At 70.4% G+C, this 51,696-nt stretch carries 47 protein-coding genes, 2 tRNA genes, 1 other RNA gene and 2 pseudogenes; 28 read left to right on the top strand and 24 right to left on the bottom strand.

Going from position 1 to position 51,696, the window contains the following annotated elements; genetic code table 11:
* Both DY218_RS07255 and ffs read right to left on the bottom strand, forming a co-directional pair.
* The coding region (locus DY218_RS07255; RefSeq protein WP_128555080.1) for a DNA polymerase III subunit gamma and tau at positions 1–1,295 on the bottom strand (1,295 nt) is incomplete at its 3' end.
* Between the two features lie 113 nt (positions 1,296–1,408).
* An RNA gene (gene ffs, locus DY218_RS07260) (signal recognition particle sRNA small type) lies at positions 1,409–1,507 on the bottom strand.
* 108 nt (positions 1,508–1,615) lie between these two features.
* On the opposite strand from ffs, the gene DY218_RS07265 reads away from it, so the two are divergent.
* Positions 1,616–1,703: transfer RNA gene (locus tag DY218_RS07265), tRNA-Ser, on the top strand.
* 79 nt (positions 1,704–1,782) lie between these two features.
* Here DY218_RS07265 and DY218_RS07270 read toward each other — a convergent pair.
* Genes DY218_RS07270 through DY218_RS07285 form a run of 4 tightly spaced genes read right to left on the bottom strand, consistent with a single transcriptional unit; the run spans position 1,783 to position 5,433 of the window.
* Positions 1,783–3,018 (bottom strand): tyrosine-type recombinase/integrase, encoded by a 1,236-nt coding sequence (locus tag DY218_RS07270; protein ID WP_119294705.1) that lies wholly within the window; start codon positions 3,016–3,018, stop codon positions 1,783–1,785.
* Positions 3,019–3,026: 8 nt separating this feature from the next.
* A complete protein-coding gene (locus DY218_RS07275) occupies positions 3,027–3,257 on the bottom strand; it encodes an excisionase family DNA-binding protein (protein ID WP_407703578.1) in 231 nt (76 codons plus the stop codon).
* Positions 3,248–4,684 (bottom strand): replication initiator protein RepSA, encoded by a 1,437-nt coding sequence (repSA, locus tag DY218_RS07280; protein ID WP_128555081.1) that lies wholly within the window; start codon positions 4,682–4,684, stop codon positions 3,248–3,250. The genes DY218_RS07275 and repSA overlap by 10 nt, the downstream gene beginning before the upstream one ends.
* The gene (locus tag DY218_RS07285; protein ID WP_128555082.1) at positions 4,681–5,433 is read right to left on the bottom strand and encodes a helix-turn-helix domain-containing protein; all 753 of its coding nucleotides are present in this window, start codon (positions 5,431–5,433) and stop codon (positions 4,681–4,683) included. Before DY218_RS07285 ends, repSA begins: the two co-directional genes overlap by 4 nt.
* Before the next feature lie 419 nt (positions 5,434–5,852).
* Here DY218_RS07285 and DY218_RS07290 point away from each other — a divergent pair, with 419 nt between their 5' ends.
* Complete coding sequence (locus DY218_RS07290) at positions 5,853–6,215, top strand: GntR family transcriptional regulator (protein ID WP_128555083.1); 363 nt, start codon at positions 5,853–5,855, stop codon at positions 6,213–6,215.
* A 158-nt stretch (positions 6,216–6,373) separates the two neighbouring features.
* On the top strand, positions 6,374–7,606 hold the full coding sequence (locus DY218_RS07295; RefSeq protein ID WP_128555084.1) for an XRE family transcriptional regulator: 1,233 nt from the start codon (positions 6,374–6,376) through the stop codon (positions 7,604–7,606).
* Positions 7,607–8,380: 774 nt separating this feature from the next.
* Here DY218_RS07295 and DY218_RS07300 read toward each other — a convergent pair.
* Together DY218_RS07300 and DY218_RS07305 are read right to left on the bottom strand one after the other, a co-directional pair.
* The gene (locus DY218_RS07300) at positions 8,381–8,590 is read right to left on the bottom strand and encodes a hypothetical protein (RefSeq protein ID WP_128555085.1); all 210 of its coding nucleotides are present in this window, start codon (positions 8,588–8,590) and stop codon (positions 8,381–8,383) included.
* 19 nt (positions 8,591–8,609) lie between these two features.
* Positions 8,610–9,230 (bottom strand): restriction endonuclease, encoded by a 621-nt coding sequence (locus DY218_RS07305; RefSeq protein ID WP_233521418.1) that lies wholly within the window; start codon positions 9,228–9,230, stop codon positions 8,610–8,612.
* A 922-nt stretch (positions 9,231–10,152) separates the two neighbouring features.
* Here DY218_RS07305 and DY218_RS07310 point away from each other — a divergent pair.
* Entirely contained in the window at positions 10,153–12,270 is a 2,118-nt protein-coding gene (locus DY218_RS07310) for a type I restriction-modification system subunit M/S (RefSeq protein ID WP_128555087.1), read from the top strand.
* 57 nt (positions 12,271–12,327) lie between these two features.
* Here the strand turns inward: DY218_RS07310 and DY218_RS07315 are convergent, their stop codons facing one another.
* On the bottom strand, positions 12,328–13,218 hold the full coding sequence (locus DY218_RS07315) for a sigma-70 family RNA polymerase sigma factor (RefSeq protein WP_128555088.1): 891 nt from the start codon (positions 13,216–13,218) through the stop codon (positions 12,328–12,330).
* A 96-nt stretch (positions 13,219–13,314) separates the two neighbouring features.
* Between DY218_RS07315 and DY218_RS07320 the strand changes: the two genes are divergently transcribed.
* The 3 genes from DY218_RS07320 to DY218_RS07330 all read left to right on the top strand — a co-directional run bounded on the left by DY218_RS07320 (position 13,315) and on the right by DY218_RS07330 (position 16,383).
* A complete protein-coding gene (locus tag DY218_RS07320) occupies positions 13,315–14,100 on the top strand; it encodes an SDR family oxidoreductase (protein WP_199566647.1) in 786 nt (261 codons plus the stop codon).
* Between the two features lie 136 nt (positions 14,101–14,236).
* Positions 14,237–15,088 carry an alpha/beta fold hydrolase gene (locus tag DY218_RS07325; protein WP_128555089.1) on the top strand — a complete coding sequence of 284 codons (852 nt, stop codon included), beginning with the start codon at positions 14,237–14,239 and terminating at the stop codon, positions 15,086–15,088.
* 203 nt (positions 15,089–15,291) lie between these two features.
* Positions 15,292–16,383, top strand: coding sequence for a class I SAM-dependent methyltransferase (locus tag DY218_RS07330; RefSeq protein ID WP_128555090.1), 1,092 nt, complete (start codon positions 15,292–15,294; stop codon positions 16,381–16,383).
* Positions 16,384–16,393: 10 nt separating this feature from the next.
* Here the strand turns inward: DY218_RS07330 and crcB (DY218_RS07335) are convergent, their stop codons facing one another.
* From crcB (DY218_RS07335) to DY218_RS34920, 4 genes are all read right to left on the bottom strand, one after another.
* Positions 16,394–16,768, bottom strand: a complete 375-nt coding sequence (gene crcB / locus DY218_RS07335; RefSeq protein ID WP_128555091.1) for a fluoride efflux transporter CrcB — start codon at positions 16,766–16,768, stop codon at positions 16,394–16,396.
* Positions 16,765–17,190, bottom strand: coding sequence for a DUF190 domain-containing protein (locus DY218_RS07340; protein WP_128555092.1), 426 nt, complete (start codon positions 17,188–17,190; stop codon positions 16,765–16,767). The genes crcB (DY218_RS07335) and DY218_RS07340 overlap by 4 nt, the downstream gene beginning before the upstream one ends.
* Complete coding sequence (crcB, locus tag DY218_RS07345; RefSeq protein ID WP_128555093.1) at positions 17,187–17,738, bottom strand: fluoride efflux transporter CrcB; 552 nt, start codon at positions 17,736–17,738, stop codon at positions 17,187–17,189. Before crcB (DY218_RS07345) ends, DY218_RS07340 begins: the two co-directional genes overlap by 4 nt.
* A 270-nt stretch (positions 17,739–18,008) precedes the next feature.
* Positions 18,009–18,320, bottom strand: coding sequence for an FCD domain-containing protein (locus tag DY218_RS34920; protein WP_407703575.1), 312 nt, complete (start codon positions 18,318–18,320; stop codon positions 18,009–18,011).
* 354 nt (positions 18,321–18,674) lie between these two features.
* Here DY218_RS34920 and mgtE point away from each other — a divergent pair, with 354 nt between their 5' ends.
* The gene (gene mgtE, locus DY218_RS07355; protein ID WP_233521419.1) at positions 18,675–20,087 is read left to right on the top strand and encodes a magnesium transporter; all 1,413 of its coding nucleotides are present in this window, start codon (positions 18,675–18,677) and stop codon (positions 20,085–20,087) included.
* Here the strand turns inward: mgtE and DY218_RS07360 are convergent.
* On the bottom strand, positions 20,051–21,307 hold the full coding sequence (locus DY218_RS07360; protein WP_128555095.1) for an MFS transporter: 1,257 nt from the start codon (positions 21,305–21,307) through the stop codon (positions 20,051–20,053). The genes mgtE and DY218_RS07360 overlap by 37 nt on opposite strands.
* A gap of 316 nt (positions 21,308–21,623) precedes the next feature.
* Between DY218_RS07360 and DY218_RS07365 the strand changes: the two genes are divergently transcribed.
* Positions 21,624–22,223 (top strand): HhH-GPD-type base excision DNA repair protein, encoded by a 600-nt coding sequence (locus tag DY218_RS07365; RefSeq protein ID WP_128555096.1) that lies wholly within the window; start codon positions 21,624–21,626, stop codon positions 22,221–22,223.
* Positions 22,224–22,397: 174 nt separating this feature from the next.
* Positions 22,398–23,990 carry a M28 family metallopeptidase gene (locus DY218_RS07370; protein ID WP_233521420.1) on the top strand — a complete coding sequence of 531 codons (1,593 nt, stop codon included), beginning with the start codon at positions 22,398–22,400 and terminating at the stop codon, positions 23,988–23,990.
* A 76-nt stretch (positions 23,991–24,066) separates the two neighbouring features.
* Here the strand turns inward: DY218_RS07370 and DY218_RS07375 are convergent, their stop codons facing one another.
* Positions 24,067–25,743: a helicase HerA-like domain-containing protein gene (locus DY218_RS07375; protein WP_128555098.1), complete on the bottom strand. Its 1,677-nt coding sequence runs from the start codon at positions 25,741–25,743 to the stop codon at positions 24,067–24,069.
* Positions 25,744–25,862: 119 nt separating this feature from the next.
* Between DY218_RS07375 and DY218_RS07380 the strand changes: the two genes are divergently transcribed.
* Entirely contained in the window at positions 25,863–26,159 is a 297-nt protein-coding gene (locus DY218_RS07380; RefSeq protein ID WP_003955420.1) for a type II toxin-antitoxin system VapB family antitoxin, read from the top strand.
* 143 nt (positions 26,160–26,302) lie between these two features.
* Positions 26,303–26,950, top strand: a complete 648-nt coding sequence (locus DY218_RS07385; protein ID WP_128555099.1) for a LytR C-terminal domain-containing protein — start codon at positions 26,303–26,305, stop codon at positions 26,948–26,950.
* A 113-nt stretch (positions 26,951–27,063) separates the two neighbouring features.
* Here DY218_RS07385 and upp read toward each other — a convergent pair whose 3' ends face one another.
* The gene (gene upp / locus DY218_RS07390; protein ID WP_128555100.1) at positions 27,064–27,699 is read right to left on the bottom strand and encodes a uracil phosphoribosyltransferase; all 636 of its coding nucleotides are present in this window, start codon (positions 27,697–27,699) and stop codon (positions 27,064–27,066) included.
* 95 nt (positions 27,700–27,794) lie between these two features.
* On the opposite strand from upp, the gene DY218_RS34450 reads away from it, so the two are divergent.
* The 8 genes from DY218_RS34450 to DY218_RS07420 all read left to right on the top strand — a co-directional run bounded on the left by DY218_RS34450 (position 27,795) and on the right by DY218_RS07420 (position 33,092).
* Entirely contained in the window at positions 27,795–27,965 is a 171-nt protein-coding gene (locus DY218_RS34450) for a hypothetical protein (RefSeq protein ID WP_199566648.1), read from the top strand.
* A gap of 173 nt (positions 27,966–28,138) precedes the next feature.
* The gene (locus tag DY218_RS07395; RefSeq protein ID WP_128555101.1) at positions 28,139–28,675 is read left to right on the top strand and encodes a tRNA adenosine deaminase-associated protein; all 537 of its coding nucleotides are present in this window, start codon (positions 28,139–28,141) and stop codon (positions 28,673–28,675) included.
* 98 nt (positions 28,676–28,773) lie between these two features.
* Positions 28,774–29,205 (top strand): tRNA adenosine(34) deaminase TadA, encoded by a 432-nt coding sequence (tadA, locus tag DY218_RS07400; protein ID WP_128555120.1) that lies wholly within the window; start codon positions 28,774–28,776, stop codon positions 29,203–29,205.
* A 69-nt stretch (positions 29,206–29,274) separates the two neighbouring features.
* A tRNA-Ser gene (locus DY218_RS07405) sits at positions 29,275–29,362 on the top strand.
* A gap of 486 nt (positions 29,363–29,848) precedes the next feature.
* Positions 29,849–30,013, top strand: coding sequence for a hypothetical protein (locus DY218_RS34455; protein ID WP_199566649.1), 165 nt, complete (start codon positions 29,849–29,851; stop codon positions 30,011–30,013).
* Between the two features lie 220 nt (positions 30,014–30,233).
* Positions 30,234–31,097 carry an RNA polymerase sigma factor SigF gene (locus tag DY218_RS07410; RefSeq protein ID WP_407703576.1) on the top strand — a complete coding sequence of 288 codons (864 nt, stop codon included), beginning with the start codon at positions 30,234–30,236 and terminating at the stop codon, positions 31,095–31,097.
* Between the two features lie 225 nt (positions 31,098–31,322).
* Entirely contained in the window at positions 31,323–32,183 is an 861-nt protein-coding gene (locus tag DY218_RS07415; protein WP_128555103.1) for an RNA polymerase sigma factor SigF, read from the top strand.
* Positions 32,184–32,249: 66 nt separating this feature from the next.
* A complete protein-coding gene (locus tag DY218_RS07420; RefSeq protein WP_128555104.1) occupies positions 32,250–33,092 on the top strand; it encodes a hypothetical protein in 843 nt (280 codons plus the stop codon).
* A 30-nt stretch (positions 33,093–33,122) separates the two neighbouring features.
* Here the strand turns inward: DY218_RS07420 and DY218_RS07425 are convergent, their stop codons facing one another.
* Positions 33,123–33,332 (bottom strand): hypothetical protein, encoded by a 210-nt coding sequence (locus tag DY218_RS07425; protein ID WP_128555105.1) that lies wholly within the window; start codon positions 33,330–33,332, stop codon positions 33,123–33,125.
* A gap of 257 nt (positions 33,333–33,589) precedes the next feature.
* Here DY218_RS07425 and DY218_RS07430 point away from each other — a divergent pair, with 257 nt between their 5' ends.
* The 4 genes from DY218_RS07430 (at position 33,590) to DY218_RS07445 (ending at position 38,209) form a co-directional block, all read left to right on the top strand.
* Entirely contained in the window at positions 33,590–34,054 is a 465-nt protein-coding gene (locus DY218_RS07430; RefSeq protein WP_128555106.1) for a MarR family winged helix-turn-helix transcriptional regulator, read from the top strand.
* 13 nt (positions 34,055–34,067) lie between these two features.
* The gene (locus DY218_RS07435) at positions 34,068–36,569 is read left to right on the top strand and encodes an MFS transporter (protein WP_128555107.1); all 2,502 of its coding nucleotides are present in this window, start codon (positions 34,068–34,070) and stop codon (positions 36,567–36,569) included.
* 250 nt (positions 36,570–36,819) lie between these two features.
* On the top strand, positions 36,820–37,638 hold the full coding sequence (locus tag DY218_RS07440) for a YceI family protein (protein ID WP_128555108.1): 819 nt from the start codon (positions 36,820–36,822) through the stop codon (positions 37,636–37,638).
* 82 nt (positions 37,639–37,720) lie between these two features.
* The gene (locus DY218_RS07445; RefSeq protein WP_128555109.1) at positions 37,721–38,209 is read left to right on the top strand and encodes a PPOX class F420-dependent oxidoreductase; all 489 of its coding nucleotides are present in this window, start codon (positions 37,721–37,723) and stop codon (positions 38,207–38,209) included.
* 71 nt (positions 38,210–38,280) lie between these two features.
* Here the strand turns inward: DY218_RS07445 and DY218_RS07450 are convergent, their stop codons facing one another.
* Positions 38,281–39,147 carry a TetR/AcrR family transcriptional regulator gene (locus tag DY218_RS07450; RefSeq protein ID WP_128555110.1) on the bottom strand — a complete coding sequence of 289 codons (867 nt, stop codon included), beginning with the start codon at positions 39,145–39,147 and terminating at the stop codon, positions 38,281–38,283.
* A 176-nt stretch (positions 39,148–39,323) separates the two neighbouring features.
* Here DY218_RS07450 and DY218_RS07455 point away from each other — a divergent pair, with 176 nt between their 5' ends.
* Positions 39,324–40,208, top strand: a complete 885-nt coding sequence (locus tag DY218_RS07455) for an endonuclease/exonuclease/phosphatase family protein (RefSeq protein ID WP_128555111.1) — start codon at positions 39,324–39,326, stop codon at positions 40,206–40,208.
* A 384-nt stretch (positions 40,209–40,592) separates the two neighbouring features.
* Here the strand turns inward: DY218_RS07455 and DY218_RS07460 are convergent, their stop codons facing one another.
* The 6 genes and pseudogenes from DY218_RS07460 to DY218_RS07485 form a co-directional block, all read right to left on the bottom strand.
* Positions 40,593–42,647, bottom strand: a complete 2,055-nt coding sequence (locus DY218_RS07460; RefSeq protein WP_128555112.1) for an ArnT family glycosyltransferase — start codon at positions 42,645–42,647, stop codon at positions 40,593–40,595.
* Positions 42,644–44,083: a bifunctional glycosyltransferase family 2/GtrA family protein gene (locus tag DY218_RS07465; RefSeq protein WP_128555113.1), complete on the bottom strand. Its 1,440-nt coding sequence runs from the start codon at positions 44,081–44,083 to the stop codon at positions 42,644–42,646. The genes DY218_RS07460 and DY218_RS07465 overlap by 4 nt, the downstream gene beginning before the upstream one ends.
* A 125-nt stretch (positions 44,084–44,208) precedes the next feature.
* A complete protein-coding gene (locus DY218_RS34925) occupies positions 44,209–45,909 on the bottom strand; it encodes a sensor histidine kinase (RefSeq protein ID WP_128555121.1) in 1,701 nt (566 codons plus the stop codon).
* A 167-nt stretch (positions 45,910–46,076) separates the two neighbouring features.
* Positions 46,077–46,850, bottom strand: a pseudogene (locus DY218_RS07475) (response regulator transcription factor); the annotation flags it as partial.
* A gap of 175 nt (positions 46,851–47,025) precedes the next feature.
* Positions 47,026–47,979 carry an amidohydrolase family protein gene (locus DY218_RS07480; RefSeq protein WP_128555115.1) on the bottom strand — a complete coding sequence of 318 codons (954 nt, stop codon included), beginning with the start codon at positions 47,977–47,979 and terminating at the stop codon, positions 47,026–47,028.
* 126 nt (positions 47,980–48,105) lie between these two features.
* Positions 48,106–49,095, bottom strand: a complete 990-nt coding sequence (locus DY218_RS07485) for a DUF2797 domain-containing protein (protein WP_407703577.1) — start codon at positions 49,093–49,095, stop codon at positions 48,106–48,108.
* Between the two features lie 157 nt (positions 49,096–49,252).
* Here DY218_RS07485 and DY218_RS07490 point away from each other — a divergent pair.
* The 3 genes and pseudogenes from DY218_RS07490 to DY218_RS07495 form a co-directional block, all read left to right on the top strand.
* Positions 49,253–49,980, top strand: a 728-nt coding sequence (locus DY218_RS07490) for a sigma-70 family RNA polymerase sigma factor (RefSeq protein ID WP_233521421.1), incomplete at its 3' end; no start/stop codon positions are given.
* 1 nt (position 49,981) lies between these two features.
* Positions 49,982–50,263, top strand: a pseudogene (locus tag DY218_RS34930) (RNA polymerase subunit sigma-70); the annotation flags it as partial.
* 175 nt (positions 50,264–50,438) lie between these two features.
* Positions 50,439–51,656: an NAD(P)/FAD-dependent oxidoreductase gene (locus DY218_RS07495; protein WP_128555117.1), complete on the top strand. Its 1,218-nt coding sequence runs from the start codon at positions 50,439–50,441 to the stop codon at positions 51,654–51,656.
* The last annotated feature ends 40 nt before the right edge of the window (positions 51,657–51,696 follow it).

Genomic DNA, 51,696 nt, shown 5'->3' on the forward strand with positions numbered 1-51,696 from the left:
GCGGCGGCGGGCCCACCCCCGGGCGGCACCGGCGCACCGGCGGGCGCGGCCGGCGCATGGGCGCCCTCGGGGGCGTACGCCATGGGCGGACCACCGGAGACCAGCTGGGCCCCGGCCACGCCACCACCCGTGCCACCGGCCCCCCGCTCGAGACGGTCCAGGCGGGCCAGCACGGCCCGCTCGTCGTCGTACGCCGCGGGCAGCAGGACGCGGGCGCAGATCAGCTCGAGCTGGAGGCGCGGGGATGTGGCGCCGCGCATCTCGGTCAGTCCCTCGTTCACCAGATCCGCCGCGCGGCTGAGCTCCGCGGCGCCGAAGACGCCGGCCTGGGCCTGCATGCGCTCGACCACATCGCCCGGTGCGTCGATCAGGCCCTTGTCGACGGCGTCCGGCACCGCGGCGAGGATCACCAGATCGCGCAGCCGCTCCAGCAGATCCGCGACGAACCTGCGCGGGTCGTTGCCCCCCTCGATGACCCGGTCGACGATCTCGAAGGCCGCGGCGCCGTCCCCGGAGGCGAAGGCCTCGACCACCGAGTCGAGCAGCGAACCGTCCGTATATCCGAGCAGTCCCGTCGCCATCGGGTACGTGACGCCGTCCTCGCCCGCGCCCGCGAGGAGCTGGTCCATCACCGACATCGAGTCACGTACGGACCCGGCGCCGGCCCGTACCACCAGCGGAAGCACGCCGTCCGCGACCGGGATCTCCTCACGGCCGCACACCTCGCCCAGATAGTCCCGGAGCACGCCGGGCGGCACGAGCCGGAACGGGTAGTGGTGGGTACGCGAACGGATCGTCCCGATGACCTTCTCGGGCTCGGTCGTCGCGAAGATGAACTTGAGGTGCTCGGGCGGCTCTTCGACGACCTTCAGCAGGGCGTTGAACCCCGCCGGCGTGACCATGTGGGCCTCGTCGATGATGTAGATCTTGTACCGGCTGGAGGCCGGTCCGAAGAACGCCTTCTCCCTCAGGTCACGGGCGTCGTCCACGCCTCCGTGCGAGGCGGCGTCGATCTCGATGACGTCGATCGACCCCGGTCCGCTGCGCGCCAGATCCTGGCAGGACCGGCACTCGCCGCAGGGCGTGGGCGTCGGCCCCTGCTCGCAGTTGAGACAGCGGGCCAGGATGCGCGCGCTGGTCGTCTTGCCGCAGCCGCGCGGGCCACTGAACAGGTAGGCGTGATTGACCCGGTTGTTCCGCAGCGCCTGCTGCAGCGGGTCGGTCACATGCTCCTGCCCGATGACCTCGGCGAACGACTCCGGGCGATAACGGCGGTACAACGCAAGGGACGACACGACTACGAGGTTATCGGTGCCCACCGACAACGGGCCCCGCCCTCGAACACCACCGCCCGGACCACCCGCAACGGACCTCAGTGATCCATCCCACACGGAGGCGCCCGACCGGGAACGCAAGCGCCCCCCACGCACCCGCCAGAGCCGACCTACCCTTGCTGCCTTCCGGCCCTGGGGGAGTTCAGTCAGATAGCGCCACGTGAGGGGCTGCGCCCAGGTTACCCGATGAGCGGGAGTGCTCCGACCCCCCTCCCCTCCCGGATTCGATCAAGCCGGAAGGCGTTCGCAAGCACTCCTCGACGTCTTGTATTGTTTGCGGCGGAGGATTCGCCTAGTGGCCTAGGGCGCACGCTTGGAAAGCGTGTTGGGGGCAACCCCTCACGAGTTCGAATCTCGTATCCTCCGCCAGTGCCTCACCGGGCACGATGTCGAAGGCCCCTACCGTCCGCGGTGGGGGCCTTCGCCGTTGTCCGTCTCAGTTTCCGTCTCAGTTCGGGTCCGGCGGTCCCCAGAGAGCTTCGCCCACCTGATCGGCCACCTTCTTCAGCATGGGACCTGTGACGTGCATGTACCGAGCGCGCATCCGTGCCGCTCCCCCGGGCTCCCATCCCATGATCGCGTCGACCACCACATCCGGGACACCGAGCAGGAGGAGCACAGTGCCGGCCGTGTGCCGAGCGTCGTGGAGTCGACCATCACGGACACCAGCATCGGCAAGAAGCTGCTTCCACCGGTGGTAGTCGGTGTTCGGGATGAGCGGTTCGCCGGTCGGGGAAGCGAAGACGTACCCCTTGCCCTCCCACAGTTCCCCAGCTTCCTGACGCTCCCGAGCCTGCTCCTCGTGATGCTTGCGAAGGAGCTTGACCACCGGCTCCGGAAGACCGATCGTCCGGCGACCTGCCCGGGACTTGGTGCTCTTGAACTCACGCCGAACCTGTCGGCGCTCCGGGCAGTAACCCGCCTTCCGCCCGCACGGATCAGCACAACCGTGCTCGTACTTCGGGCGCAGACGGTTCTTCCGTGTGCGAACGTATCCGGCGTCCAGGTACACGTCTTCCCACTTGAGCCCGAGAGCTTCGCCCTGCCGTAGGCCCAGCGCGAGCGCGACGACCCACCGAGCACTGTTCCGAAGCTTGGATGCCTCCAGAAGAAGGCTCTGCACTTCCTCGATGGAGTACGGCTCGATGTCCTCTTCTTCGAGCCGAGGAGCGCGGGCGATCTCGGCAACGTTGGTCGTGATGTGGCCACGTCGCACCGCTTCGCCCAGAGCCACCCGGACCGTTCGGTGAACGTGGTGAGTGGTACCGGCAGAGCTTCCGGATGCCTGCATCTTCGCGTAGAAGGTCTCCAAGTGCTCAGGCTCCAAACGATCGAGTCTGTGTGCACCGAGTCCGGGCACGAGATGCACGCGAACATCAACTTCGTAGCCGTCGTAGCTGTTCTCACTGACGTACTTCTTGGCGATGTTCTCGACCCAGTGCTCAAGCCAGGCCCCGAGCGACCACGCCTTGCCGGTCTTCCGGACCCGACCGGAGTCGCGTGCCTTCTCAAGTTCTCGTACGGCCTTGGTGACCTCAGCCTTGGTCTTGCGTTCGACGTGACGCCGATCGGGTTTGCCGTCATCCCGGACGCCGACCGTCACGCGTCCATGCCACTTGCCGTCCTTCCCGAAGTAGATCGATGACGCCCCGTTGGGCTGCCGAGTCCGCTTCTGATCAGCCATGGTCACCTTCACGCAGCCAGAGTTGCGCGGCGAAGCGTCGCCACGTAGGTGGACAAGGCATCTGCGGGAACACGGCGTAGGCGCCCCACAGTGACCGACTCCAGTTCGCCCGTGCTGACGAGCCTGAAGCAGGTTGTACGGCCGATCCCGAGGCGCCGGGCAGCTTCCTCGACGGTCAGCAGGATCAACGTGGGATCCACGGCCACCGCCGTCAGTTCAGGTGCTTCGTTCACAGCCAGTCCCCCTCGCTGTCGCTGCTGATGTCCAGTTGATCGGTGAGTGCTTCGCGGGCAACTTCTCTGTTCAGGTGGATGTCTCGGGCGATGGTCTGGGCGAGCCAGGATTCGCCGGGGGTGTGGCCGTGTCCGGCGTAGGTCCAGTGGGCGAGGACCAGCGTGGAGGCCTCCGTGTCGTCGAGGTCTTCGGCGAAACCGCGCTCATGGCGTTCCTGGCGGGCGCGGTAGTCGGCGCGGACCTGACGCAAAGCGCCGAGGGTGGTCGAGTAGCGGCGGGACTTCGTGGAGAAATGGCCCCGGAAGCCGAGCATGTGAGACCAGCGCGCGAGCAGCCGATCCGGATAGACGGCATCGAGTGCCCAGCAGGCCTCGATCAAGCGGCGGGTGTGGGCGGGGAGGCCGGAGAGCTTGTCGAGTTCGGCCAGCTCACCGATACGGCGGTCCACGGTGCCGGTTGTCTCCGCTGCCTTGGTCGCATACTTCGCGACGTATGAGGCCACCGCCTGCTCGGTCAGTTCCTCGTGTCCGAAAGCACCGATGGGCTGGACGTCGACCTGAGTTCCCCACCCCAGGATGCGTTCCGGGAAACGGCCGGCAGACGGGACCGTCACCGTCGATCGAGCGGCAGCGGCGCGGATCACCTCATCCAGAAGTTGGGTGGTGGCCCAGGCCGGGGGCATCGAAGCAGGGCCGTCGGGGCCATCGATGCGCACGACGGCATGGAAGTGGACGGCACCGCGCTTCTGGAACTCCGCGACCTTCCCGAAGGACACGCGGCAGTGCTCGGAGAGGGCGCCCTGGGACAGACCGGCGCGGGCGGCGATCTCGCGACGCAGATAGATCGTGAAGCGCTGCCAGAGCTGCCCAGCGTGGTTGTTCCACAACACGGCCTCGGCGTAGTCGTAGGTGCCCAGGTTGAGTGCTGTGCCGAGGGCCGGATCGTCTTCCACGTGTGAGATCCCGCAGCGGCACACGCCTCGATCCGGGCGATTGTGGACCGGGCCGAATGACGGAGCTGTCAGCGTGGCGAACACTCGTGGGTGATCGCGCACCGTATCGGGCACGTCCTTGCGTTCATCACCCGAGATCCCGGCCCGGATCAGGTGGTACGTGTCCCCCGCGTAGGTCCAGGCGCAGGAGGGGCAGCGCGATGCTCGACGGTTGCCGCATGCGACGCGAAGCCGTCCACCGGGCTCTTGCTCGGTGCTGTAGGCGTACAGGACCTCACGCGTCTTCGCGTCACGGGTGACGGTCTGGCCTGTCAGGTGGATGGGGTCGGAGCAGCCGCCGGTACGGCCGATCTGTTCGCGCCAGCGGTCGAAGTCAGGGTCGTTGGCGACCCGTAGGAGGTCGGCGAAGGTGATCGGGTCGGTGCCCATGGCTGATGCCTGAGCGGTGACCGCGTCCGGGGGAACGGGGAAGCCGGTCATGCGCCCACCGCCCGAAGGCGCGCCACCGGAGCGGAACCGTAGGGTTCGGCGCTCATGACGAGGTGATCGAGGCTGGCCAGGTAGCCCCCGGTCAGCGGGGCCGGACCGAGGCGGCGCAGGTGCAGCACCGGGGCGAGTGAGGGAATCAGGCCGTCGACCGGAGTGGAGACCAACAGGTCGTCATCGGCCCGCAGCACATCCGACATCAAGCCCGCGTGCGTAGCGATCTCCACGCCCGGCAGCTCAGCCAGGGCCCCGAGCGTGGCAGCGGCCTGTCCGGCCCGACCGGTTGCCTGCTCGGGGATCACGATGCGGACCCGGACGCCAGCAGCCGCCTTGTCGGCGATCAACTCGGGTAAGTCCCCGATCACATGGGCGACGAAGACCAGGTTCACGAGCACGAGGTCGAGCGACACCGTGGCAGCGGCGAGAACGTGGCGCCATACGTCCATGGGGACCGTGGCCCGCGTGGCATAGGCGGCAACGACCTCATCCTGAGGAACCGGCACCGAGCGCTGACGCTCCCCCATCGCAGGCCACAGGTGAAAGGCGTCCGCCCCCAGCAGCTTCGCGGCAGTCTCAGCATGCCGGGCGTGCGGAGTGCGGTTCTTGGAGATCCACCGCTCCACGCTCTTCGGATCGATACCGACCCGCTCAGCCAGTGCATCGATGGTGACGTTCGCGGCGATCATCGCGCCACGCAGCCGCTCATTACCCGAGCGGACCGAGTCCAGGCCGGTGATCGTCATGCCGCCACCGCCTCAACCGGAGGGGACAACTCAACACCGGTCGCCCAGTCGAACGAGGCCGCCGACGGGCACGCCTCAGAACCCCAGAACGTGCGGTGCATCAGCACCCCGACACCAGCCGTGTTGATCCAAGCCCAACCGGACACCACGGCCCCGCACGCCATGCACGGCGAGGACACGGCCACCGCATCCTCGGTACGCGAGAGCGGAGCCGACAGACGATCACTGCGGGTCGCAGGCATGATGGAACTTCCCTTCGTGGGACGAAGGAGGGCGGCGACTTGCTTGGCGGTAGGGCGCCGTCCTCCGGGCTCACGGCCATCCGGCCGCATGACATAGCGTGTACTAATACAGACTATGACGCAAGAGGTCACGCAGCATGGGCTGTACTAATCTGCTCTAGTCGATACGCTCGATCCATGACCATTGCCGATGACGACCCCCGCCCCAAGAAGGTCCAGATCGCGGACGCTTTGCGCCCGGAGATCGCCGAGCTCCCCAAGGGGCGAAAGCTCGCGTCCGTGCGGGACCTGGCGGATCGATTCGGGGTCACACCCGTGACGGCGGGGAGTGCGCTCCAGATCCTCATTGAGGAAGGCCTGATCGAGTCCGTGCCTACACGCGGATACTTCGTGCAGACGTCGACGGTCGGTGACGATGAAGGTGGATCGACCAACAGGGCCGGTCGGGACGAGATCACAGCTATCCACTCCGAGATTCGACAACTTGCCGCCCGTGTGGCCGAGTTGGAGAAGCGAGCCGATCACACGAGCAGCCTCTAACGTGTGATCCACGATGAACGCAGCGTGATCGCTCGACCAGTGACAGAGGTGGTGTCACCAGGGGACAGCCTTGGTGTCAGCCCCCTGTCACCCCCCGTGTCACCGGCATCTGAGGTGCCAGACTCGGGAGCAGGCATCCCCGACGGGAGGGCAAGCACATGAGCGACGAACGGCCGGCATGGGCACGGCGGATTGCTGCCGAGCGTGAAGCCCGGAAGTGGTCACAAACCGAAGCCGTGGCCGCGCTGCGGGCGCATTCCCCAAAACGCCTGCCCGATGGGTCGAGCATGGTCCGGCAGTGGAAGCGCTGGGAGTCCGGCGAGGTCAAGCCGAGCGAGTTCTACCAGCCGATCATTGCGTCCACCTTCGGCACAGTCACTCACGCTCTCTTCCCCGTGGAGGGCCGCCGGGACGGGAACGCCGAGGTCATTGCTGCCAGCGGTATGGAGACACTGGACATCCTGAGCCGCGTACAGGCGTCCGACGTCGATAACGCCACCTTGGACGCGCTCCGCATCACCGCCGATCGCCTGTGCTCGGAGTACCCATATCTGCCGAGCAGGCAACTCGCTGTCGAGGGCCGGGAATGGCTCAAGCGCGTAGCAGGCCTTCAATCCCAGCGCCTCACTCTCACTCAGCACCGCGAAGTACTGACGATCTCCGCATGGCTCGCTCTGCTCGTCGGATGCGTCGAGTACGACTCCGGAGACCGAGCCGCCGCAGAGAGCACCCGCCGGGCAGTTCTGTCTCTCGCCGACGAAGCCGGGAACAGCGAAGTAGCAGGATGGGCCCACGAGATGCGCGCCTGGTTCTCGCTCACCACCGGTGATTACCACGGGATTCTTGCGGCCTCACAGAGCGGCACGGAGGTTGCCCCCAACCATGGTGTCGCGGTGCAACTCGCTGCACACGAGGCCAAAGGGTGGGCACGTCTCGGAGACCGCCGGAAGACCGAAGTGGCCCTAGACCGGGGCCGCAAGCTCTTGGAGGGCATGCCGTATCCGGAGAATCTGGATCATCACTTCGTGGTGGACCCGGCAAAGTTCGACTTCTACGCCATGGATTGCTACCGACTGCTTGGCGAAGACGCCATGGCCGAGACACTCGCCAATGAAGTGATCCGAGTCGGCACAGACTTCGACGGTGTCGAGAAGGCACCGATGCGCGCAGCAGAAGCCCGCGTGACGCTTGGAGTTGTTGCCGCACGGCGCGGAGACCTTGAGCAAGCCGTGAACTTCGGCGAATGGGCCCTCAAAGGCGATCGGCATTCGTTGCCGTCGCTCCTGTTGGTCAGCCGCGAACTCGCAGCGATCGTGAACCGTGACTTCAGCGGCGAGGCCACCGGACAGGGCTACCTAGAACACCTCACGGCGCTGAGCCGCACCCGGTAGCCCGTTACAGGTTTCTCTACTTCATCAAGGCCCGCGCACGGCGCGGGCGCGCGCCGCTCCAGGCGCGGCCCGCCTCCATGTCTCCGCCACCGGCTGGCCGCGCCACGCGGCGCGCTCACGTACATGCGGGCCCGGATCAAAGAGGATGCCTCCGGCGGGGGCGCTCCGGCACCGGGGGCGGAGGGTAGCGCCGTCGGGTGCAGGCTCGTGGATGGTTGCGAGAAGCTCCGATCCCGTCCACCGTCGACCCAGGCAGAGCCGAGCAGACGAGGCCCATGGCGTCCAGGTCGTTCGTACAGTGGCGCGCTCCACCTGGACGCCATGGACCACGCCCGCTCCACGGTGTGTGGGTCGACGGCGGACGGGATCGGAGCTGGGTTGGGTAGTGGGCTGAGTTGGCGACGGACCGTCTCAGTTTCCGTCTCATTCACCGTGGTCCACCCTGGTTCATCGTGGGCCAGACACAGCCCAGTGAGGATCGAACGTCCGGGGATGAACGCAGGTGAACGGTGTTGGATCACCGGCCGTACCCGACGATCAGACTTGGAAAGCGTGTTGGGGGCAACCCCTCACGAGTTCGAATCTCGTATCCTCCGCCAGTGCCTCACCGGGCACGATGTCGAAGGGCCCCACCGTTCGCGGTGGGGCCCTTCGGCGTGCCCGGTCCCGGTTGGGCAGGGCGGATGGTTCCGGACTTCCCCGGACAGACTGCGGCTGCTCTCTGCCGACTGCCGATGCGCATATCGCAATCCTCGACCGCCCCAGGAACACGCCTCACTCGGTCTGTGAGATTCCTTGTGCCAGCTGGCCGACCACGTTCAGGACCCCTTGACCGAAGTCGGTCGGCGCGACGAGGAGACCGAAGACCAGCACGATCACCACGGTCAACCACTGGTCGGAGCGGCTCCGTGCGTGCACAGTGCGGCGGATGCGGAGGTAGATGACGACGGCGAGCAGGACCGCCAGATTGAACGTCACAGTCATCGAGCGGCCTCCCGGCTGGTCAGGACAACACGGTCGGACGGCGTGACGGCGGAATGCGGTCAAGCAGATCCCACAGGGGTCTGGATCCCTCCGCCCATTCACCGAGCAAGCGACGGTCGACCAGGTGGATTCGATGCCGTCCGCCCCAAGGAACCGCCTTCGACGAGAAGCGGCCGTTGGTCAGGACTACCGCCACATCGGCGCCATGCACCTGCCGGGCCGTGCCGTTGACCTGCTGAAGCACTCCGACACCGACAGCCGAGCCGCGCTCCCCGTCGCGCTTGTGCTTGCACTGGATCGCCCACACCCGACCCACGGGGTCGACTGCGCGGACATCACAGGCATCGTCCCCTGCACCCCCAACGCGCTCTGCCCGACAGCCGTCCCGCCGCATCAGATCCCTGACCACGAACTCGAACGCGCGGTGATCCAGGGCATCGATCTCAGCGATACGCATGCGCAGCGCCTGCGCCCGTACACGTGCCCACTCCGCCCGTTGCCGTATCCGCTGGACCCACAGAGCGCCTACTCCGGCAGCGAGCACCCCCACTATGATCAACACCCACCAGTGAGCGAGGAGCCACTGCACGGTCGCGACCGCCAGGCTGATCGTGACGACCGCCGTGACCCCGGTGGTCAACGCTCGGTCCTGCTTGCGGCGGCGCCGAGTCGTCCGGCGGCGGGCAGGACGGCGCCGGCTCACCGAGATACCCCGCTTCGGCGCCGGGCGGCTCCTGTCGCGATACGCCCGCAGCTCTCATGCCCGCCGCTACTGCGACCACGGGGCGCCGTGATCGCCCACACCGGTATCCCCATGAGGCATTCCCCTCCCTGCCGAGATCCGTGGCGTCTCCACCCAGGAGCTATGACAGCACGCGGCACTGACAGGGAGTAGAGGGGCGATCACTGACGGCTAGGGATTTTCGGTCAACTACATTCGCCCGTCGACGAGTCCCGCTCCAGCGACCTGCATGTTTTCCGTGAGGCCCGGTCACCTTCCGCCAATTGCCCGCTCCGGGGTCAACTCGAGCCGCGACCGCCCACCCGAGCCGGCACCCCCCCCGCCGTAAACCCGACGTGCGTCCCGGACTTGGCCGTATCCCCGAGGAGGCGTGTGACCCGCGTCACGAATTGAAGCCTTTCCCGGGCAGCCTCGCTCCACGATCCACCGCATTCGCACGCCCATCTTCAGGGATACTTCAGCGAACAGCTTGCGCAGCGACGCTGCGCACAGACTCACTCGGGCTTGCACATCGAGTAACTGCCCCCGCCCGGACAGCTGTTCACTGCTAGATTCCAACGCAGGACGCCTGGATCCAGGGCCTGGCCTAGCGATTGCGCAGCCATGGCTCCGCTTTAGGTAACTGCGCAGTGCCACTGCGCACTTATTCCGTCGAGAGTAGCGGGGGCAGCACACGATGAAGCCGTTCTTCGAGTTGCTGGGGAAGGCGATGACGAGCACGGGCATGACACTGCGCCTGTGCCTGCTGATGCTTGTCGTCGCAGCAGCGGCGTACGCCATCAGCCAACTGCGGTAACGACGTGGAGCGAGGAGACCACCAGTGAACAATACGGACACAAGGAGCGCCTCCGCGAACGTCGTGGACCGGCTGTGGCGGACGTACGCACCCTTCCGACGCGGTCGGAACACATTCGGCGACCTCACTTCGATGGCCACAATCCTGCTGCTTGCAGGGTTTGTTGAGACGGTTGGCCAACCGGAGGATGAGTTCGTCAAGCGGTGGAATCGGGCGACCGCTGAGGCCCGGATCGGCATCTCGCCGCTGAAGGACCTGCACGCTGCCCTGAGGAGCGCGAGCAGGCATCCACACTTTCCGCTACTTGACATCACCACGCTTGACTTCGAGTTCCTCGACGGGAGTGGAGGGGTGGACGATGTTCCGTGGGCAGCCGCCTTTCTCACTGCCCTGGCGCAACGTCCGGCGTCGGCCGACGCCCGCCTGGCGGAGATCTGCGACCTCCTTCTCGAACGCCATGCACAGGAAGGGGCCTTCCTGGCCGGCGAGTTCCACACACCGCAGAGTGTTGCGCGCCTGCTCGTCGAGACCGCAGCCCCGCGGGCGGGAGACCGAATCCTTGATCCCGCTTGCGGGGTCGGGGGCGTCCTTGCGATCGCAGCGGAGCACATCGCGGAACGCGGCCATTCCGACGGGGCTTCCCTCGAGGCATACTCAACAGATCGCAGCAACCCACGGCTGGCGATGATGAACCTGGCCATCCACGGAGTGGATCAACCGGTCGTGGGCAGTTCTGATCCAGTGTCACTCCTTCAGCACCGAGGCAGCGGCCTTGTCGACCGAGTGCTGAGCAATCCGCCGTTCAACCAACGCATCCAGGCCGCCCAGTCAATCGCCTGGCCCTTCGGCCAACCACACGAGTCGAATGCGAACTTCGCTTGGCTCCAGCTCGCATGGAGCCGGTTGAGCGAAGACGGGCTCGCGGCGATTGTCATGCCGCCGGCAGCCGCCTGGTCCAACGGCCGAGAGGCATTGATCCGCAAGAACATGCTCGCCACTGGTGCGCTCATGGCCATCATCGCGTTGCCTGCGAATCTCTTCGCGCCTCACACCGCCATCCCTGTGCACATCTGGGTGTTGGCACGCAACAAGACCCACCAACTGCCAGTGAGCGACGCCGAATCCGTCCTGTTCATCGACGCCAGCAGTCTCGGCACGCACGTTCCGCGTCAACGATGCACCTTGACAGCGGAGGACACCGATCGCATCAGTGAGCGGTTTCATGCATGGCGGCTGTCTCCACTGGCAACGCCCGACGAACCAGGTTTCTCGCGTTCGGTCTCTCACGACGAGATCGTGCACAACGACGGCAATCTCGACCCCCGCCGGTACGTCCCGGTCGCGCAGCAACTGCAGATGACGGCACCAGACGTAGGCAACGTGCTCTTTGACCTCGACCGGCATGACGTCGCCACGTCACATTCGAGCCGCTCCGTCCAGGAAAGTCTCGGCGTCTGCGAGCGATTGACGGGCAGAGGTTTCGAACCTCCGCGCGTGTCTCTCCAAAGCATTGTGAACGGGAGCACAGACCGGTTCGCGGAAGGCTGGTTCGAAGGAGAGGAAGGCCGGTTCGAGGAACCGACGCCCGGACTTCTCTTCGCCGGTCCTTCGGGCAGCCTCATCCATGCGGATGACTACGTGGACGACGGCGTTCCCGTGGTGATGCCCAAGGACCTCACCAGCAACGGCTTCAGCAAGGCGGACATCAAGCACGTCGCCCACGGTCAAGCCGATGACCTGGAACGATTTCTCCTCCGCCGCGGCGATGTAGTGCTGGCGCGTCGCGGGGAGCTGGGGCGATGTGCGGTAGTCCGGGACGAGCAGCACGGGTGGCTCTGTGGCACTGGCTGCTTCGTGCTCCGGCCGCCCGCTCAGCTGGACGCCGACTATTTCGCGGCCTACCTCCGCAGTTCGGAGGCCCGCCGGTGGCTCGATGCCCACGCCACGGGGAGTATGACCATGAAGACCATCTCTCTCAAAGTATTGGGTGAATTGCCGGTCGCCCTGCCAGATCGCGGTGTGCAGCAGGCAATCGCACACGCGATGAGGCAACTGGATGAGCATGAGCGCCGGTTGGAGGAGCAGGTCGCACTCGCACGGCAGATCCGCCGCGATTCGGTGACGGGATTCCTGGGAGGTTGAGGTGTCCCTCGGTGAAACCGGGAGTGCTGTCGCTGCGTCTCGGTCCGCCGAGCGGTCTCACGCCACCGTCAGCTCGATGGCGGCCAGCGCCTCCCGTTCGGCGATCACTTCGATCTCGGTGATCAGGCCGGTCGTCTCCTGCACCGCGAAGCGCAGCACTAGCCGCAGCCCCCGGCCTTCGGCCATGACCAGGCCGAGGGCACCGTCCAGGAGTGCCACCCCGGTGGACGCGGCCCGCCCGGTCGCCGCCATCGCTCCCTCGGCGACGGTGTGCGCGCCGAGCACCACGACCGGTTGGGGTGTCGGGATCACGGCCGGGTCCGCGGTCAGCACCACCTCCGGGTGCAACAGGCCCACCAGCGCCTCGAAGTCCCCGGCCCTGGTCGCGGCGAGGAAGGCGTCGACGGCTCGCCGTTCAAGGGCCCGGTGCCGCGTTCCGGTGGCCGGTTCGGCGCCGCGGACGCGCCGCCGCGCGCGGCTGGCCAGCTGGCGGGCGGCGGCCGGTGTCTTCTCCAGCATCACGGCGATGTCGTCGAACGACACGGCGAAGAGATCGTGCAGTACGAAGGCGAGCCGTTCCGCCGGTCCCAGCGTCTCCAGGACCACGAGCAGCGCCACACCGACCTCGTCCGCCATCTCGGCCTCGGCCGCCGGATCGCCCACACCCGGCCCGGCCTCCGATACGTCCGGTACGGGTGCCTCGTCGATGTCTTCCTCGCGGCGGGTCCGCCGGGCGCGCAGGAGATTCAGGCAGACCCGGGAGACGACCGTGGTCAGCCAGCCGCCGAGGTTGCGCACCTCGGAGATGTCGGCGGTGCTCGCCCGCAGCCAGGACTCCTGGAGCGCGTCGTCGGCCTCGGTCAGTGAGCCCAGCATGCGGTACGCCACGGCCCGCAGATGCGGACGTTCCGCCTCGTACTGCTCGGCCTGAAGGAATGTCCCCGCCATCTGTCACATCTCCTCGCACGGCCGTGTCAGAGCAGCAGAACGACCACGACACACCCCGCACCGGTCCGCACGGTGCCGACCCGAGGAGACACCATCATGACTCGCGAGATCAACAGTCCCGTCCTGGTCACCGGCGGCACCGGCACCATCGGCCGGCGCACCGTCCCGCTGCTCGTCGCGGCCGGTCGCACCGTCCGTGTGCTGTCCCGCGGCGGCCGCCCCGCGGACATCGCGCCGGACCCGCACGTCACGTACGTACGGGCCGATCTGCTCGCCGACGGCGAACTCGACCCGGCGCTGCTGGGCGGCGCCGAGACCGTACTGCACCTGGCCGGTGGCCCGAAGGGGGACGATGCGGCGACGGCGCGGCTGGTGCGGGCGGCGCGAGCGGCCGGGACGGTGCAGCATCTGGTCCTGGTGTCGGTGGTCGGTGCGGATGCCATGCCGATCGGCTACTTCCGGGCGAAGGCAGGCGCCGAGCGGGCCGTCATGGAGTCCGGGATCGGCTGGACCGTACTGCGGGCCGCGCAGGTCAACGAACTGCTGCTGCGGATGGTCGGCTCGATGCGCCAGATGCCCCTGGTCCCGGCGCCGGGCGGGCTGCGCTTCCAGCCCGTCGACGCCGCCGAAGTGGCCGCCCGGCTGGCCGAGTTGACCCTGGACGCCCCGGCCGGACGGGTGCCCGATGTGGCCGGTCCCGGCGTCTACACACTTCCCGAGCTCGCCGCCGCCCAGCGCACCGCCGCCGGCGCCAGGCCCCGCCGCACCCTGCCGATCCGCCTGCCCGGCAGGATCGGCCGCGCCTACCGCTCGGGCGCCAACCTGACCGGACCCGAGGCGCACATCGCCGGCCGCGACTGGGAGACGTTCCTCGCGGCCTGAGCGCCTGAGTCCCTCACCGGCCGGAACCCGGAGGGCCCCACGGCGGGGCCCCTCCGCCGTACTCCAGCTCGGGCGGATTCGGCGCACGGAACATTCGTCCAATCCCGTGCCGGGGGACGGCAGGGACAGTGGGGGCATGACTGTTTCCGAGGGTGGTCCGTACGCAAGCGGTGAGGCCGTGGGTTCGGCTCTGGAGCTCGGCGGTGGTGAGCGCATCCATGTGTGCCAGGACGGTCCCCGCGATGCCCCCGTACTCCTGCTCATCCACGGGTCCGCGTCCTCGACCCGCTCGTGGGACCAATTGGTCCCACTGCTGACCGGAGTTCACCGGGTCGTCCGGATCGACCTGCTCGGGCACGGGCGGTCGGACAAGCCGGACGACGGTACGTACGCGGTCACGGACCAGGCGCACCGGGCGGGTGAGGTACTGGACCGGCTCGGCGTCGGGCACGCCGTGGTCGTCGGGCACTCCAGCGGCGGCGCGGTCGCCGTCGCCCTCGCCGAACAGCGGCCCGAGCTGGTCACCGCGCTCGCCCTCATCAACACCGGGCCCGGCCTGCACGCCTTCATCGCCACGGGGGCCGCGGCGGCCGGCCCCGCGCAGTGGCCGCCGTCCGACGAGCAGCTCCGGGAGTTCGCGAGCTCGGGTTTCAGCCGGGCCGGGTACGAGATCCCGGACGAGCTCCTGGCCGATGCGCGCCGCATGACGCTCCACTCGCTGACCTCGTCGATGGGCGCCACCCGCACCTACCTCGAGCAGCAGCCCCTGCCGGACCGGCTGACGGTCCTGGGCAAACCGCTCCTCGTCCTCTTCGGCGAGGACGACCGCAGATGGCGCTCCTCGTCGGCCGCCGACTACGCCGTCGTCCCGGACGCCGAGATCCACCTCCTCCCCGGCCTCGGCCACTCCCCCCTCCTCGAGGACCCACCACGCACGGCCGAGCCACTGCTGGGCTTCGCTGCGGTGCAGGGCGTACGGGCGGAATGAGCGGCGACGGGGACGGGGCGGTGAAATTCGGTCGCATCCGATCCCTTGTGTCGGTGTGGCCGGAATGGAACGGTGGGCGAACGCGCGTGTCAGATCCGCACTTTCGTCCCCTAGGTACGTGTCCGCGGACTTACGTACAGGTACGTGTCCGCGAGGCACCGAGCCGTACGTGACGTCCTGCCGGAGCACGCAGAGGTACGTGCATGACGACTGCCAAACGAGCTGTTGCCCGAGCCCTGTACGGATCGCGCTACGACAGCGTGCCCTGGGCCCAGCGGGTGTACGTCCGGCCGGGCGAGCGTCTCGCCCGTGAGCTGCAGTGGCAGCTCAGGGTGCGCAGAGCGCCGGTGGTCTCCCTCGACGAGTACCGCAGGCAGGTGCCCGCCGGGGCCATCGAGGAGTTCATCAGCTGCCATCTGTGCGGGGAGACCCGGCAACAGCCGCTGTTCACGCCCCGCGCCCTGACGGCCCGCGGGCGCACCAAGTGGTCGTACCGCGTGGTGCGTTGTCCGTCCTGCGGGTTTCTCTACCGCAATCCGAACATCCGGCCGGAACGGCTCGGGGATCTCTACGCGAAGAACTACAGCCAGTTCCTGTCGGGCGGCTACTCGCGGCGGCGGCAGCGCCGCTACCGGCTGACGATGGAGGCCTTCGACCCGATTCTCACCGACGGCGACAAGCGGCGGCTGCTGGACTTCGGCTGCGGTTCGGGGCTGTTCCTCGACCTGGCGGAGCAGCGCGGATTCGACGCCCGTGGGGTCGATCTGTCCCCGGACTCGGTCGAGTTGGCCAATCAGCGCCTCACCTCGGCGACCGCGTACCACGGTGCGCCCGAGGACGTGCCCGAGGTGGCCGAGGGCGGATTCGATGTGATCACGCTCTGGTCGGTGCTCGCCCATCTGCCGCGCCCCGTCGACGACTTCACGAAGTTCCGCGAGCTGCTCGCGCCCGGTGGAGTGCTGCTGCTGCTCACGGTGAACGCCGCGTCCCTGCACCTGAAGGCGTACGGCTCGGACTGGAACGGCTTCACCCGCAACCACCTGATGTTCTACTCCTCGTCGACGCTGCCGCTGCTGCTGCGGAAGGCGGGCTTCGCGGGTGTCACCTTCGCTCCGTTCTACGGCGACACCATCGAGTCCGGCACCACCCGGCTGCCCGAGACGCTGCGCCGGCGGCTGCGGCGCAGCGTGGCGGCGAGCGACGGCGGCAACATGATGCGCGCGATGGCGTTCGCCGACCGGCAGGCCGTGGAGCGGTGGGGGCCGGGGCGCGAGGTGGTGCGGCTCGACGGCTGACCCGGCGGGCTCACGCCCACAGCGACTCCGCCACCGCCACCCCCGCGAAGGCCGCCCCCGCGCCCGCGACCACGCTCGCCGTCACATTGGCGAGGGCGTAGAAGCGGGCGCGGGTCTCGAGCAGCCGCAGCGTCTCGTACGAGAACGTCGAGTACGTGGTGAGGGCGCCGCACAGGCCGGTGCCGAGCAGGAGCTGCCAGTGCGAGGAGGCCGCGCCGGCCAGGGCGGCGCCGGTGAGCAGGCCGAGTATCAGGCAGCCGGCCAGATTCACCGCGAAGGTGCCCCAGGGGAAGACGGTGTCGTGCCGGCTCTGCACGGTCCGGTCGGTGAGGTAGCGCAGGGGTGCGCCGACCGCGCCGCCGATGATCACCAGGAGCCAGTTCATGCCTCGCGCTCCCTGCCCACGTACCGGATGACCTCGCAGTCGTCGAGGATCACCAGGCCCTCGCCGACCAGCTCGTCGAGCTGCGGCAGGAAGGCGCGCAGGCGCTCGTGGTCGTCCACGACGACGATCGCCACGGGCAGGTCCTCGCTGAGCGAAAGGAGCCGGTGGGTGTGGATCAGCGAGGAGGCGCCGAAGCCCTCGATGCCGCGGAACACGCTGGCGCCGGCCAGGCCGGCCTGGTGCGCGCGGTGCACGATCTCCGTGTAGAGCGGGCGGTGGTGCCACTGGTCGCTCTCACCGACGAAGACGGTGACGCGCAGTGCGGTGCCGGTCAGGCGGGTGGTTCCCGGGGGCGTTCTGTGGTCCGCGGCGGGCGTCGTACGATCCGCCGCGGGCGTCGTGGCGTCGTCGTCGGGCGTCATCGGCTCCTCCGTTCCAGGGCGCGGCGGGTCAGCCACGCCGCGAGTGCGACGGCGGCGAGCGCGGCCGCCGGTGTGGCCACCAGACAGGCGAGACCGCGGGCCGGTTCCGCCGCGTCCACCAGGCGTTCGACGTCCACCGCGTACGTCGAGAAGGTGGTGAATCCGCCGAGCACCCCGGTCCCGAAGAACGGCCGGACCAGGCGGTGCGCCGCCCACACCTCGGTGAGCAGCACCATGAAGACACCCATCACCGCGCAGCCGGCGACGTTCACGCAGAAGGTGGTCCAGGGGAATCCGCCCGCCGGTGTCGGCCACAGGAGCTGCGCCGCGTAGCGGGCGGTGGCGCCGAGCGCGCCGCCGAGCGCCACCGCGGCGACCACGGGCCACTGACCGCGCAGCGCCGACGGGCGGCGTGCGGTGCGTACGGAAGGCCGTGGGCCGGCCTCGGGAGCGGGACCCGGACCGAGATCGGGATCGATGTCGCCGGCGCCGGGTGCGGGCCCCGCGGGTCGGGCGCCGAAGGCACTCTCGGGAACTGACTCGGGCATGCGTCTCCTACTCGCGCGTCGCCCCGCCGACGTCCCGGGCGGGACGCGCAGGGCAGGCTTCGCCACAAGCAGGGACCGTTGGCGGAGGAATCCGCGGTTCGGGTACGGCGGGCCCCACCGCCGCGCGACGGCCTTCGGTCGCCGGTACTGCCGGACGGGTCCTGGGACGCGCTCGACCCAGGGTAGCTCCGGCGGACGGCGCGCTCACCTCGGCGCGGGGCCGGTCCCGTACGCCCCTGTCGTCGCGGCCGCGCGCCCGCCGGCCGCCCGTCACACCGCCTGCAACCGCTCCAGCGTGCCCCGCAGCTCCTCCCGCAGCACCCGCCCCGCCGCATCCGCGTCCCCGCGGACGACCGCCTCGACCAGGGCGGCATGGCTCGCGTCCCCGTGCGCGGGATCGGCCGCACGCAGCTCGAGCAGGTCGAGCAGCTCGGTCAGACCGCTCTGCAGTACGGGCACGAACTCCTCGAAGAGGCCGGTGAGCACGGGATTGTGGGCGGCACCGACCACCGCGGCGTGCAGCGCGATATCGCCGACCCCTGGGGGGGGAGCACCGGACAGATGCGCGGTGGGCGCGTTCACCGGGGCGCGGTACCCTCGCTGACGGCGTCCCCGGCGATCGGGCGACGCACGAAGGCAGCGACCGGCACGGCACGGACCGAGTCGGCCGAGACGTCGAAGCGTGGGACGGAGGTGGTCGCGATGCGTGGCGAGCCTCCCAGTCGACGAGCACCTCGCGGCACCGCAGCCCTCCCGTGTACGACGGCGGCCCGGGCCCTTCACTCCTGAGCTGCGCCTGACCGGCGATCCCCTCTGTGCGGAGCGCAGGACCGGAACCCGCAGCCGGAACCCCCGCATGCGATGCCCGCGATGTGTCCCCGACCGCCCGTTTGCCGTGCCGCGCCTCCCCGCGGCCGTACCGAGGACAGACATCCCATGCCGCAGCCGCCCATCCAGGACGCCGAGGGCACCCGGCCCGACGAGGCACGCCCGCCCATGGCCACCGACGTGCACGCCGAACTGCCCCAGTCCCTCAAGGATCTGATCGAGAATCAGGAACTGCACGCCGCCCTCGAGTGGCTGGAGACCAATCCGCCGCACCTGATCGCGGACGAGCTCGCCCGGATGGACGCCGTCGACGCCGGCGTCGCCTTCCGCCTCCTGGACAAGGACCGGGCGCTCACCGTCTTCGAGGAGCTGGAGCCGGTCGACCAGCAGCAGATCCTGGAGGGGCTGCGCGACCACTCCTTCCTGGAGCTTGTCGAGTCGATGGCGCCGGACGACCGCGCCCGGATGCTCCGCGAGGCACCCGCGAAGGTCGCCAAGCGGGTCCTGGCCGGCCTCAGCACCCACGAACGCCGCATGACGTCCGCGCTGCTCGGCTACCCCGAGGGCTCCGCGGGCCGCTACATGACGCCCGAAGTCGTCGCCCTCGCCCAGGATCTGACGGTGCAGCAGGCCCTGGAGACCGTACGCAGCAAAGGCCCGCACGCCGAGACCGTGTACACACTCCCGGTGGTCGACCGCGGCCGCCGCCTCACCGGCATCGTGGAGCTGCGCGAGCTGGTGCTCAGCGCCCCGGACGCGATGGTCTCCGACCTGGTCGTCACCGAACCTGCCTTCGCGTACGCGGGCGACCCGGCCGAGCAGGCGTCCCGCCTGATGCGCGAGACGAACGACCTGAACCTGCCGGTGGTCGACAGCGAACGCCGGCTCGTCGGCCTGCTCACCATCGACGACGCGGTCGAGGTCATCGAGGCGGCCGACACCGAGGACATGGCCCGGCAGTCCGGTGCCAGCCCCTGGTCGGGGCACTACATGGCGACCGGCGTCTGGCGCCTGGCCCGCTACCGCGCCCTGTGGCTGAGCCTGCTCCTGGTCGCGGCGACGCTCACGGTCTCGGTGACACAGCTCTTCGAGGGCACCCTCGAAGAGGTCGCGGCTCTCGCCATGTTCATCCCCATGCTGATCGGCGCCGGCGGCAACGCGGGCGCCCAGGCCGCCACCGCCTGCGTGCGGGCGCTCGCGGTCGGCGAGGTGCGCGGCTCCGACCTGTTCAAGGTGATCTGGCGCGAGGCCCGGGTCGGACTCGTGCTCGGTTCGCTGCTCGCGGTGCTCGGCCTGGTGGTCGGCACCCTGTTCGTGAACGCGAAGGTGGCCGTCGTCGTCGCCATCACGCTCGTACTGATCTGCGCCTGGGCCGCCACCATCGGCGGCACCATGCCGCTGCTCGCCAAGCGGCTGCGCATCGACCCGGCGGTGGTCTCGGCCCCCATGGTCACCACCCTGGTCGACGCGACCGGTCTGGTCATCTACTTCCTCACCGCCAAGGCCGTCATGGGCGTGTAGGCGGCGTCCGGCTCGCCGCGCCGCCCCTCGGCCCACAGCGCCGCGGGGCCCATCGCCCAGGCGGCCGCCAGGAAGACGACGCCGAGCAGCACCCAGCCCGCCGGCCCGAGACCGATCAGCAGGGAGGTCAGCAGCAGCGGCCCCGCGGTACGGGCCACGGTGACACCCGTACCGAAGAAGCCCTGGTACTCACCGATGCTCCCGGCCGGAGCGAGCTCGAAGCTGATCTGCCAGGACCCGGCGGAGTGCAGCATCTCGCCCCACACCAGGGTCCCGGACGCGATCACCAGGAGCGCGGCCGCCACCCAGGGCCCACCGACCCCGGAGAACGCAAAGATCCCGCAGGTCACGAGCATGATCAGGCCCGACCTCCGGAGCGCTCGCCCGGCGGTCCGCAGCCCGCTGACGCCCTTGGCGGTACGCACCTGGAACAGCATCACCGCACCGGTGTTGAGGATGAACAGGGCCGAGACCAGCCACTCGGGCGCGCTGGTGCGCTCCACGATCCACAGCGGCAGACCCACGCTGAGCAGCGGCATCCGCAGCAGCAGCACGGTGTTGACGAGCGTCACCAGGGCGTACGGCCGGTCCCGCAGCACGGCCCGCCCGGCGCCCTGCCGTCCGGCTCCCGCCGGCGCGACCACCGGCAGCCGGAGCAGTACGAGGGCGCATCCGGCGAAGCTCACCGCGTCCAGCGCGAACACCGCCAGATACGCCGCCTCGGTCCCGGCATGCAGCGCGAGCCCGCCCATCGCCGCACCGACGGCGAGCCCGGCGTTCAGCGTCGACTGCAGATGCGCCAGCGCGCCCGTGCGCTCCTCCTTGGGGACGAGCCCGGCCAGCAGCGCCTGCCGCGCGGCGGCAAGCCCCGACTGAGCACTCGCGTACAGACAGGCGGCGATCAGAAACGGTACGAAGTCCCGTACGACCAGGAACGACGCGACCGCGACACTGGTCGCAAGCGCGAGCAGCACCGCGGTCCCGCGCGGCCCGCGCCGGTCGGCGAGCCGCCCGAGCGGCACCCCGACGACCGACCCGATCCCCCAGGCCACGGTCAGCCCGAGCCCGATCCGCGCCGGGGCGAGCCCGACGACATGGGTGAAGTACAGGGCCGACGTGACGTAGTACGCCCCGTCCCCCACGGAATTGCTCAACTGGGCCCCGGCCAGGACCCGTTGCACCCCGGCCGGCGGCAATACTTCCCGAACCCACTGCACCATGCCTCGACGGTACGACCGAATTGGCTCCATCCTCTGGTCCAATACCACCAGACTTCATTGGGCCACTTTCCACCACCGCCCAATCCCAGCCCGTCCGGCGTACCTTCCAGCCCTCCGGCGTACTTTCCAGCCCGTCCGGCGTACTTTTCAGCCCGTCCGGCGTTTGAGGACAAGGCCCGCCAGGGCCGGCGTATTTTTCAGCCCGTCCGGCGTTTGAGGACAAAGAACGGCACCCCAGCAGGACCGCCAGGTCAAACCCTCACCCCCCACCGGCAGGTGGCAGGCGCAGGCGCCCCGCATCCGCCATCATCGAGCCATGAAGAACGCAACCATCCACCTCGCCCAGGAGCCACACGCAGACGCCCTCCTAGGCAGGAGCCCGCTCGCCGCCCTCACCGGCATGCTCCTCGACCAGCAGGTCCCCATGGAATGGGCCTTCGCCGGCCCGTACACCATCGCCACCCGCCTGGGCCGAGACGACCTCGACGCCCACGAGATCGCCGCGTACGACCCGGACGCCTTCGCGAACCTCCTCTCCGAGAAGCCCGCCGTACACCGCTACCCGGGCTCGATGGCCGGCCGCATCCAGCAGCTCTGCCAGTACCTCGTCGACGAGTACGACGGCGACCCGGAGGCCGTCTGGCGCGACGCCGGCTCCGGCAAGGAGCTGCTCGCCCGCCTCAAGGCCCTGCCCGGCTACGGCGACCAGAAGGCCAGGATCTTCCTCGCCCTGCTCGGCAAGCAGTACGGCGTACGCCCCACGGGCTGGCGCGAGGCGGCCGGCGCGTACGGCGAGAAGGACTCGTTCCGCTCAGCCGCGGACATCACCGGCCCCGAGACCCTGGCCAAGGTCCGCGCCCACAAGCAGGAGGCCAAGGCCGCCGCGAAGGCCGCGAAGGCCAAGCCCAAGGCCTGACCTGGCACCTTCCGCACGCCGACCCGGCGGGTCCCCGTCCGCCATCGGGGCGGTTCCACCCGCACCTCCCGCCGCGCGGTCTTCCGCCGCCCCACCGTGATCGCTACGTTCCCCCCAGCCTCGTGTCCACACGACCGAGCACCGTGTCCACCACGCATGGGGAGGGACCCACCAGTGAAGTCCGCAGCCCGCGCACCGAGAACCACCCGCCGTACCACCGCCGCACTCGCCGCAGCCGCCCTCACCGCACCCCTGCTGCTCACCGCCGCAGGCCCGGCCACCGCCGACCGTGGCCACGGCCCCGGCCACGGCGACCCGGCGAAGGACGCGCGCAAGCTCAGCCGGGAGCTCGTCCGGGACTCCTCCGCCCGCGGCGCGTACCGCCACCTCGAGCGCTTCCAGCGGATCGCGGACGCCAACTCCGGCCACCGCGCGGCCGGTTCACCCGGTCACGACGCCTCCGCCGCGTACGTGTACAAGCTCCTCCGCAAGGCCGGCTACCGCGTCAGCTACGACACCTTCCGCTTCACCTACACCGAGACCCTCGCCGAGAAGCTGGCCGTCGTCTCGCCCGAGGCCCGTGACGTGGACATCGAGTCCATGACGTACACCAAGTCGACCCCGGAGGGCGGCGTGCAGGCCGCGCTGGCGCACGTGCCGACCGACGAGACCACCGGTTGCGAGGCCGAGGACTACGCGGCGGGCGACTACGACGGGAAGATCGCCCTGATCCAGCGCGGCGCCTGCTCGTTCGCCGAGAAGCAGGCCGCGGCCGCCGACGCGGGCGCGATCGGCGCGATCATCTACAACAACGAGGAGGGCGCGCTCTCCGGCACCATCGGCAGCACCGACGACGCGAGGATCCCGACCGGCGGCATCACCCAGGAGGAGGGCGAGAAACTCGCCGCCGCGGCGGACGCGGGCGAGGTCGTGGTGAATCTCGAGGTCCGCGAGCTGCAGGAGGAGCGCGAGACCCGCAACGTCATCGCGGAGACCCGCGGCGGCAAGTCCGACAACACCGTGATGCTCGGCGCCCACCTCGACTCGGTCACCGAGGGCCCGGGCATCAACGACAACGCCTCCGGGACCGCGGGCCTCCTCGAAGTCGCCCTGGAACTCGCCCAGGAGACCCGCAGCCACCCCCACAAGCAGCCGCGCAACAAGGTCCGCTTCGCCCTCTGGTCCGCCGAGGAGAACGGCCTCGTCGGCTCCGAGAAGTACGTCGAGAAGCTCACCGACGCCCAGCGCGAGAACATCGCCCTGTACCTCAACTTCGACATGATCGCCTCGCCCAACGCCGCCCAGTTCGTCTACGACGGCGACGACTCCGACAACGACGGCGAGGGTCCGGGCCCGGAGGGCTCGGCCCAACTCGAGCGCGACATCACGGAGTTCCTCGATCGCCGCGGCGAGCCGCACGAGGGCACCGACTTCGACGGCCGCTCGGACTACGGCCCGTTCATCGAGGCCGGCATCCCGGCCGGCGGCACCTTCACCGGCGCCGAGGGCATCAAGACCGAGGACCAGGCGGCGAAGTACGGCGGCGAGGCCGGCGTCGCCTACGACGCGTGCTACCACTCGGCCTGCGACGACCTGGACAACATCGACATGAGGTCGTTCGACGTGAACATCGACGTCATCGCGAACGCGGTCGGCACCTACGCCCACGACCAGCGCTCCCTGACCCGCCCCGTCACCAAGGCCGCCACCGAGGGCACCGCGGGCAGCGGCGGCCTGCACTCGGCGCACGACCGGGCCCGCAGCTGACCGACTTCGCGGGGCCTGAACTCCCCTCTGCCACCAGGGAGTTCAGGCCTCGCACCGACCATCGGCGCCCCCGGGCTCAGCGCCGTCGGCGGGTCCCGAAGACCGACCGCGAGATCTCCCGCCCGATCTGCGTACCGAGCGACCGGGCGAGCGACTTGAACATCCCACTGCCCACCACCTGATCCATCACCGAACGGTCCCCGCCGTCACGGCCCTTGGCGCCCCGCGCCGCGGCCTTCGCCTCCGCCGCCGCCTGCTTCTCCTGCTCCGCCGTCGCCGCCTCGGCCCGCGCCCGCTCCTCGCTCTCCGCCTGCCGCTGCCCGAGCTTCTCGAAGGCCGACTCCCGGTCCACAGCCTGTGCATAACGGTCGTAGAGCTGCGACCCGCGTACCGCCGCCTCCAGGGCCGCCGCGTCGACCGGCCCCATCTGCGACTCGGGCGCCCTGAGCCGGGTCGCCGCCACCGGCGTCGGCGCGCCCTTCTCGCTGAGCACGGTCACCACCGCCTCCCCGGTGCCGAGCCCGGTGAGCAGCTCCTCCAGGTCGTACGCCGAGGTCGGGAACGTCTTGACGGTGGCCTTCAGCGCCTTCTGGTCGTCCGGGGTGAACGCCCGCAGCGCATGCTGCACCCGATTGCCCAACTGCCCGAGGACATCGGCCGGTACGTCCTTCGGGGTCTGTGTCACGAAGAAGACCCCGACGCCCTTGGAACGGATCAGCCGCACCGTCTGCGTGATCGCCTCGCGGAACGCCTTCGAGGCACCGCTGAACAGCAGATGCGCCTCGTCGAAGAAGAACACCAGCTTCGGCCGGTCCACATCACCGACCTCCGGCAGCCGGTTGAACAGATCGGCGAGCAGCCACATCAGGAACGTCGAGTACAGCTGCGGCTTGTCCTGCACGGCGGGCAGCTCGAGCACCGACACCTGCCCCCGCCCGTCCGCGGCGGTCCGCAGGAACTCGCTCACATCGAACTCGGGCCCGCCGAAGAACGGCTCCATGCCCTGCGCCTCGAAGGCGGTCAGCGACCTCAGGATGACGCCGGCGGTCGCCGTGGACAGACCGCCGATGTTCTTCAGCTCCGGCTTGCCCTCCTCGGAGGTGAGGAAGGCGACGACCGCCTTCAGGTCCTTGATGTCGTCGAGCTCGAGGCCCTTCTGGTCGGCGTAGTGGAAGATCAGGCCGAGCGACTGCTCCTGCGTCTGATTGAGCTGCAGCACCTTCGCCAGGAGTACGGGCCCGAAGCCGGTGATCGTCGCCCGGACCGGCACACCGGGCCCGATCCCGCCGAGCGCGTAGAACTCGGTGGGAAAGCCCTGCGCCTCCCACTCCTGGCCGACCTCGCGCGCCCGCCCCTCGACCTGCTCGTTCGCCGCTCCGGGCGCGGAGATCCCGGAGACGTCGCCCTTCACGTCGGCCAGGAACACCGGCACCCCCTGACCGGCCAGCTGCTCGGCGATCAGCTGCAGCGTCTTCGTCTTGCCGGTGCCGGTGGCGCCCGCGACCAGGCCGTGCCGATTCAGCATGGCCAGCGGGATCCGCACCTGGGCGTCGGGGAGGCACTGCCCGTCCCAGAGCAGCGCGCCGAGGTCGAGCGCGGGGCCCGTGAAGGCGTATCCGGCGGCGATCTCCAGCGCCTCCTGCGGCAGCGCGGGTGCCGGTGGCGCATCCGGCGCGCCCTCTGTCGCGGCACTCACGTCGTCCGTCGGGGCGCTCACGTCGCCCGTCGGGGCGCTCCGCTCGCTGTCGCTCATCTCAGGCCTCTGCTCCCGCTTGGACAGGTCCGTTCTGTACCTGTTCGGGCATGATTTCCCAGGCTCGCACTCCGTCGTCCTGGCTGCGCCCGGAGGGGCTCGCCCGGTAGGCTTTCCGTGTGATCTTCAAGCGCATCGGAAACGGCCGGCCCTACCCCGACCACGGCCGGGAAAGCACCCGGCAGTGGGCGGACGTCGCGCCGCGCCCGGTCCGCCTCGATCAGCTCGTCACCACCAAGGGCCAGCTCGACCTCGAGACCCTGCTCGCCGAGGACTCCACCTTCTACGGCGACCTCTTCGCCCACGTCGTGAAGTGGCAGGGCGACCTCTATCTGGAGGACGGACTGCACCGCGCCGTGCGCGCCGCACTGCAGCAGCGCCAGGTCCTGCACGCCCGCGTTCTCGAGCTGGGCTGACCCGCGGGCCGCCGCACATCACGCCCGATTCGTCCGGCTCGGCGGCAGCCCCGCGTGACGCCGTTGCCCCTTTTGGGTAGCGCCGCGCACCACCTGTTGATCATTTAGTAGGAATCACTGCCCGGCCGCACTACGCTGCGCCCATGAGCATGCTCACTCCCCCCGGCATGGGCGGCCAGTACCGCATCAAGGGAGACAAGTACCCCCGGATGCGCCGCAGCCGCCGTCGCCGGATCGTGCTCGTCTCCGTCGCCTCGCTCGCGGCGCTCGGCCTGCTCGGCTGGGGCACCGTCCAGCTCGTCGACGTCTTCTCCGGCGACGACGGGTCGAAGACGGTCGCCGCGAAGGCACCGGACTGCAAGCCCGGGAAGCCGAGCGCGTCCGCCACACCCCCGAAGACACCGGATCCGAAGACCCTGCCGGCCCCGGCGAAGATCAAGGTCAACGTCCTCAACGCCACGCCGCGCAGCGGCCTCGCCAAGACCACCGCCGACGAGCTGAAGAAACGTGGCTTCAAGATCGGCGAAGTCGGCAACGCCACCAAGGAGTACGACAAGAAGGTCAAGGGCGCCGGCCTGCTCCTCGGCCCGCCGTCCGCGACCGAGGGTGCGCTTGTGGTGCTCGGCACCCAGCTGTCCGGCGCCGAGACGAAGGCGGTCGCCCGCGACGGCGACGAGGTCGACCTGGTGATCGGCACGGCCTTCAAGAAGCTGTCCCCGAAGGCCGAGGCCGACAAGGCACTGGCCGCCCTGACGAAGCCGGCCCCGGAAGCGACCAAGAACCGCTGCTGAGCCCGGTCCGGCACCCGGCCTGAAGCGACGAGCGACGAGCGACAAGCGATACGGCGGACGGGCCGGGGCTCTGCGCCGCCGGCCCGTCCGCCGCATTCGATCGTCGCCGGAGGCTACTCCGCCGCCCCGTACATCCGGTCGCCCGCGTCACCGAGTCCCGGGACGATGTAGCCGTGCTCATTGAGCCGCTCGTCCACCGACGCGGTCACCACGGTCACCGGCGTGCCCGCCAGCTCGCGCTCCATGACCTCCACGCCCTCCGGCGCGGCGAGCAGCACCACGGCGGTCACGTCGTCGGCGCCGCGCCGGATCAGCTCCTGGATGGCCGCGACCAGCGTGCCGCCGGTGGCCAGCATCGGGTCGAGGACGTACACCTGCCGCCCCGACAGGTCCTCCGGCATGCGCGTCGCGTACGTGGAGGCCTGCAGCGTCTCCTCGTTGCGGATCATGCCGAGAAAGCCGACCTCGGCGGTGGGCAGCAGCCGCACCATGCCGTCCAGCATGCCGAGACCGGCGCGCAGGATCGGCACGACGAGCGGGCGGGGCCGGGCCAGCTTCACACCGGTGGTCGTCGAGACCGGCGTCTCGATGTCGACCTGCTCGGTGCGCACATCCCGGGTCGCCTCGTAGGCGAGCAGCGTGACCAGTTCGTCGGCGAGCCGGCGGAAGGTCGGGGAGTCGGTGCGCTGGTCGCGCAGCGTGGTGAGCTTGTGCGCCACCAGAGGATGGTCGACGACGTGGATTCGCATGGACACCACAGTAACCGGGGCCCTGACCTGCTCGCGCTGGCATCAAACGCGCCGTACGGGGGAAAGTGGTGGGGACGGACCCAGGGTGGTGACCCATGCCGGACCGCGAGGCAGGTCGGGAGACCGACGACGAGCGCCGGCGGCGGCGTGCCCAGTTTCTGCGTGAGCGCCGCGAGGCACAGGAGTTGCGTGACCGGGTCCAGCCGCGCCGCGCCCGGGCGGCACGGATGAGGCAGGCGATGCGGATGCGTACGTTCCGCTGGTAGCGACGCGGGATCGCGGCGCGGCTCGCCGTGGACACAGCGGGCCGAAGAGGCCTCGCGGAGCGACTGTTTCTGCCACGATGCCGATTGGGCGGGACGCTTTTCGCACATCGCCCTTCAACCTCCGCCGGGGGGAACCCCGAACGGCACGCCCTCAGACCAGTGGGAGAGTCACGGTGTACTTCGCCGCACTGCTCGCGCGCACCGAAGACGGGTGGGAAGCGAGCGACACGGAGCTCGACGATGTGGAGACTCTGTCGGACCTGACAGAGCTGGCCCGGGACGCCTCGGGCGACGACGACACGGTGCTTGTGTTCATCGAACAGGAGGACTCCTGGTTCGGCGTCGTCCGGGTGGACGGCGAGGAAGACCCTCGGATCTACGTCTCGCAGGGGCAGGCCGCGGCCCGCAGCAGCTACGGCGAGATCCTGCTCACCGACGAACTGCTCGGCCGCGACCCGGGCGACACCCTGGCCGCCCTCGAGGAGCTCGTCGACCTGGACGGCACCGAGGACGGCGAACCGGACAAGGACAGCCCCGACGGCGCCGACAGCGACGCGTCCGACGCGGTCCCGGCCGGGCCGGTCGGGGACATCGCGATCCTCGCCGACCTGGGCATGGACGAGAAGGAGCTGCTGAGCCTCGAGGCGGATGCGCTCGGGCAGATCGCCGATGCTCTCGGTGCCTCGGAGATCCTGCAGGCCGTCCGCTAGTGAACGACCTTGTGGTGACAGTGAACGACCCTGCACTGAACGGTCCCGCAAGCGACCGGCCGCTGCTCGATCCCGTACGAGAGCGGTGGGCGGAGCCCATGCGGCTCGCGCTCGCCGCGGCGGAGCGGGCCGTCGCCGACGGGGATGTGCCCGTCGGCGCGGTACTGCTCTCCGCGGACGGCGAGCTGCTCGCCACGGGGCACAACGAGCGTGAGGCGACCGGCGATCCGACGGCGCACGCCGAGGTGCTCGCGGTCCGCAGGGCCGCCGCGGAGGTGGGCGACGGCTGGCGCCTGACCGGCTGCACCCTGGTCGTGACGCTCGAACCGTGTGCGATGTGCGCGGGTGCACTCGTGCAGTCCCGGGTGGACCGGGTGGTGTACGGGGCGCGTGACGAGAAGGCGGGGGCCGCGGGCTCCCAGTGGGATCTGCTGCGCGACCGCCGGCTCAATCACCGGCCGGAGGTCGTGGCGGGTGTGCTGGAGGAGGAGTGCGCGGCGGTCCTGAGCCGCTTCTTCCGTACGCGGTGAGGGGCGGCCCCCGGGGCGGTCCGGATACCGATTTCGGGGCACGGGCACCTTTGGGCTAGGATCTCTCTCGGTAGCGTGTCCGAGCGGCCGAAGGAGCTCGCCTCGAAAGCGAGTGTGGCGCAAGTCACCGTGGGTTCAAATCCCACCGCTACCGCCAGCTTGAGAATGACGAGGCCCCGACCGGGTTCAACTCCGGTCGGGGCCTCGTCATTTGGCGTACTGGGGGGGGCGGGCGTCGGGTCGGGTCGTCCGGCCGGCCGGCCGGCCACTGGAGCACCTCGTACGTACGGGGAGGCCGAGGGAGGCGGCGTACGGGGGGATCAGCCGCCTCCCCCGATGAGGACCGGGCCCGATCGAGCTGCGCCGCCGTCAGGGGGGAAGCTGACGGCGCGGCTCCGGTGTCCAGGGCCCCGGTCCCGCGCCCTGCGGACTCCTGCCAGGATCCGCGGGCTGCACCATCCATCCTGCTCCCCGGCGGGTCCGTACGGAGCAGGCAAAGGGCCTCGGTGGACGGGTCGTTGGTCCCGGGCCGGCAGGGGCGCCGGTCCCTGCGACGGGACGCATCGGCGGGGCCCTGGCGGTGCGGACGGCCCGGGATAGACTCACCCGACTGCACGCGGGGACAGGTCACAGGAGGCCAGGGGTGGGGCAAGCGAAGAAGATAGCGCTGTACATGGTCATCGTCTTCGTCCTGTACACGATCATCACCTCCCCCGAGCGCGCCGCCGATCTGGTCCAGGTGGGCTTCGAGGGGATATCCAGCGCCGCGCAGGGCATCGGCGACTTCATGACCGAACTCGTCAAGTAGCCACCGGGGCGCGGCAGTCGAGCGCGCCTTCGCACGCCTCCCACTCGAACGTGGGGGGCTTTTTTGGTTTGTGACCCAACTTGCACCTCAACACGGAGTTATTGGGTGCTTGCACACAGTGCACATGTCTTGTGATGCTATGACCGCTTTTGACGGATGAGTGGAACGGTTCTTTCGAAACGGGGTGGCGTTGAACGTGCCGGCCAGTACCGCACCTCAAGTGCCCTCCCAGGAGGCTGCGTCTGCCGGGGCGGACGAGGCCGCGGAGACCGAGCAGACCCCGTCCCGGGCGGCCGCACGGGCCCTCACTCCCGCCAAGAAGCGCGGTGCGGACACCCGGGCACTGACCCAGGTGCTCTTCGCCGAGCTCAAGGGACTCGAGCCGGGCACTCCCCAGCACGACCGGGTGCGCGCCGCACTGATCGAGGCCAATCTGCCCCTGGTGCGCTACGCGGCGGCGCGTTTCCGCAGCCGTAACGAGCCGATGGAGGACGTCGTCCAGGTCGGCACCATCGGACTGATCAACGCGATCGACCGCTTCGACCCGGAACGCGGAGTGCAGTTCCCCACCTTCGCGATGCCCACCGTCGTCGGCGAGATCAAGCGCTACTTCCGGGACAACGTGCGCACCGTGCACGTACCGCGCCGCCTGCACGAGCTGTGGGTCCAGGTGACCAGCGCGACCGAGGACCTCACCACCGCCTTCGGCCGCTCGCCCACCACCGCCGAGATCGCCGAGCGGCTGCGTATCGCCGAGGACGAGGTGCTCGCCTGCATCGAGGCCGGACGCTCGTACCACGCCACGTCGCTGGAGGCCGCACAGGAGGGCGACGGACTGCCCGGACTGCTCGACCGGCTCGGCTACGAGGATCCCGCGCTCGACGGTGTGGAGCACCGCGACCTCGTCCGGCACCTCCTCGTACAGCTGCCCGAGCGCGAACAGCGGATTCTTCTGCTGCGCTACTACAGCAATCTGACCCAGTCTCAGATCAGCGCCGAGCTGGGTGTCTCGCAGATGCATGTGTCGAGGCTGCTCGCCAGGAGCTTCGCACGTCTGCGATCCGCAAATCGGATCGAGGCGTAACCGGTACGGGTACCGGTCCGCCCGAACCGAACTTGCCGACAGAAAAGCCGCAGACCGCCCTTTTCCTGCGCACATTTGTCGACTTGGCGCTACAGCGCGTTGCCGACATGTGACATTCTGCGGGAACCGCGTTTGCCGCAGCCCTTCAGCCGGTATTCAGGTGGAGGCTGCACTCCTCAAGACGGGAGCGGCCACCGCGACCGTCCGCGACCTCAAGGGGGTGGCATGTCCGCAGAACAGGGCAGCTCGAAGGTGCTCACGCTCACCAAGAGCACACCGGAATCCGGGCTCGACAGCATCGTCGGAAGCCACGTCGAATCGACAGCCATCGACACCCGCACCTTGTCCCGCTCCTTGTTCCTGCGGCTCACCGCACTCGACGAGGACAGCCCCGAACGCGCTTACGTACGGGACACGTTGATCGAACTGAACCTCCCGCTCGTGCGCTACGCGGCAGCCCGCTTCCGCAGTCGGAACGAGCCGATGGAGGACATCGTCCAGGTCGGCACGATCGGCCTGATCAAGGCGATCGACCGCTTCGACTGCGAACGGGGCGTGGAATTCCCGACGTTCGCGATGCCGACCGTGGTCGGTGAGATCAAGCGCTTCTTCCGCGACACCAGTTGGTCGGTGCGCGTCCCCCGCCGGCTGCAGGAGCTGCGCCTCGCGCTGACCAAGGCGAGCGACGACCTTGCGCAGAAGTTGGACCGCTCCCCGACCGTGCCCGAACTCGCGGCGGTACTCGGGGTGTCCGAGGAGGAGGTCGTCGACGGCCTCGCGGTGGGCAATGCGTACACCGCGTCCTCGCTGGACTCCCCGTCGCCCGAGGACGACGGCGGCGAGGGCTCGCTCGCGGACCGTCTCGGGTACGAGGACTCGGCGCTCGAGGGCGTGGAGTACCGCGAGTCTCTGAAGCCGCTGCTCGCCAAACTCCCGCCGCGGGAACGCCAGATCATCATGCTCCGCTTCTTCGCGAACATGACGCAGTCGCAGATCGGCGAGGAGGTCGGCATCTCCCAGATGCACGTCTCGCGCCTGCTGACCCGCACGCTCGCGCAGCTGAGGGAAGGCCTCATCGCGGACTGAGCCCGCGACCCCCTGAACCCGTCACGCGGACTTCAGATTTGACGGTTCGTCAGACACACTGGCGCGATGGACCGAGCTTGGATACGCGGCCGCCGCGGTGCCGTCATGGGCGCCTCGGCGGCCGTGGTGTGCCTGGGAAGCCTGCTCGCGGCCTGCGGCGCGGGAGCGTCCGCCGACGGCCATGTACCGCTCGGCGCGGCCGGAGCCGATTCGGGGGCCTCGGGGGCGCCGCAGAAGCCCGTACCGCCGAGCGGCGAGGTGACGCTGGTGCCGCTCGACGGCGCGGGCGAAGGCGACGGGAAGGGCCGCGGCGAAGGTGGGTCCGGTGCGGGGCGCGGGAGCGAGTCCGGCGGCGCGGCCGGGACGGACCGGAAGGCCGGGGCCGGCGAGGAGGCGAAAGGTACGGCGGGCGCTGAGGGCGCCGAGGGCGCCGGCGGCGCGAAGGGCGGCCCGGGCGGAGGGTCCGGATCACCCGATCCGGCGAGCGGCGAGAGCGCCGGTACCGGTGGCGCGAGCGGCGGCGGATCGGGAGGCGGTACGGGATCCGGGGGCGCCACCGGCGGGGGCGGGACGCCGGAGCCCGGCGGAGGCGGGACGGCCGGCCCCGCAGTCCTGAAGGTGGGCGAGCCCGTGCTCGCGGCAGCGGACAAGCGCTGGTGCGACCGGGTCACCGTGAAGTTCCACAACTCCGGTGGGACGGCGGTGCGTTCGGGCACCGTGACCTTCGGTACGCATGTGATCGGCGGTCTGGGCGTGGACTGGGCGACGATCGAGTCGACCGAGAAGCTGCCCGCGCCGATCGCTCCGGGCGCGACCGAGAAGAAGACCTGGACGGTGTGCGTGGCCGAGTGGCGGGTGCCGCTCGGCATGCACGTCGAGACCCGGGACGTGGCGGTGAAGTGGAAGTAGCGGGCCCGTGACGGCGGGCCCCGCCGTGGCTCAGCCCAGGGCCAGCCAGGCCACCGCGGCGACGACGGCCACCGCGACCACGACGCCGACGATCAGACCGATCCGGGGACCGGCGGGGGCGGCCGCCTGACGCTGTCCCTGCGGAGCGCCCTCGTCGACGAAGGCGCGGAACATCTGGGTGCTGCCCGCGGGGTCGTGCTGGCCGTCGGGACCCTGGGGGGCGGTGGGGTTGTGTGCCATGGGCGGGACCCTAGCGAATTCGGGTACGGGGCCCAACCCCCGGGCGGCCGCGGCACGGGACCGCCACGGCGCGAACACATCGCCACGCAGCCGCATCGCCACGCAGCGAGCACATCGTTCACCTGGCCATTTTGCTGTCTCATTGCAAATTTGCTCACCCATTGCCAATCCTTTATCGCTCTCGCCCCCTTTCAATTTGCCTGCAGCAACCAAGCAGATCTATCGTTGCCCTAAGCAACAAAACATCGGGGGTGCCCATGGCATCGCGGGAGCAGTTCGAAGAACTCGCCCGGCAACTGAGCGCCATCGGCGCCGTCAAACGAGAACTCGGGCGCATCCTGCCCGCCAACTGCCCACCGGGCTCGGCCGCCGTACTCACGCTGCTCGACCGGAACGGCGAGATGCGGATGGGCCGGCTCGCCGAACTCCTGGCGGTGGACATGTCGGTGACGAGCCGTCATGTGGCCCATGTGGTCGGCCACGGCTGGGTCGAGCGGTGCCCGGACCCGGACGACCGGCGTTCGCGGATCCTGCGGCTCACTCCCGCCGGATCCGAGCTGCTCGAAGACCTGGCGAGCCGCTACATGGACTCGCTCACCCACCACCTCCAGGACTGGTCCGACGACGACGTCGGCCACCTGGTGACCCTGCTGGCCCGGCTGCGCGACGCCTTCGGCGACTGCAGACCCGCCCGCTGCACCACCACCCGTACACCCGCATAAGCAAAGGAAGTACATGGCAACGACCACACCAGCCGGTGTGCGGGCCAGCCACGCCAAGCACGGGGGAGCCCCCACCGAAGGCCCGGCGATGTCGCACCGGCAGATCATGGAGGCGCTGTCCGGGCTGCTGCTCGGCATGTTCGTCGCGATCCTGTCGTCGACGATCGTCTCCAACGCACTCCCCCGCATCGTGTCCGACCTGGGCGGCGGCCAGTCCGCCTACACCTGGGTCGTCACGGCGACGCTGCTCTCGATGACGGCCACCACCCCGCTCTGGGGCAAGCTGGCCGACCTGTTCAGCAAGAAGCTGCTCGTCCAGATAGCCCTGACCATCTTCGTATTCGGCTCCGTCGTGGCCGGCCTCTCGCAGAGCGCCGGAATGCTGATCGCCTGCCGGGTCGTGCAGGGCATCGGCGTCGGCGGCCTCGCCGCACTGGCGCAGATCATCATGGCCGCGATGATCTCCCCGCGCGAACGCGGCCGCTACAGCGGCTACCTCGGCGCCACCTTCGCCGTCGCGACCGTCGGCGGCCCGCTGCTCGGCGGTGTCATCACCGACACCTCGTGGCTCGGCTGGCGCTGGTGCTTCTACGTGGGTGTGCCGTTCGCGGTCATCGCCCTGATCGTGCTGCAGAAGACCCTGAAGCTCCCGGTCGTCAAGCGGGAGGGCGTGAAGGTCGACTGGGCCGGCGCCTTCTTCATCTCGGCCGCCGTCTGCCTGCTGCTGCTCTGGGTGACCTTCGCCGGTGACAAGTACGACTGGATGTCCTGGCAGACCACCGTCATGGTCGCCGGCTCCGTGCTGCTCGGCCTGGTCTTCGTGTTCACCGAGTCGAAGGCCACGGAGCCGATCATTCCGCTGCGGCTGTTCCGCAACCGGACGATCACGCTCTCGGCGCTCGCCTCGCTCTTTGTGGGTGTCGCGATGTTCGCCGGCACCGTGTTCTTCAGCCAGTACTTCCAGCTGGCCAGGGGCGAGTCGCCGACCATGTCGGGCGTCATGACCATCCCGATGATCGGCGGACTCTTCGTCTCGTCGACCGTCTCCGGCCTCGTCATCACCAAGACCGGCCGCTGGAAGGCCTGGCTGGTGGCCGGCGGCGCGCTGGTCACCGGCGGTCTGGGACTGCTGTCCACGATCCGCTACGACACCGAGTACTGGCACGTCGCGATCTTCATGGTCCTGATGGGCCTCGGCATCGGCATGATGATGCAGAACCTGGTCCTGTGCACACAGAACCAGGTGGACCCGGCCGACCTCGGCGCGGCCAGCTCCATCGTCACCTTCTTCCGGTCGCTCGGCGGTGCCATGGGCGTCTCGGCGCTCGGCGCACTGCTCGGCAACCGCGTCACCGAGTATGTGAAGGACGGCCTCGCCGAACTCGGCCCGAAGGCCGCGGGCATGGGCCACGGCGGTACCGGCGGCGGCGCGATCCCGAACATCTCCGAGCTGCCCCAGCCGTTCCGCGGTGTGATGGAGGGCGCGTACGGGCACGGTGTCGCCGACATCTTCCTGTTCGCCGCGCCGGCCGCCTTCGTGGCCTTCCTGCTGACCCTGTTCATCAAGGAGGTCCCGCTCAAGACCAAGGCCATCGACGCGAACGAGGCCGAGAGCGAGACGCCGGCCGAGGCGCCCCTCGCCACGGTCGCCGCCGGAGCGCCTGAGGCCACCGCCCCCGCCGACGCGGGTGCCCTGCTCACCAAGGACACCGCGACCGCGCAGCTCGCCGCGGTGGACCCCGCGCCGACCGCGCCCGGCATCCCGGTCCGCGGCGTCGTCCGCGGCGCGGAGGGCGTGCCCGTGGTCCGCGCGACCGTCACGCTGATCTCGCTCGCGGGACGTCAGCTCGGTCGCGGCGTCGCCCAGGCGGACGGCGGCTACGCGCTCGACGCACCCGGCGCCGGCTCCTACGTCCTGATCGCCTCGGCGGACGGCTTCCAGCCACAGGCCTCGACGGTCGTCGTGGGGGAGAGCCCGGTCTCGTACGACATCCAGCTCAGCGGGACCAGCGGGCTGACCGGTGTGGTGCGGGGCGCCGAGACCGCACTGCCGGTCGGCGGGGCCATGGTCGTGGTCACCGATGTGCGCGGTGACGTGCTGGCCACCGGACTCAGCGACGAGCAGGGCGAGTTCGCCTTCGGCGAGCTGGTGCCCGGGCCGGTGACCGTCGCGGTCAACGCCGAGGGCCACCGCCCGATGGCGCTCCCGGTGGAGGTCGGCCACCAGGGCCTGACCCGGATCGAGGTCGCACTGCTCGCCGGGGCGCAGGTCACCGGCACGGTCCGCGCCGAGGGGCAGCCGCTCGCGGCGGCCCGGGTGACCCTGGTCGACGGCGCCGGCAATGTGGTCGCCACCTCGACCACCGGATCCGACGGGGCGTACGCCTTCGGTGATCTGGACAGTGGTGAGTACACGGTCATCGCGACCGGGTATCCGCCGGTGGCCACGGGGCTGACCGTCTCGGGCCGCGGCACCGAGGGCCACGACATCGAACTCGCCCACCCGGACGAGTAGTCGGCACGGGGCCGCCGCGTGACAACGGCGCGGCGGCTCCTCGGGGGTGTCCGACACCCCCCAGAAAACCCGGGGCAGGGCGCGCATCCCGAGCGGAGGTGCGCGACCGGTCCGGCCGGGAAAGGGGCCCGGCGGGCAGGGGACGGCCCGCCGGGCCCGTCTCTTTCCCCGCGGGCGGCGGGCAGTCACCGCCGGCCGGGGGCAGTTCCCACCCGACGGTGGGGCGAGCGAAGTGTGAGGAGAGCAAGCCATGGGACTGAGTGCCCGGGTACGCACCCGCGACGGGTGGGCCGTGCAGCACGCGGTGGTCACCCTGACCGACATGCGGGGCAATCAGGTGCTGCGCGCCGAGGCCGACGCGGAGGGCGCGGTCAGTGACGCCTCGGTGCTGGAGCCGGGGCCGTACACCGTGATCGTGACGGCGCTCGGCTATGCGCCGTCCGCCGCCACGGCCCTGGTCACGGCGAGCGGGCGGGCCGACGTGGGCTCGGTGGTGCTGACCCGGCAGGGCGGCGCCGCGCTCCCGCCGCCCGGCGTCTGGACGCTCGACCCCGCGCATTCCTCGGTGGGCGCGGTCGCCCGGCACCTGGGGATCTCCAGTGTGCACGGCCGGTTCACCGAGTTCTCGGGGCGCATCGAGATCGGTGAGGACCCGGCTCGCTCGCGGGTGGACGCCGTCATCGCGGCACCCTCCATCGACACCGGCAACGGCATGCGGGACAAGCACCTGGTCTCCCCCGACTTCCTCGACGTCGAACGCTTCTCGGAGATCAGCTACCGCAGTACGGGCCTCGACCCGGCGGGCCCCGACCGCTGGACGGTGCACGGCGAGCTGTCCCTGCACGGTGTCGTACGGCCCGTCGACCTCGATCTGTCGTACCTCGGCACCGGACCGGACCCGTGGGGCGGACTGCGCGCGGCCTTCCACGCCACGGCGGAGCTGCACCGCGAGGACTTCGCGATGAACTACAACCAGGTCGTGCAGGCGGGCATCTCCGCCATCGGCACGACGCTGAAGGTGGAGCTGGACATCCAGGCGGTGCAGGGGGAGTCGCTGCCGGAGGCCTGATCCGGGCGGGACGGGCGGCCCGGTCCGGGCGGGACGGGGTGGTTCGGCGGTACCGGCGCGGGGAGCGTCGTAGGGTCGCGGCATGGCTGCCAATATCGCGAGCAACACCCGTGTGGATCTTGCCGAGTTGCTGGACTTCGTCCGGCCGCGGCACCGGGCCGTCCTGCTGACCAGGCGCACGGACGGCGGGCCGCAGGCCTCTCCGCTCACCCTCGGCGTCGACGACTCGGGGCGCCTGGTCATGTCGACGTATCCGGAGCGCGCCAAGACGCGCAACGCCAAGCGGGACGAGCAGGTCAGTGTCCTGGTGCTCAGTGGGGGCACCTCCCGGACGGAGTCTGGGGGAGAGTGGAACGGGCCCTGGGTGCAGGTCGACGGTACGGCCGAGGTGCTCGATGTCCCCGACTCCGTCGAGCCGCTCGTCGAGTACTTCCGGAACATCTCGGGGGAGCATCCGGACTGGGACGAATACCGGGCGGCGATGGTGAAGCAGGGCAAGTCGCTGATCCGGGTGACGCCCGAGCGGTGGGGGCCGATCGCCACGGGCGGGTTTCCGGCGCGGCTGGCCTGAGGGTTCGGGCGGGGGCGGCGGTTCGGGCCGGGGGGCGGCTGCTGTGGGTCGGGCGGGGCGGCTGCTGCGGTTCAGCCGCGGGCCGTGGTCGCCTCGATGCCCGCGATCAGTATGTCGAGGGCGACCTCGAAGTCCCGCTCCCGCAGCTCCTCGACGGTGCCCTCGCCGCGGGCCGCGAGGATCTCGTCCGCGCTCTCCAGGTAGCCCGCCATCTCCGGTGACTGGCGGATCGAGCCGATCGCCTCGGTGTAGTACTCGTCCTGCGTCATGCCGGCCGTGGCGCAGCGCTGCTTGAAGTGGCCCTCGATCGTGCCGAATCCGTACACGAACTGGAAGGTCGCCCCGATCGCACCCATCCGGCGCTCCGGCGGCAGTCCGGTGTCTCGGATCACCCGCTGCACGGCCAGGGAGAACGCCTTGGAACGCGGGCCCACATTGAGGTAGTTGCCGATCAGGGTGGTCACCCAGGGGTGGCGGACGAGGACGGCGCGGTAGCCGTGGGCGAGGGCGCGCAGGCGGGCCCACCAGTCGGGGGACGCTTCGATGGGCTCCCCCTCCGTGTTCGGCGGGAGCTCGGCGAAGACCTCGTCGAGGGCCAGTTCGAGCAGGTCGTCCTTGGTGTCGACGTACCAGTACACGGACATCGCCGTGACGCCGAGGCGGCCGGCCAGCTTGCGCATGGAGAAGCTGGCGAGGCCGTCCGTGTCGAGCAGGGCGACGGTCTCGGTGACGATGCGGTGCAGGTCGAGGCCGGTGGGCTGGTCGGGCCTGCGGGCGCCGCCGGGTGTGGGGGCGGGTGCCCTTCCTTCGGGTGCCCTTCCTTCGGGTGCCTTGCCGCGGGGTGCATCGCCGCGGGGTGCATCGCCGGCGGGTGGTCTGCCGTCCAGCCAGACACTGGTCCGTAGCGGACGCTTGCTGCGGTCGGCCGCCCTCGTCATGGCACACCTTCCTGAGTCGTTTCCTTGATGCTATGCCCGACTCGTCCGGTCGAATCCCCCGCCTCCCCGCGCGCTGCTCGCCGAAGGCAGGGGTCTGGGTACGCGTTCCCGCGGTAGCGTTCCCGGCGCGAACCTGACAAGAGAATCGGCGAGACCGAGCGGACAGGGGACGGGGCATGGCACTGCGGCGCGGAACGTGGCAACTGCTGCTGGTCGGTGGATTGTTGAGCGGTTTGGCGGTGGCGCCGGCAGCCGCGGACGAGGGGTCGTCCGCCGGGGCGGCGAGGGGCGGCGGGCATCATGCGCCGCTGCGGGTCGCCTCGTACAACATGCATGCGGGGGCCGGTGCGGACGAGGTCTTCGATCTCGACCGGCAGGTGGCCGAGCTGCGTGCCCTCGATGCGGACGTCATCGGCCTGCAGGAGGTCGATGTGCACTGGGACCAGCGCAGTGAGTGGCGCGATCTCGCCGGCGAACTCGCCGAAGCCCTCGACATGCACGTGTACTTCGCGCCGATCTACAGCCTGGATCCACCGGCCGCGGGCGAGCCCCGACGCGAGTACGGGGTCGCGGTGCTGTCCCGGCACCGGATCGTCGCCGCGACGAACCACGAGATCACCCGCCTCTCCACCCAGGACCCCGATCCGGTCCCCGCGCCTGCGCCCGGATTCGGCGAGGTGGTGCTCAGGGTGCGTGGGGTGCCGGTGCACATCTATGTCACCCATCTCGACTACCGGCCCGATCCCTCGGTACGGATCGCCCAGGTCGCCGACACGCGGCGGATCATGGCCGAGGACTGTTCCGCGCGGGGGCGGTGTCCGGCGCAGGTGTTGCTCGGCGACTTCAACGCGGAGCCCGATGCGGGGGAGTTCGGGCCGCTGTGGAAGGACCTGCGGGATGTGGATCCCGGGGGCCCGACGTATCCGGCTCTGGAGCCGGTCAAGCGGATCGACTACGTCGCGGTGAACGGGCCCGTACGGGGCGGCGCGGCCGCAGTGGTGGGGGACGGGGCCTCCGACCACCTCGGGGTGATCGCCGACCTGCGGCTGCGCCGTCGCTGAGGCGTGTCTTCCGGGTCCGTCGGGCATCCTCAGCTCGTCGGGCATTGCCTGCCCGTCCGGCATCCTCAGCTCGTCGGGCAATGCCTGCCCGTCGGGCATCCTCAGCCCGTCCGGGATCCTCAGCCCGTTGGGCATCTCCAGCCCGTCCGGCGCTTGAGGACATCTTTCAGCCTGTCCGGCGCTTGAGGACGAGGCCGCCAGGCCGACAAATCAAGCCCGTCCGGCGCTTGAGGACGAGGCCGCCAGGCCGACGGCCTGGAAGCCGCCACGGGGCGCCGCCCCGGACCCCAACCCACGAACGCCGGAGAGGCTGGATTTGGGGCGCTGCCCCGGACCCGAACCCCCGAGCCCCGGAGGGGCTGAACTTGCTGAACGGGCTGGGACTCAGCCCACTCGTTGTGTGAGGTCGTAAAGAGTCACCCCGTCAACGGAGACCTCCGCAAACGTGGACCGCACCCAACTCGTAATCTCCGCACTGGAGTTGCCCCCAGGCCCCGCACGCCCCTGTTCCGCCCCGGCGACGAAGTAATGGATCCGCCCCGCGGCCACGTACTCCTTGAACTGCGCAAGCGTCGGCGACGGGTCACTCCCGTTGAACCCCCCGATCGGCATCACAGCATGCCCGCCGGCCAGCTGATACCCGGCAGCATTCTGGGACCCGATGGCGGCAGCCATCCACGTGTAGTCACCCGCATCCCGCTCCAGCACGGCCCTGACCTTCGCACTGACCTCCGTGCCGTTGAGCAGACCGCCCATGCCACCGCCGGGCCGCTCACCGGTGAAGCCCTTGCCCGGGAACCCGGGGCCCGGCGTACGACCGCCGTCCGCGCCGGGACGCACGCCCCGCTGCGCCCCGTCGCCACCGGTCGGCTGCCCGCCTCCCGGACCTCCCCCACCACCGGGCGGCCCCCCGCCACCAGGCGGGCCCCCGCCCATCCCGCCGCGGCCGCCCGACACCGCCGGCCCCGCCGTGACGATCGAGCCGGCGTGGCCCTCGTTCACCGTCGTCAGGGTGTACGCGAGCGGGCCGGCCAGCGCCGCCGCCAACCCCAACCCGCTTGCCGCCAAGGCGAGTCGACGCCCGCCGCGCCGCCCGCCGGGCAACAGCCCGCACGCCGCGACGAGGCCGCCCACCAGCACCGCCCAGCGCAACCACGGCAGGTAGCCCTCGGACCGGCCGAGCAGCACGTACCCCCAGCAGGCGGTGACCGCGACGGTGCCGGACAGGGCCGCGGCGGGCAGCAGCCGGCCGCGTTCCTCCCACAGCACCGTGGCCCCCATGCCGACCAGGGCGGCGATGTACGGGGCCAGCGCCACCGTGTAGTACTCGTGGAAGATCCCCTGCATGAAGCTGAAGACCCCCGCGGTCATGACCAGCGACCCGCCCCAGGCGAGGAACGCCGCCCGCGCCGTGTCGGTCCGCGCCGCGCGGCGGGTCAGCACCAGGCCGGCCACGAGCAGCAGCAGCGCGGCGGGCAGCAGCCAGGCGATCTGACCGCCGATGGTGCCGGTGAACATCCGGTCCCAGCCGGTACCGCCCCAGCCACCGCCGCCCGGTCCGCCGCCGGGTCCGCCCCCGCCGCCCACGCTGCCGGTCTCCTCGCCGTTGATCCGGCCGAGTCCGTTGTAGCCGAAGGTCAGCTCCAGGAACGAGTTGTTCTGCGACCCTCCGACGTACGGTCGGGAGGCGGCGGGCCACAGTTCGACGATCGCCACCCACCAGCCGCCGGCGAGCACCATCGCGCCTGCGGACAGGGCGAGTTGGCCGAGCCGGCGCCGCAGCGCCGTGGGCGCGCACACCGCGTACAGGACGGCCAGCGGCGGGAGGATCAGGAAGGCCTGCAGGGTCTTGGTGAGGAACGCGAGGCCGACCGCGGCCCCGGCCCAGAGCAGCCACTTCGTACGCGCCTCCTCCAGCGCACGCAGTACGCAGTACACCGTGATCGTCATCAGGAGCGCGAGCAGCGCGTCCGGGTTGTTGAAGCGGAACATCAGCGCCGCGACCGGGGTGAGTGCGAACGCCCCGACCGTGATCAGCCCGGCCGCCGCCGAGAACCGCCGCCGCACGGCCGCGTACAGGACCGCCGCCGTGCCCACTCCCATCAGCACCTCGGGCACCAGGATCTGCCAGGAGCCGAGTCCGAAGAGCCGTACGGACAGGGCCATCGGCCACAGCGCGGCCGGCGGCTTGTCGACGGTGATCGAATTGCCCGCGTCGGACGAGCCGAAGAAGAACGCCTGCCAGCTCTCACTGCCTGCCTGAACTGCCGCGGAGTAGAAGGAGTTGGCGTAACCGGAAGCGCTCAGCTGCCAGAGGTAGAGCCCGGCCGTGGCGAGCAGCAGGACGAGCAGCGCGGGGCGGACGAAGGGCGGATCGTCGGGCCTGCCGCGCCAGAGCGTACTGAGGTTGGGCTTGGGCTTGGGCTTGGGCTTGGTCATCGGTCGGTCCTGGGGGTGGTGCCGGGGTGCGTGGTGTCGGGGTGCGTGGGGGCGAGCTCGGGGACCGGTGGGCGGGCGGCGCCCCGGTCCGGGAAGACCCAGGCCCGCAGGAGGAGGAAGCGGAGGACCGTGGCGGCGAGGTTGGCGGCGATCAGCACGGTCAGTTCGGTCGTGTGCGAGGCGCCGCCGCCGGCCGCGTCGAGCGCGGCGAGCGAACCGCTGGTCAGGGCGAGGCCGATGGCGAACACCACGAGCCCCTGCGCCTGATGCCGCACCGCCCGCTCCCGTCCGCGTACGCCGAAGGTGAGCCTCCGGTTCGCCGCGGTGTTCGCGACGGCCGAGACGAGCAGCGCGCCCGCGTTCGCGAACTGCGGTCCGAGGCCGGTGCGGAACAGCGAGTACAACGCCAGATAGAAGAGCGTCGACAGCGCGCCCACCACACAGAATCCGACGAGTTGGCGTGCGAGTCCGCCTGGCACGCCCTCGATGCGCCGGTCGCGCGGGTCGTCCCCGAAGGGGCGTGCGAGCCGGTCGAGCGGGAGCGCGCCGACGGCGAGCGCCCGGCCCACGCGCCACACTCCTTTGAGGTCCTCGGCGGCCGTCCGCACCACGTGCACGGTCGAGTCGGGGTCGTCGACCCAGTCCACCGGCACCTCGTGGATTCGCAGCCCGGCACGCTCGGCGAGCACGAGCAGCTCGGTGTCGAAGAACCAGCCGGTGTCCTCCACCATCGGCAGCAGCCGCTGCGCGACATCCCGCCGGATCGCCTTGAACCCGCACTGTGCGTCGCTGAACCTGGCCTGCAGCGACCCTCGCAGAATCAGGTTGTACGCCCGGGAGATGAACTCCCTGCGCGGCCCGCGCACCACCCGCGAGGTGCGCGCCAGCCGCGATCCGATCGCCAGATCCGAGTGTCCCGAGATCAGCGGGGCGACCAGCGGCAGCAGGGCGTTCAGATCGGTGGACAGATCGACGTCCATGTACGCGAGCACGGGCGCGTCCGACTGCGACCACACGGTCCGCAGGGCCCGCCCGCGTCCCTTCCGGTCCAGGCGGTACGAGGTGACGCCGGTCAGCTCGCGGGCCAGGGCCGCGGCGATCCGGGGCGTGCGGTCGGTGCTCGCGTTGTCGGCGACGGTGATCCGGAAGCCGCACCGGCCGTGCGTGCCGCTTCGGGTGTCCCGGTCGTCACGGCCGTACGGGAAGTTCTCGGCGAGGTGGGAGTGCAGCCTCCGGACGCAGGCCGCCAGGTCCTTCTCCTCGTTGTAGACCGGAATCACCACGTCCAGGACGGGCGGACCGTCTCCGCGCAGCGGTACGGGGGCGCGCGCGGGGAGTGCGCCGCCGGCGCGCGCCGGGGGCGCCTTGGCCGCGGCATCCGTCGTACCCGTCGCAGCCGCTGCTGCCGCGGCCGTCTCAAGGGGATCGCTTCGCATACGACGACACTCGCCAAGTGGCCTGTCCCGGCGATGTGCTGAGGCTGTGGGTGGGCTGTGAGTCGTGAGGCGTGAGTCGTACGGGAGGAGGAGGTGGGAGACATGGGGCGTAGGAGCCCGCCGTGTCAGGCCGGGTGGGGCGCCTCGATCCGCTCCGAGTCGTGCGGAGCCTGCGACTCGGCCGGTCCTCCCGGCCGGGACGGGTCGCAAGGAAGCGTCACGGTGAAGACCGTGCGCCCGGGTGCACTCTCGGCGCGTACGTCCCCGTCGTGCGCCGTCACCACCGCCCGTACGATCGCCAGACCGAGCCCCGTGGACCCCGACGGCCCCGAGGGCCCCGTGGATCCGGCGCTTCCGTTCGCCCGCGCCCGGGATTCGTCCCCGCGCGCGAACCGCTCGAAGACCTGCGGCACCAGCTCCGCCGCCATCCCCGGCCCGTCGTCCTCGATCTCCACGCGGAGGGTGGGACGGACGCCCTCCGCACTGCCGGTGCGACGGCCCTCGGGGCGACGGACCTCGGGGCGACGGACCTCGGGGCAACGGACGTCAGGGCAATGGCCGTCAGGGCGGTCGGTGACCGTCACCCGGGCGGTGACCGTGGTGCCGGGCGGGGTGTGGGTGCGCGCGTTGGCCAGCAGATTCACCAGTACCTGTTGGAGCCGCGCCGGATCGGCCCGTACGAGGGCGGGCTCCGCCGGCAGCTCGAGGCGCCAGTGGTGGTCCGGCCCCGCCGCCCGCGCATCGCTGACCGCGTCCACCACGAGCGGGGAGAGATCCGTGCTCTGTTTCGCGAGCGGGCGTCCGGCGTCGAGCCGTGCCAGCAGCAACAGGTCCTCCACCAGGACCGTCATCCGGGACGCCTCGGACTCGATACGGCCGAGGGCGTGCCGTGTGTCGGGGCCGGTCTTCTCCCGTCCGCGCCGCGTGAGCTCCGCGTAACCCCGGATCGAAGCGAGCGGCGTGCGCAGCTCATGACTGGCGTCCGCGACGAACCGCCGTACCCGCGTCTCGCTCTCCTGCCGCGCACTGAGCGCGGAGTGCACATGGTCGAGCATGCGGTTGAGCGCCGCGCCGACCTGGCCGACCTCGGTCCGCGGATCGGCGTCCGGCACCCGCTCGGAGAGGTCGGGTTCGCCGCTGTGCAGGGGGAGTTCGGAGACCCTGGTCGCCGTCGCGGCCACCCGGCGCAGCGGGCGGAGCGCCATGCCGACCATCGCCGCTCCCGCGATTCCGGCCGCCACCAGCCCCGCGCCGGCGACGCACAGCTCCACCACGACCAGGGTGGCGACGGTGTCCTCGACGGTCGCGGTCGGTACGGCGACGAGCAGTTCGCCGTTCGCGCCCTGGGTGTACTGCGCGCGGTAGCCGCCGAGTCCGGGCAGGTCCACGCTGTGCGGTCGGCCGTCCCGTGCGACGGAGTCCAGCGCTTCGGCCTGCGCATGGTCGAGTGCGCCGAGGCGGGCGCGCTCGGTCGGCTCGGCGCCCCGTTCGCTGACCGCGGCGCGTACGACTCCTCCGTCCTCGATCACCGCCCCCACGGTTCCTATGTCCTGGCCGCCGAGCCCGAGGAAACGCAGCGGATCCCGCCGCTCGTCCCCGGGCGGGCCGTCTCCACCAGGCGGCCCGCCGGCCCGCAGCGCGATCTCGGAGAGCTGCGTGTCCAGCTGCTTGTACAGGTACGAGTGCAGCGCCACCGTCGTGACCGTCCCGATCACCGCACACACCAGCGCGATCAGCACCACTGCGGACACGACGAGCCGCGTCCGCAGCGAACGGGGCCTACGGGGCCGGCGTGACCGACTCGCCCGAGAGCCGTGTCGGCGCAGGGCTCCTGGGCGGGGAGCCCACACGCCTCGCGTCACGCCGAGGCCGGAGCCGACACCGAGGCGGGAGCCGACACCGACGCCGGAGCCGAGGACGGAGCCGACTGCGCCGATGAAGCCGTCGCGGCCCTGGACGCGGCCCCGGCCCCGGACGCCGGCTGCTGAGCCGGGTCCGCCGCCTTGAGCAGATAACCCGCGCCGCGCCGTGTGTGGATCATCGGCGCGTTCCCCGCGTCGATCTTCCGGCGCAGATACGAGATGTACAGCTCGACGACGTTCGCCTGACCGCCGAAGTCGTAGCTCCACACCCGGTCCAGGATCTGCGCCTTGCTCAACACCCGTCGCGGATTCCGCATCAGATACCGCAGCAGCTCGAACTCGGTGGCCGTCAGATGGATCGACCGGCCGCCCCGCGTCACCTCGTGGCTGTCCTCGTCGAGGGTGAGATCACCGACGACCAGCAGCGACTCGCTGCGCCGCGCCACTGCTCCCGAACGCCGGATGAGCCCGCGCAACCGCGCCACGACCTCCTCGAGGCTGAACGGCTTGGTCACATAGTCGTCCCCGCCCGCGGTGAGCCCCGCGATCCGATCCTCGACCGCGTCCTTCGCGGTCAGGAACAGCACCGGGACGTCCGGCAGATCGTGCCGCAGCCGGCCGAGCACGGCGAGACCGTGCATATCGGGCAGCATCACATCAAGCACCACGGCGTCGGGCCGGAACGACCGCGCCGCACGCACGGCGCTCGCCCCGTCCTCCGCCGTACGCACGTCCCAGCCCTCGTACCGCAGAGTCATGGAGAGCAGCTCGGTGAGCGAGGCCTCGTCGTCCACGACGAGCACCCGCACCCGGGACCCGTCGGGCCTGCGGATGTCTGCCCTGGCGGCGTCGGTACCGGTGCCCGGCGCCTCGTCGGGCCGGCCCTGTCGCGAGATTGTGGTCATGCCCTCACACTGACCACCCGCTCTGAAATCCTCCTTGCCGGAACCTGTGAATTCCCTGAGAAACGCCTCGGCGGCGTCCTCACGCCCGTCTCCGCCCCGGCCTGCGTCTCCGCCTCCGTGTTCGTGTTGGTGTCCGTCTCCGTGTCGTCTGTGTCTCCTCCCACTCCTCGGCCCGCTACCGCGCGGGCAGTCCGAACAACCTCGCCCCATTGCCGTGGCACACCGCGCGCAACCAGTCGTCCCCGAGCTCCAGACGCGCAAGCGCCTCCAGCTGATGCCCGTACGGATACGGGATGTTGGGGAAGTCCGTGCCGAGCAGCACCCGGTCGCCAAGGCCCGCCAGCCGTGCTCGTGCCTCCACCGGATACGGCATCGCGCTCTCGGAGAAGTCCGTGAACGCCATGGTCGTGTCGAGCCGCACCTCGTCGTACCGCTCGGCCAGGTCGAGGAAGTCCGCGTATTCCGGCATCCCCATGTGCGCCACCACCAGCGGCAGTCGAGGATGCCGCGCGAGCAGCCGGCCGACCGGCTCCGGCCCGGTGTGCTTGCCCGGAACAGGTCCCGACCCGCAGTGCATCACCACCGGGACCCCGGCCTCCGCGAGCAGTCCCCACGCCGGGTCGAGCCGCGGGTCGTTCGGGTCGTAACCGCCCACCTGCAGATGGGACTTGAAGACCTGCGCCCCGGACTCGACGGCCTCCCGCACGTACTCCCCGACGCCGTCCTCGGGGAAGAGCGTCGCGGTGCGCAGACAGTCCGGCGTACGCCCGGCGAATTCCGCGCCCCAGGCATTGAGCCAGGCCGCCATTCCCGGCTTGTGCGGATAGAGCATCGCCGTGAACGCACGCACCCCGAACTCCCGGAGCACCCCGACCCGTTGCTCCTCCGCCAGCCGGTACGAGATGGGCCACTCCCGTCCCGTCAGCGGCCCGACCGCGTCGAAGTACGCCCAGACCTTGCGCAGGACCCGCTCCGGCATGAAGTGCGTATGGACGTCGACGAGCCCCGGCAGCCCGAGCCCTTCCCAGAACGCCCGTACCTCCGCCGCCTCACCTGCCCGCTCACCGTCCGCACCACCGGCCGCCCGACCGGCCGCACCGCCGGTCTCCTCACCCACCTCGTCGCACATTCCCCCACTCTCGTCCGACCGCCACCTGCCTGTCCATGCCCCGCCCGCTCCTCGGCCCGCACCCGTCCCACCTGCATCCCCGCCGCTCTCCGACCACCCGACACCCGATCTCCGCACAGGTCTCCCTCAGAACAGATCCCCCTGCACACCGCCGCCTGCCGCGGCTCCCCAGCCTTCGTCCACCACCGGGACGCTCACCTCCACCCCACTCGCACCAGACCCCACCGCACCGTCGCCTGCCTCCACCGCCACCAACCCCCACCCGCTCATCAACCGGGTGTCCACCACGACCACTCCCGTCCGCTGCCGCCCGGTCCCCGGAGCGCGCCAGGACGACCACAGATGCAGATCCGGCCCTGCAGCGGCCAGCAACCTCCCGGCGACCACTCCGCCCTCCACCAACTCCCGCACCACAACACCCCCACCGCCGTCACCCGCGGCCCGCTCCACTGCGGACTCCAACTCCGGAATCCCGAACTCCACACTGTGATCCACCGGTTCGAACGGCAATCTGCTCAACGACTCGGGCCACTCGGCAAGTTCCCACACCCGCGCATGACATTCGCGCAACTCCCTCATCCGCTCCTGCACCCCCGGCAACTCGCCCCGCACCGCCCGCTTGCGCGCATACGGCACCCGGTCCGGCACCCCCAGAACACCACCCAGCACCCCTTCCGCCCGCCGGGCCGCCATCAACGGCCCCCGCCCCAGCCATACGAAGGCCACCGCCCCCTGCTCCAGCAACCGCGCCGACCCCCGCTCCACCGCGGTGATCCCCACCTTGAGCAACCCCGGCCCGAAGTACGCGAGATACACCCCGTACGGCCGCGGATCGTCGACCGACGTGTCGGCAGCGACCGAGTACGAACGGTCGATCCGGGCACACTCCTGGCACTGCGCCCGCGTGCCGCGAGCGGGCACCTCCGCCGCCCGCGGGCACTGCGTGTACCGCCCCGCGCGCCACACCCCGAGGCACCGCCGACCGCCCCGGCACGCGAAGGCCAGCCGCCGACCGACGGCCGGCTCCGATTCCCGCCGACCGCCGCGCCCGCCCACGGACCAGCCGAGCACCGCCCGGCCGTCCCGCCACCGCATCCCCGTACTCCGCCACATCATGCACCCAGCATGATCCCCGCCACTGACAATGCGGTCGGGCCTGTGGACAACTCACGAGTTGTGGACAACTCACACCCCATGAACGCGTCACACCCCATGAACGCGTCACGCCCTGCGACCAACACACCCCGTGGACAAACGCCTTAGTATCCGAGGCATGCCCTTGACGTTGGACGACGTGGACCGGTTCGAGGCAGCGAGGCCCCGCCTGGAGGCCATCGCGTATCGCCTGCTCGGCTCCGCGAGCGAGGCCGAGGACGCTGTGCAGGACACGTTCCTGCGCTGGCAGGCGGCGGACATCGCGCGCATCGCGGTCCCCGAGGCATGGCTGACGAAGGTGCTCACCAACCTCTGTCTCAACCAGCTCACCTCGGCCCGCGCCCGCCGCGAGACCTACGTCGGCGAATGGCTTCCCGAACCGCTGATCGGCGGCGACCCGATGCTCGGCCCCGCCGACACCGCCGAGCAGCGCGAATCGGTCTCGTACGCGGTCCTCGTCGTCCTCGAGCGGCTCTCACCGGACGAGCGGGCCGTCTACGTACTGCGGGAGGCCTTCGGCTGTCCGCACCGCGAGATCGCCGAGATCCTCGACATCAGTGAAGCGTCCAGTCAGCAGATCTTCCACCGGGCGAAGAAGCACGTCGCGGCCGGCAAGGCGCGGGCCGAGGTCGACGAGGCCGCCGCACGGCGGGTCATCGACGAGTTCCTCGCGGCCGCCACAAGCGGCCGGACCGAACCCTTGGTGCGCCTGCTCACCGAGGACGCCACTTCGATCGGCGACGGGGGCGGCAAGGTTCCCGCGCGCGCCAGGGCGACCGAGGGTGCCCTCGCGGTCGCGAAGTTCATCCGGGGTCTGTTCAAGCCCACGGAGGCCAAGCGCGCCTANGGTGCCCTCGCGGTCGCGAAGTTCATCCGGGGTCTGTTCAAGCCCACGGAGGCCAAGCGCGCCTACACCGGCGGCCCGACGGAGATCCACGCGACGACGGTCAACGGCGAGCCGGGCCTGGTGGCCGTCGTCCACGGCCGGATCATCGCGGTCATGGCCCTGGAGATCACTCCGGACGGGATCGTCGCCATCCGCAATCAGGTCAACCCCGACAAGCTCGAGCGGGTGAACCAGCGCTGGGCGGCGAGCGACCACGGGGAGCCGATCGTCGAAGCGTTCTGACCCGCCCGACGACCCGACGACGCTCTGACCTGCCCCGACGGCCGCTCCGGCGCGCCTCGACGCGACACATCGCCCACACCGCGCCCCATGTGACCCGCCTCACACCACCCACCTGTCAGGAAACGGCGAGCTGCCCGGTTCAAGGAGCGAAGCCGCCTCAGACAGGAGCATGGACATGCAGCACCGGATCATCGTCCTCGGAGCGGGCTACACCGGGGCCACCGCCGCCGGGCGCCTCGCCAAGCGTCTGCACCGCGACGACGTCACCATCACCCTCGTCAACGCCGAGCCCGACTTCGTCGAGCGGGTCCGCATGCACCAGGTCGCCGTCGGCCAGGACCTCAAGCCCCGGCCGTACCGCGAGATGTTCGCCGGCACCGGGGTCGAGCTCAAGGAGGCCCTGGTCACGTCGATCGACGTCGATCGGCACACGGTCTCCGTCACCGAGGTGAACGGCAGTGGCGTGCCGGAAACCGGCACCGAGGAGCTCGAGTACGACACCCTCATCTACGCCCTCGGCAGCGCCTGGAACAGCCAGGGCGTCCCCGGCACCGAGGAGCACGCCCACCAGATCGCGAGCCGCCCGGGCGCCCTCCGGCTGCGCTCACGCCTCGCCCGGCTCTCCGCCGGGGATTCCGTGGTCGTGGTCGGCGGCGGCCTCACCGGCATCGAGTCCGCGACCGAGATCGCCGAGGCCCGTCCGGACCTCGATGTGGCTCTCGCCTCCCGCGGCGAACTGGGCGATTGGCTCTCCGAGAAGGGACGCCGCCATCTGCGGAAGGTCTTCGACCGGCTCGGCATCACCGCCCACGAGCACACATCCGTCGCCGAAGTGGCCGCCGACCATGTGACCGCCGCCGACGGCACCTCGATCCCGGCCGCCGTCACCCTGTGGACCACCGGTTTCGCGGTCCATCCGATCGCCGCGGCCAGCGGTCTCGAGGTCACCGACACCGGGCAGATCGTCGTCGACGAGGCCATGCGCTCGGTCTCCCACCCGGACGTGTACGCCATCGGCGACGCGGCCCTGGCGATGGGTGCGGGCGGCAAGCCGCTGCGGATGTCGTGCGCCTCCGGGGTCCCCACCTCCTGGCAGGCCGCCGACACCGTGGCCGCCCGGCTGACCGGTGGCAAGCTGCCGGACGCGCCGCTGCGTTACTTCAACCAGTGCATCTCCCTGGGCCGCAAGGAGGGCCTCATCCAGTACGTCACCGCCGACGACCGGGCCGTCCGCGCCGCCCTCACCGGACGTATGGCCGCCCTCTACAAGGAGTTGGTCTGCAAGGGCGCGGCCTGGGGCGTGGCCAATCCCACCTTCGGCATGCCGGTCCGTCGCCGTCGCGCCACCGTCGCAGGCGCCCGCGATCAGGCACCGGCATCGACATCGGCCTGATCGGCCCGCGCCCGGCCGGCGGTCAGCGCTCGCCGGCCGG

This window comes from Streptomyces triticagri (genome assembly GCF_003429565.1).
Lineage (GTDB): Bacteria > Actinomycetota > Actinomycetes > Streptomycetales > Streptomycetaceae > Streptomyces > Streptomyces triticagri.

What these genes read in the sequence shown, in the direction of transcription:
- DY218_RS07375 (WP_128555098.1), bottom strand. Translation starts at nt 25,743, where the DNA reads ATGAGCGACAGCGAGCGGAGCGCCCCGACGGGCGACGTGAGCGCCCCG.
- DY218_RS07480 (WP_128555115.1), bottom strand. Translation starts at nt 47,979, where the DNA reads ATGTGCGACGAGGTGGGTGAGGAGACCGGCGGTGCGGCCGGTCGGGCG.
- DY218_RS07330 (WP_128555090.1), top strand. Translation starts at nt 15,292, where the DNA reads ATGACGACTGCCAAACGAGCTGTTGCCCGAGCCCTGTACGGATCGCGC.
- DY218_RS07450 (WP_128555110.1), bottom strand. Translation starts at nt 39,147, where the DNA reads ATGACGAGGGCGGCCGACCGCAGCAAGCGTCCGCTACGGACCAGTGTC.
- DY218_RS07415 (WP_128555103.1), top strand. Translation starts at nt 31,323, where the DNA reads ATGTCCGCAGAACAGGGCAGCTCGAAGGTGCTCACGCTCACCAAGAGC.
- DY218_RS07445 (WP_128555109.1), top strand. Translation starts at nt 37,721, where the DNA reads ATGGCTGCCAATATCGCGAGCAACACCCGTGTGGATCTTGCCGAGTTG.
- DY218_RS07465 (WP_128555113.1), bottom strand. Translation starts at nt 44,083, where the DNA reads ATGCGAAGCGATCCCCTTGAGACGGCCGCGGCAGCAGCGGCTGCGACG.
- DY218_RS07295 (WP_128555084.1), top strand. Translation starts at nt 6,374, where the DNA reads ATGAGCGACGAACGGCCGGCATGGGCACGGCGGATTGCTGCCGAGCGT.
- DY218_RS07290 (WP_128555083.1), top strand. Translation starts at nt 5,853, where the DNA reads ATGACCATTGCCGATGACGACCCCCGCCCCAAGAAGGTCCAGATCGCG.
- DY218_RS07285 (WP_128555082.1), bottom strand. Translation starts at nt 5,433, where the DNA reads ATGACGATCACCGGCCTGGACTCGGTCCGCTCGGGTAATGAGCGGCTG.
- DY218_RS07425 (WP_128555105.1), bottom strand. Translation starts at nt 33,332, where the DNA reads ATGGCACACAACCCCACCGCCCCCCAGGGTCCCGACGGCCAGCACGAC.
- DY218_RS07430 (WP_128555106.1), top strand. Translation starts at nt 33,590, where the DNA reads ATGGCATCGCGGGAGCAGTTCGAAGAACTCGCCCGGCAACTGAGCGCC.
- DY218_RS07420 (WP_128555104.1), top strand. Translation starts at nt 32,250, where the DNA reads ATGGACCGAGCTTGGATACGCGGCCGCCGCGGTGCCGTCATGGGCGCC.
- DY218_RS07435 (WP_128555107.1), top strand. Translation starts at nt 34,068, where the DNA reads ATGGCAACGACCACACCAGCCGGTGTGCGGGCCAGCCACGCCAAGCAC.
- DY218_RS07340 (WP_128555092.1), bottom strand. Translation starts at nt 17,190, where the DNA reads ATGACGCCCGACGACGACGCCACGACGCCCGCGGCGGATCGTACGACG.
- DY218_RS07460 (WP_128555112.1), bottom strand. Translation starts at nt 42,647, where the DNA reads ATGACCAAGCCCAAGCCCAAGCCCAAGCCCAACCTCAGTACGCTCTGG.
- DY218_RS07365 (WP_128555096.1), top strand. Translation starts at nt 21,624, where the DNA reads ATGAAGAACGCAACCATCCACCTCGCCCAGGAGCCACACGCAGACGCC.
- DY218_RS07440 (WP_128555108.1), top strand. Translation starts at nt 36,820, where the DNA reads ATGGGACTGAGTGCCCGGGTACGCACCCGCGACGGGTGGGCCGTGCAG.
- DY218_RS07320 (WP_199566647.1), top strand. Translation starts at nt 13,315, where the DNA reads ATGACTCGCGAGATCAACAGTCCCGTCCTGGTCACCGGCGGCACCGGC.
- DY218_RS07495 (WP_128555117.1), top strand. Translation starts at nt 50,439, where the DNA reads ATGCAGCACCGGATCATCGTCCTCGGAGCGGGCTACACCGGGGCCACC.
- DY218_RS07300 (WP_128555085.1), bottom strand. Translation starts at nt 8,590, where the DNA reads ATGACTGTGACGTTCAATCTGGCGGTCCTGCTCGCCGTCGTCATCTAC.
- tadA (WP_128555120.1), top strand. Translation starts at nt 28,774, where the DNA reads ATGCGGCTCGCGCTCGCCGCGGCGGAGCGGGCCGTCGCCGACGGGGAT.
- DY218_RS07455 (WP_128555111.1), top strand. Translation starts at nt 39,324, where the DNA reads ATGGCACTGCGGCGCGGAACGTGGCAACTGCTGCTGGTCGGTGGATTG.
- crcB (WP_128555091.1), bottom strand. Translation starts at nt 16,768, where the DNA reads ATGAACTGGCTCCTGGTGATCATCGGCGGCGCGGTCGGCGCACCCCTG.
- DY218_RS07270 (WP_119294705.1), bottom strand. Translation starts at nt 3,018, where the DNA reads ATGGCTGATCAGAAGCGGACTCGGCAGCCCAACGGGGCGTCATCGATC.
- DY218_RS07315 (WP_128555088.1), bottom strand. Translation starts at nt 13,218, where the DNA reads ATGGCGGGGACATTCCTTCAGGCCGAGCAGTACGAGGCGGAACGTCCG.
- repSA (WP_128555081.1), bottom strand. Translation starts at nt 4,684, where the DNA reads ATGACCGGCTTCCCCGTTCCCCCGGACGCGGTCACCGCTCAGGCATCA.
- mgtE (WP_233521419.1), top strand. Translation starts at nt 18,675, where the DNA reads ATGCCGCAGCCGCCCATCCAGGACGCCGAGGGCACCCGGCCCGACGAG.
- crcB (WP_128555093.1), bottom strand. Translation starts at nt 17,738, where the DNA reads ATGCCCGAGTCAGTTCCCGAGAGTGCCTTCGGCGCCCGACCCGCGGGG.
- DY218_RS07385 (WP_128555099.1), top strand. Translation starts at nt 26,303, where the DNA reads ATGAGCATGCTCACTCCCCCCGGCATGGGCGGCCAGTACCGCATCAAG.
- DY218_RS07325 (WP_128555089.1), top strand. Translation starts at nt 14,237, where the DNA reads ATGACTGTTTCCGAGGGTGGTCCGTACGCAAGCGGTGAGGCCGTGGGT.
- upp (WP_128555100.1), bottom strand. Translation starts at nt 27,699, where the DNA reads ATGCGAATCCACGTCGTCGACCATCCTCTGGTGGCGCACAAGCTCACC.
- DY218_RS34450 (WP_199566648.1), top strand. Translation starts at nt 27,795, where the DNA reads ATGCCGGACCGCGAGGCAGGTCGGGAGACCGACGACGAGCGCCGGCGG.
- DY218_RS07360 (WP_128555095.1), bottom strand. Translation starts at nt 21,307, where the DNA reads ATGGTGCAGTGGGTTCGGGAAGTATTGCCGCCGGCCGGGGTGCAACGG.
- DY218_RS07485 (WP_407703577.1), bottom strand. Translation starts at nt 49,095, where the DNA reads ATGATGTGGCGGAGTACGGGGATGCGGTGGCGGGACGGCCGGGCGGTG.